This window comes from Sphingobacterium gobiense, assembly GCF_002980575.1.
GTDB lineage: Bacteria > Bacteroidota > Bacteroidia > Sphingobacteriales > Sphingobacteriaceae > Sphingobacterium > Sphingobacterium gobiense.
In genome coordinates this window covers 403700-461370 of sequence record NZ_PVBS01000002.1, presented here as the reverse complement: position 1 = coordinate 461370, position 57671 = coordinate 403700, and the positions used below count along the sequence as shown (strand labels likewise).

Below are 57671 nucleotides of genomic sequence, written 5' to 3'. Positions count from 1 at the left end.
TCGCACCTGAACCTATGACGATCGCATCAAATGTGCGTGTCTTCACACTATCTATATTTAAGTTTGCCATTCTTTTGGTGTTCTCTCTCTAAATTTGTTTTTAACCCCTGTGCCTATCGATCAGGTCATTTTAAAATAGCCGTTATATCTGCCTGGGACAAGCTCATATTTTTTCAAATCCGTCATTACATATTTGGAGTTTGTAAAACCTTGTATAGTTCGACGCCTAGTAATTCCGTAAAAGCGCTTTACTTCTTCGTTTTCTATTTCCTTGAGCGACTCTAAAAATGCGATACGTTTATCGACTTCCAATTTTATAAAATCTTGTCCCATTAGCTCACGCGAGTAGGTAGAAAACGTGCTCAATCCTGCAGTAAAAGCTTCTTGATCTTCCGGGCTATGGCAGTCATCCACCATCTTCAAAACAAAAAGGTGAAGCAATAATTCTTTCCCCCCAGGTGTATCAGACGAAGGGATAATGGTCTCAACCAATTCAGCTAGCAGATTTTCCTGTTCTTCGTCTATCACCAGATGTGTCATTTCAATCGTTGCTTTACCAGACTGGCGGTAACAAGCAGGGAGCAGTAGTGTTCCTCCTGCGATGTATAACAACCTACGAAGGGCAGTTCTTCTATTGATAACATCTACTTTCATATGGCCTTTTTTAATATGTTTTGAGTCTCATCAATTATGTAAATATAATCATTTTGGCGTTGACAAAACCTGCTTACTTTCTAATAATAGCTTTTCAAGCGCCTCGTAAGAAACATCCTGTACTCCGGTCCCGTTGTCAATAGCCAAAGACGCCGCCAAAGCCGCACTTTGTCCGAGTATCATAAATACGGGCTCCATACGGATGCTCCCAAAAGCTATATGGGAGCTGGAAACACATACTGGAACAAGAAGATTTCCACATTCTTCTTTTTTCGGCACAAGGGAGCCATAGGATATTTTATAGGGTCCTTTCTTCGGTTTTACACCGATATCCCCCTCATTCTGAACATGGCCATCCGCCTTTACATACCGTTGCACGTTATGCGAATCCAACGCATAAGATCCCATCCCCACAGGATCAGCAATCTCACTTTCGCTAAAGGTGTCATGCTCCGTCATGACATGCTGCCCTACCATCCGACGCGCCTCTCTAATGTAAAGCTGATGAGGCCAGTGGCCGTTGTCTGTAAATTCATCTTTTGCTAATCCCCATTGGGCCATCTCCTTCCGTACATCGGAAGGCACTTTTGAATCATTTGCCATGAAATACAGCAGCCCTTTTTGATATTCTTCGTGTTCTTTGATGATCTCTCTACGGCGTTCGTAACTCGCCTCAGGATAATCGTAATTCATACCAATAAAATCCGTGCTAAAGGGGCCATGGTTATTCGTATCCGTCTTCCGGTTAGGTACAGGGTCGAACTTCCGGAAAGTTTCCCGCCAGCCCGATGTGAAAACCCGTGCCAGCAGTTCGTAATTTTCCGGGTTATAATGATCTGGTTTCGGAAAAGGTACGCGATTATCCGGATGATTGCTTAAACACATCCGGAAGCAATACGCCTGCAAACGATGATCGCCCTCTCCATAAATACCCGGATCTTCCGCTGAAACGCCATATAACAATCCACTCGCACTGTCTCCTGGAATCACGTATGGACTTATATCGCTCTTAAACCAGTGGTCGTGGTGTAATACTCCAGTCTGTATGCCATTCCACTTCTCTCCGTATACACTATTTGCCTCACGTCCCACGTGGTAGCTCACATCTGCAGCGGCCATTAAATCCCCCTCGTAAGTGGCATCGATAAACATCTTTCCCTTAAACGTTTTTCCACTTAAGGTCGTAATGGAAACAATACGGTCGCCCTTTTTCATCACACCACTCTCCCGATCTAGCCATTCATCCCGCCAAACTTCCAGCTCGTACTCTTTTACATAATCCTCGAATATCTGTTCGGCTACATGGGGTTCGAATATCCACATCGTACGCTCGTTACCATCTATGGCCGGTGTGCCTTGACCTTTGTTGCCGTATTCCGATTGCGCTTGCCAACGCCATGCGCTGCTATCTTGGTAATGTTGATACACACGATGATAGAAATCACGTGCTAGCCCTCCGATGACAGATTTATCGCCTGTATCCGTAAATCCCAGTCCACCCGACGACAATCCGCCCAAGTGTTTGTCCGGCGATATGACGATGACCGATTTCCCCGATTTTTTCGCCTGTACCGCAGAAATAATACCCGCTGATGTGCCGCCATAGACAATCAGGTCTGCTTGATAGTCATTTGAATGCGATTGGTTGCAAGAAACAAGTAGCCCTATGATAACCACAGCCAATAGTGTTTTCCTCATGTTTTCTATTTATCTTTTACATTTAAGTTTAAAAATTCTAATATCTTCGGTGCGATGACCTCTTCTCCACCCTTCTTATTGGGATGTAAGCCATCCGGAACATATTGCCTGAAAGTCTCCTCTCCCTGATCTAGGATAATCTGCCAATTGGCATAATGGTCGATAAGCATAACGTCTTTATCCCGCGCTACTTCACGATACATCGCATAATAGTCTGGTAGATGGGGTCTAAACGTAGCAGACTTCCCGATAGGCATGTTCATGACCTGTATAAAGATGTCGCAGGAATCGTTATAAAGCCGAACACGATCAATCATATATTCCAGATTCAATTTAGCTAATGCAACGGATGTCCCGTATTCTTGAAACGCATCGTTCATTCCAAACTCTATAAACACGGCATCCGGCTTTTTGGCTATGACACTATCTTCAAAATTCTTTACGCCCCAAACAGACCACATCCCGCCCTTACCGGCGAGCGTATAATGGACAAGATTATCGCCATATTCCTCAGCAATACGTGCTTTGACGACATCCATCCATGCCCTTCCGTTTCCACCGCTGGACAAGCTGGTTCCATATACCACGATATGTTGTGGTTTACCCTTTTTCAATTGTTCTATCATGCGAGACTGACAAAAAGCAGAGAGAGATATCAGCATACTGCAGATTGTCACAATTAATTTCATCATTTTTTTATTAACAGCAATTTTTCGCCTATTAAAATCACCTCTATTTTAGTATAAATTTATGCGTAATAACTCCATTGTGAGTCTTCCATATTACATATTATCCCAACCATTAGGCTGTTGTGGGTAAGGATCGCCTGCAATAACAGACTCTATTTGCTTCTGCGGAATTGGTCGTAATACATGGAAATCCCGTATATTATCCTTAGGTAAGGTATGATTTGTCCACTGTGTAGTGAAGAACCCGTGCTTCCTTACGCGCTCAACCAATTTTTGTGTTCGAACAAGGTCGAGCCAGCGTAACTGTTCTCCACAAAGCTCGCGTGTTCTTTCATCAAGGATATAATCTATGGTTATATCGGCAGCAGTAATCATTAGGTCGTCTATATATTCTTCCTGTGAGACAGCTCTTTTACGAAGTTCGTTAATGTAATAAGCCGCACCATTGTTGGTCGAATTGTTGCCGAGTTTAAAAGCTGCCTCGGCAGCTATAAGGTATGTTTCGGCCAACCGAAATACGATAATTGAACGTTGGGAGTCGAACGACAGACTTGCACGGTTGGGATCTAAGAACTTCTTCATTGTTGGGAAGGATGGGTCGGTGTAGTTTTCGGGCGTAAGTACATAGTAATTCGTAGCCTCTATCTCCTCTTTGGTCATATTTTTGCCGGGAAGATAACCTGCAAGGTCTCCTTTTGTTCCACTTCTAACGGCAGCATACTTATTATTACCCACATAAAATTCCTGTGTTTTATTCTGAAAATCAACTGGGGCGGTCCACTCGCTTTGAAATGTGCTGTAATAGCGCGAGTCTTTGTCGATATCGCCGAAAACTTCATTATATAGCCAGCTCGTTCCATGATATCGCGCGTACACACGTCCATCTTCTATTTGTTGAACATTACCGCTACCATTAAAATTAAAATAACCACCGACAAAAACATGGCTCAGATGATTGATGTTCGCATCCGCTTGCGGCACACCATAAATCGGATCATCTGTCATCTGCACATTATAAAGTATCTCCTGGTTATTTTCATTGCCCGGTTTATGGATATCTGCATACCTTGGCATAAGTTTGACGCCTATCTGTTCTCCATCATTAATCAGTGCAGCAGCTGTATTGTACGCATTCTCAAAATCGGTGGACTGAGCAGCGCTGCTCCATCCACGCGTGAGATACACTTTTGCCAACAAATGGCGGGCTAAAGCTTGTGTAACACGACCCGGATTGGTATCTTTCGGTCCGGCAGGCAAATTACCAGGGGTTGTACAATATAACAGGTCTTCGATAACAAAGTCGTATACATCGGCTATTGGGTCACGCTTAGCCTCTTTTACAATTCCATCATTATAGGTACGATTCAATGTTACATCGCCAAAGAACTGCACCAAACGGAAATAAAGCAACGCCCGAAAGAACCGAGCTTCCGCCAACATGGTTGTTTTTTTAGTTTCGGTAATGCCCGTCATGTCTTCGCCAAAGTGTACAAGACCATTGCACGTATTAATCAACGTATAGGAAGATCTCCAATAGGAATAAATATAATCCGAACTAGGTTTGAAGTTTGCTGTATAATTGCCAAAATTATAAATGTCACCCGAAGCACGGCTATAGAATTCATCCGTTCCGGGTACAGTTAACATATGAATAGAGCTGATTGGTCCGTAAAAAGCTCTCATTCCGCCATATACACCGTTCAACCCAAGTTCAAACCCCTGTGGTGTATTAAACGACTCGGGTGTCATTTTCGAGTGGTTTTCCTCTTCCAGAAAATCAGCGCATCCCGTAACGAAAAGTAGCGGAAGGCAGGCTAATAAATATATTATATTTTTCATCTGTATATAATTTGTTTTTTAATGGTGATGAAGCTATCAAATTTATTCATTCCTCTGTGTGATTGAATAAATCATGATGGTTTCATTGTCATGTCTTAATTAGAAAGTTACATTGATACCGAATAACATTTGCCATGATGGAGGAATTACCGTATTCATCACCCGGTTGGTCTCGGGATCAAGTCCATTGTATTTGTTTACATATTCGGAGAAGAACGTAAACGGATTTGTCGCTGTTGCGTATATACGAGCCCTGCTTAACCCAATTGACGTAAGCAATTTATCGGGCAACGTATAACCCAATGTCAGTGTCCGTATCTTGAGGTAAGATGCATCGAACAACGTAAGCGTTCCTTTATAAGGTATGCTCTGTACCCTGTTATTTGGGGCCGGCCAGCGCGCATCTGTTTTTTCCGGTGTCCAATAGTCAACATCCAGGTTATTGTAATAACCTCCTATCAGCGAATTTTGTCCACCCCCATAGAGTTCAGACCGAAGCAAACCTCCTTGTCGGAAATTCATAACCACCGTTAAGTCGAAGTTCTTATAGGCTAGCGTATTGGTCCATCCACCTTCAAAGTTAGCCTGATGACTTCCCAGCACTTTCCGGTCATAGTCGTTGATTACGCCATCGGGTTCACCATCCGGTCCGCTGATGTCGGCCACTTTAATTGTTCCTATTACGGAGTCATCACCCGAGGTTTGAAGTCCTAAACTTTCGGCAAGCGTCTTATCTTCAGGCGTGTCTTGCCAGATACCCAGCCCTACATATTCGTAGAAAGATCCCAGCGGATGACCGACAAAGAGGTTGTCAGAAATCAGTTGATCTGCTCCTTCGGTAAGTTGAACGACTTTATTCCGGTTAAAGTAGATATTTAAATCGGTCGTCCACTGGAATTTATTCCTGCCGTCGCCATTGAAAACGTGCATACGGACATTCGTCTCAAATCCTACATTTTCTGTTTTACCTACATTGTAAGGAATTGCCGTACTAACACCACTCGTTGCAGGAGGAGTGAAACTCATCATCAAATTGTTGGAGTACTGTTTGTACACTTCCATCGAACCGGTAATCCGATTATCCAAAAAACCAAAATCCATACCCGCATTATAACTGGCTGTACGTTCCCACCTTAGTTCGCTGTTGGAGGCGGCAGTCGGATAATATCCAAGTACCCCCTGAGACCCAAAGATATACCTATTGCTGCTCATATTACCCTGCGTGTCATAGGGAGCCACGTTGGTGTTACCTACTTCCCCATAACTGAGACGCAGTTTCAACTGAGACAATATAGAAGAGGTTCTATTCATAAACTCTTCATTACCGATGTTCCAAGCTACAGCGGCAGAAGGGAAATAATGCCACTTATTCCCTTTCGCCAGACGAGAAGAGCCATCGGCACGAAGTGTCGTCGTCAGGTAATAACGTTGGTCATAATCATAATTAAGACGTCCCATGTAAGAAAGCATGCTCCATTTGCTGTAGTTTCCACCTCCTTTATGGTTTTCAGCCGTACCCGGATTGTAGTAACCTACTTGATTGGTCGGTACATTTTCATAGTTCAGGTCGAAATCCTGTGCTTCCCTTTCTCCGGCACTAAACAACGCCGTAACATTAAAATTATGCTTCTCTACTTTTTTATCATACGTCAAAAGGTTTTCAATCGTATAGTCTATAAGTGAAGCTGATTCATTATAGCCATAATTCGATGACTGACGACGCTTGCTTGTTCCCTGCTGATAATAGCGTTGCAATGTGGTCTGCGATAACTGCACACCCGCATTAAGCCTGTATTTAAAGCCATGCGTGAGGTCCACATCCAGATAGCCGGTTGTAAAGGTCGATAATCGTTTGCGATCGTCTTGGATAGCTCCCTCACGCAGATCCATTAGCGGGTTGCTCATCAAATCATTCGGATGTACTTTCTCCCGTATTGATCCATCGTCCATCAATGGCGTGAGCAATGGACTCAACCTTAAAGCGTCGCCCATTGGGTTGAGGCTTTCTCCTCTGCTTATATAGTAGGTGTTCAATGTGTTGATCCCTATTTTTAAGTATTTGTTTATGGTATGATCCACAGATAATTTCTGAGTTGTGCGTTCCATCGACTGTAAATCGTATATACCTGTCGCTTTATAATATCCCAATGATGCGGCATACTGGGTATTTTTAGATCCGCCCGCTATGCCTACCTGATGATTGGTGATTGTCGGATCCTTGTCATACAACTCTTTCTGCCAGTCGGTATACACGCCATTTTTATAGCCTTCCGTTTCTCCGTCAAGCCCTCCTTCGAATACCCGTTCTAATACTCTGGGGTCGTCGATGCCGGTGTAGCCGTCCGAATTTTTGTACCGATTGTACATGGCCCATTTCCGTAGTTCCATATACTCATCCGCATTCATAAGATCATAAAAGCCTAACGGCTTGTTGATTCCAAGATATCCGCTATAGGTAACTGTAGCCCTTGCCCCTTCTACTCCGCGCTTGGTCGTCATCAATATAACGCCATTGGCTCCCCGCGAACCATAGATCGCTGTTGACGAAGCATCCTTAAGCACAGTAACCGAAGTGATATCATCTGGTGAAATATTGTTCATCATACCTAAATCGTAAGGAATACCGTCCACAACCAAAAGAGGGTCATTGCCAGCAGCGATCGATCGCGTTCCACGGATACGGATCTCAGGCGTATGTGCCGGATGTGTTGATCCACCGCTACGCTGTATGTTCACACCAGATCCTGCCCCTTGCAGGGCCATTCCAATATTTGCGGCAGGTGTATTGCGGATGGTTTGTTCGTCGATTACGTTGACGGCGCCCGTTAAATCAGATTTCTTCACCGCGCCGTATCCCACCACGACCACTTCATCCAAATCACTGATTTCTTGCTCCAAGGTTATATCAATAACAGATCTACCACGAACACTTTCTTCCTTACGTGCAAAACCTACCGAATAAAACACAAGGGTTGCGTCCGGTTTCGCTAGGATATGATAAGAACCATTTTCGGAAGTAGCTACGGTAGAGGCCGTTCCTGTAACCGATACAGAAACCCCTGTCAACAGGGCTCCGTTTACATCGCGAACCACACCTGTTACGATATGCTGTTGAGATGGAGAAACAGAAGTTACCGGCCGGTTATTTAACTGCGTGTTATCACGTGTTGTTATTTTCGTTTCCTTCTCTTTCAAGACGATCGTTTTATCCATAATAACATACGTCAGGGGTAATCCCCGAAGACATTCGCGTAATACGGTTTCCAAGGAGGTATTCTTAAAATTTGTGTTGACTTTGCGGGAATCATTCAGTCGCTTCGCCGAATAAAAAACCGTGAGGTCGGTTTGCTTCTTAATTTCCTTAAAAACTTCCTTTAGGGAAATATCCTGCTGTTGGAGGGTGACATAGTGCTGTGCGACACTATTTGCCCCCACCTGCATGGCGAAGAAGATAATGATTGTTAGCGTAAGTTGCATGCGCATAAGCACCTGTCTTTTTAGCACCCAATTCAGGGTGAAAGTAATTTTTTCGTACATTTACAATAATGTTTGGTTCAATTGAATAACTATAGATTTACAAGTTGTCCTGAACATTTTCTGCCTAGCAGATATTGCCGAAAGTGTTGGTCGCACTTTCGGTTTTTTTTGTTCATCTCATCGCTAAATCATAACATAAGCTTTTTAGGGTTTATTGGATTGTATTTTTAACCTTGTTACGGACAGCAACCGTCCGATCTTTGACCTCAAATGTAACATCGCCTGCCTCTCGCAAAATGTTCAAGACTGTCTGTAGATTACTATTCCGTGAAATACTGCCCGAGAAAATCTCGTCAGAAGGCACATAGTCCTTATAGTCAATCGCAATATCATACCAGCGTGCTATGCGTTGCAATACTTCTGTTGCAGTCTCGTTGCGGAATACAAATTCGCCGTTCTTCCAGTCGATATAATCGTATACATCCACTTTATTTTTTTCTAGTCCATTCTTCCCATTCTTTCCCTGTTCACCTGGAAGAAGTGTCATCTCTTCACCAAATCGACGTGTTTCGACACGAACTTTACCATCCACCAAGGTGGTCTTCGTTTCCTCTTCATCGTGATAAGCCGAAATATTAAATTCCGTACCTAAAACGGTAATCGTTTGGTTGGCGCTAACGACTTTAAATGGTTTAAAGTGCGCAGCCGAGTTATCGGCTTGTACACGTTTTACATCGAAATAAGCCTCTCCCTCCAATTCGACAACACGCTCTCCTTTAGCGAAATGGGAAGGGTATTTTAGTGTTGACTCGGCATTCAACCAAACCATGGATCCGTCGGCCAGTGTAACGTTATAGGTTCCTCCGCGAGGTGTACTTAGGGTCAACATTTGAGGAGAAGATGATTCCAATGCTAAAACAGTAGAGGTACCATCATTATAGGTGACTTCCTGCCCCTCAATAATAATGCCTTCCCGACTTTCGTCCAGGGTTAGTACCCTACCGTCAGCAAGTGTTATTGTTGCTTTATTTCCTCCGGGCATAATATTGATTTCAGAGACCATCGTATCATCCGCTTTCGGCGAGAATACAAACCAGGAAACCCCTACTGTGCCGAATATTAATACGGCAGCAACATAAGGTAGCCAACGATACAAATCTGATTTCTTTTTCGATGCGACATGTTTCTTCAAATTTAATTTGACTTTATCGGTTAGGTGCTCTATTTGCTCGGTTGGGTTAGTGGATTCCACGGCTTTGGAAAATTCTACGCCTAAAAGATGGTCAAATTTATCTGGGATACCATGATCTTTAAAATAGTCGAGCATTTCTGCTACTTCCTCTTCAGAAATAGAGCGGTCTATATATTTTCTACATAGTATCTCGATGTCGTATCGGCTTTTTCCCATTATAACATTTCGGTTAACTTTATACATTACACCTGAAATGCAAAAAGCAAGCAAATGAAATAGTCTATTTTTTATAAAACGCTATAGATCAGCCCGAAAAAAATTAAAAAAGCAGAAGAATAAAGGCGATATATAAAAAGCTAGAAAGTTCAGATTGGTTCTTTAATTCACTTTTTAAGAATAGATTCGCATTTCGGATATGGCTATTCACCGTGGCGACAGAGATCTTCAGTTTATCGCTTACTTCCTTATAGCTTAAGCCGTCCAACTTGCAAAGCACGTAAACCTTTTTTTGCTGTGGAGGTAAGCGATCTAACAAAGAGTGCAGAGCTTGTTCAACTTCCTTGTTTTCTATCCATTCTTCTACGGCATTCTTGCCTGATGCCGTAAAATGGAGCAAGAATTCTTCCCGTAAACGGTTGTCGTTTGCGATTTTACGAAAAACGTTTTTGGCTTTATTCACGGCACTCCGATACAAATAAGCAGGAACCGATTTAGACGCATCCATGTCATGTCGCTTCTCCCATAGCATCATAAATACATCTTGCAAAACCTCTTCGGCCAGTTCGTAGGAACGAAGTAGTCGAACCAAATGCGTCGCCAGTTCATTTTTATACCTATCATAAATCTCCAAAAAAGCTTTTTGGTCATCCTTATTCAATAAGACAACCAAGGCTTCATCCGTATGATTTTTTAGGTGTTTCATAGCCCATCTTTTATTGTAACAAGATGTTTTTTTCGACTTTTGATTTATAATATAGCGATCTCTATTTATGCGCCATGAAGATACAAAAATTATGCTGTTTTTCTGGCAGCTTTTAATTTTTACCGAACGTCCTGTATGTGCCGCGGACCTTTTTCATTTATGTTTACAGCACCCTTAGCCACTCCTGCTCTTTCTCCCTTTTTCCATTCTCCCGGAAGTCGCTTTCCGTTCACATCATCTCGATCCGGTGTTGGATGTCGGGGAACCGAATCGCCAGTTTCTTCGATCCATTGATCTATTGCCTTACGTAAATAATGTAAGGTCTCCTCGTATTCTCTATCGGAAACTAGATTTCTAAATTGATGAGGGTCAGCACTTAGATCGTATAATTCTTCCCCCTCCCGAGGCACGAGAAAGACATCTTCCTGTTCAGGCGTTGTCAATCCCTTATCATGGGCTTCCCATAACTCCTCCCCCGCAGGAAACTGACGGGAAGACTCGCCTAACAAATTTCGCCTATTTGGAAAAGCGTTTCGGATATAGACCAAATCTTTAAACCGTACCATCCGTTCATGCGCCTGAAAAACATGCCAGTTATGTTCCGCAAACACAAAATCACGGTGGTTAGACCACTCCTTGTTCTGTAGAATGGGATAAAAACTTTCTCCTTGTATACGGTCGCTTATTTCGGTACCTGCCAAATCCAGTATTGTCGGTGCGATATCGACTGCGCTTATTAATGCATTCGAGATACCCTTGTCTACATTTGGACCATATACAATGAAAGGCGTCTTGATCCCGCTATCGTATAATCTTCCTTTATTTCTCGGAAAAGGCCGACCATTATCGCTCATAAAGATAATATACGTATTCCCCAGGACGCCCTGCTTATTCAGCTCTTTCACTAATTCTCCTAGATAATAGTCCGCTCGGGATACTTCATGATAATATCCTACCAAGTCTTCACGTGTCTTTGGACCATTATATAGCATCGGTGGTACAATGATATCATCGGGATTATATAACGTCCCTTTATCATTAATCTGCCAATCGCGATGTGCGTCATGTGAAGCAAACCAAAAGAAGAAAGGTTGGTCTTTGGGCCGGTTTCTTATAATCTCGTTCCAGTCTTCTTCTCCACCTGGGCCTCTCCCTGGCGAGATCGTATCAAAGGCATGTTTTGTTTGTGGTCCCATATGGTTCTTACCCGATAGCACGGTATAATAACCAGTCTCCTTTAGTAGTTGCGGAAACATGACTTGTCCCTTTGGCAGCGGATCATGTAGTTCCGGTGCTCCCGTATTGTGTGGGTAACGTCCCGTAATAATGCTGGAACGACTTGGACTACAGCTGCTGGTTGTCAGGTATGCGTTTTCGAATTTAAGTCCGTTTGCAGCCAGACTGTCGATATGTGGCGTTTTTACATTCGGATCCCCATAACAACCCAGATCGTTCCAGCCAATATCGTCGGTAATAAAAAAAATAAAATTCGGTTTAGCCGTTTGTGCATACGACCCCGTCCAGTAGACGAAAAAACCCATTGTGATAACATATCGTATTACACTTTTCATCTTTATATAATCATTGAAAACGTGAAATTTCATTTGTATATGGGAGTTCGGCACACCAGGTCTGCGCACGAACAGCAATGAGGTTAGTGAAGACACACAAGAAATTAGCGTACAAAGAAAACGGAATGTAAGTTTCTTTGTACGCTATATTTATTAGACTTTGTAGTATTGCTCCCAGCCCTTTGCTGGCGGAGGCCCGACTAACAAGGCATTTGCAAATTTATCGTTGGTAATTTCTTTTTTAACGGGGTCAAAGTCTATTTTGCCATTTAGTCGTTGGGTAATGACACCCAAACAAAACACTTGACTTAATGGTCCCGCTATTTCAAAAGGAGATCTGGTTTTCTCTTCACCTTTACAAGCCTTCAGGAAGTTCGCAAAATGATTTGAAGGAGATTCTGGAACTTCAGGAAGCTTATTCGCTAAATCGTTGGCTCTTGATTCCGGAATAATTTGCAGGGTACTTCCGTGAGAAGCCCCCTTAAACGTTAAGTCTTTTCCGTAGATAATCTTTCCGGGATTAAGTTTGGCCGGTTCAATTTCACCCGTACTCGGTGGTGGAATGTTAGGATCTAGTCCCGAAACACCATAACCTTCTGGAATTTCAGGCAGGTTATCCAATCCATCGTACCAAGTGATATCGACAGCAGGCATCCTTTTCCGTTTCGGAAAATGGAATTTAATCGTAGAAGACATCGGGAAAAAGAACGCATTATGTCCTTCCAAGTAGGTAGCCTCCACTTGTGTCGGCAGTCCTAGTTCTAGGAATTCGTGTGCTGTATCTAAGATATGCGCACCCCAGTCGCCCAATGCGCCCATACCGAAGTCATACCAGCAGCGCCATTGACCGTTGACGAAATCCTTGTTATAGTCATGCCCTAGCGTTTGCATTTGCCATAATTCCCAGTCTAGTGTAGATGGAATCTTTTCCGCCGGCGGAAAGTTTTTCATATTCGGATCCCAGGTATGCCAACGGCGTGCGTTATTCATATGTGCATCGATACGCGTTACATCCTTGATGATTCCTGCATCTTTCCATGCTTTAAATTGGAAATAATTCGCTTCGGAGTGTCCCTGGTTCCCCATCTGCGTGACGACGTTACTATGCTTTTTCGCTTTTTGCATCATCAGCTCCACTTCCCAAAAGGTCTGTGCCATCGGTTTCTCCACATATACATGCTTTCCTAATTCCAAGGCCGTCATTGTTATGGCAAAATGGGCAAAATCAGGTGTACCGATCGATACCGCGTCGATCTGGTTACCCATCTTGTCGAACATCTCCCTAAAATCTTGAAAGCGGGGAACATCCGGGAACATCTTAATTAATTGTTGTGTCTGTTTAGCTCCCATGTCTACATCACACAGCGCCACAATATTACAAAGCCCCGTTTTGTATAAATCCTTAATAATTTCCCCAGCTCGGTTTCCTACACCTACACAAGCCAAGTTCACACGTTCGTTGGCAGAGGCAAAAGGGATTTTTCCCAAGACGCTGTTCGCCAACAATACACCGCCGCCTGCCATGGCAGCACGACTGATAAAGCTACGGCGCGAAAGGTAATGGTTCATATTTTTCTGTTTAGTTCCAATTATTTAATTTTTTTAATCTTGATATTTCTAAAGGAAACATTATCTCCATGATCCTGTAAGAGGATATGTCCCTCTGCGGCTCCACCAAAATTATCCCAATCCTTATACTTACTTCTTGCCACCAAATCAAGATATTCTTTGGATCCGCGTTTATACTCTACCATTTTAACTCCGTTTAAATAGTGGGTTACTGTACTATCTTCAGATACTAATACACGTCCACGGTTCCATTCGCCAATCGGTCTACGGGCACGTTTTTCTTTGTTGGAAGTAATTAAATCATACAAAGAAGCTAATGTACGGTTTCCGTCGCGGCCCATCTTCGCATCAGGATGCTTTTCATCGTCTAAAACCTGATATTCCAATCCGATGGCAGAGCCTTTTGTTTTTTCTTTGAGGGTTACGAAATACTTTACACCGCTATTCGCTCCCGGAGTCATCTTGAATTCAAAAGAAAGATCAAAAACAGCAAATTGATCACGTGTGATGATGTCTCCTCCATTGGTGGATTCTCCTCCGTCCGACTTTAATACGGTGATCTCTCCATTCCCGACTTTCCATCCCTTTTCTGGAAAAGAATCGCCACGTACACTTCTCCATTGGTCAGCTGTATTGCCGTCGAAAAGCAACTCCACGCCAGATTTCTTCTCGGCATCGCTCAAATCATTGGGCTTAAGATTCACGACAAATACATCATCTGGAAAATCCGTAGGTTTTAGGTTTTCCGTTTGTATGCGAATATTTTTAAAATGTACTTTCTTGCCGTGTAAATCGTCCGAAATACTATGTACCTGTAAACCAATAAAACCTTTCCTGTCGATGGTGTCGATTACATACGAGACCGGAACACCATTTACCCATGTACGTAGTTCATCGCCGATAGCTTCAATACGATAATGATTGAATTCATCATGTTTATAGGCAGATCTAGCGGCTTCATTAAGGTCCAGCGGGTAAAGCCATCCGCGACGGGCTTCGTCATAGATCCCTCCAGACCAAGCTCTCGAGGTAGGATCGATTTCTACCTGCCGCCCATATACGCGACCCTTGCCCTTATTGGCATCTGGGTCATAATGACTGCGCGTTTGGATGCCAGAATTCGTCCGGTCTCCCTCCAGTTTCACATCAACTTCTAAAATAAAGTCGCCGTATTCTTCTTCTGTCACCAAGAACGAATTTGGTGTTCCTTTCGTCATGGTTCCGACGATCGCGCCATCTTCTACTGTATAAGGCGCTTCCCCCCCGAGGGGTTTCCAGCCTTTCAGGGTCTTACCGTCAAAGAGATCTGTCCATTTACCTCCGCTTTGCGCTTCGGTCGGAGACTGACATGCAATAAACCCGATAGCCGCAGCGACTAAAAACTTAGATATTGTATTCATTTTTTAATATTTATTTAAATATGGAAATTCATAACCTATCATTCAATATGCATTACTTTATACCCGCGGGATTTTATAACCGTTATGGTATTTTGCCAATAGATAATTGTTGGCTTTTCTATCCGTAAATTTACGTTTCGCACGATCCCAATATAGTTTTTCACCTGCCCGATACGCTATATTTCCCATCTGACAAAACACCGCTATATGTGCGCCTACCTGAATAGGTGCATTGACCATGCCGCGGTCTTTCTTAGTTATCGCCCGAACAAAATTTTGCATGTGTACATCCAGACCATTGTCTTTTGGCTTCTGCAGCGCAACGGCTTCCATCTTTCCCTTCTCAGGGATGACTTCCCACCCATTTCTATTCAGTATCAGGGTACCATTATCCCCAATGAATGCGACGCCATGGTTTCTATTGTATGGGCCTAGGCCGATACCTATGGCATGTTCCCACTGTATACTGAAGTCTTCAAACTCATAAACGACACTCATCGTGTCGGGTGTTTCAGAAGCTCCGTTGGGATCGGCATATTTACCGCCCGACGCCATCACCGAAACGGGATCGGACACCTTCATTCCCAGTAAAGCGTAATCCAACATATGCACGCCCCAATCAGTCATAAGTCCGCCTGCATAATCCCAAAACCAGCGAAATTCAAAGTGAAATCTATTGGGATTAAATGGGCGCTTTGTTGCCGGGCCCAACCACAAGTCATAATGTACACCTTCTGGAACAGCCGTATCTGGTTTCTTTTCGATGGTCTTCTTCCAGTCTACATAAGACCAAGCCTTCACCGTTCTGATCTTCCCTAATTTCCCTGAATGCACAAAATCGATGGCATCGCGAAAATGTTGTTGACTACGCTGCCACTGGCCTACCTGTACAATACTAGCGCTATCGTCAACGGCTTTTACCATCACGTCACATTCCTGTACGGAATTACCGATCGGCTTTTCAAGATATACGTGCTTTCCTGCTTTCACGGCATCTACAAGCTGCAGACAGTGCCAATGGTCGGGTGTAGCGATGATGACAACATCCACTACATCTTCCGCTAGCATATCTTTATGGGAAACAAATTTCTTGACCTTTATCCCACGTTCAGATAACTCTGCTGCACGTCTCTCTAAAACATTTTCATCTACATCACATAGCGCGGTACATCGTACGTTCGTATTCTTTAATATAGCGTTCAAATTTGCCCATCCCATTCCGTGCGCGCCAATCAACCCAACCCTAAGGGACACTTGGCTGGCGAAAGCTGAAGCAAAGGGCACCAAGGCAGATGCTGCGAAAACGGATGAAATCTTTATGAAGTCTTTTCTATTCATGTAGTGGTTTATTTTTTCGGATCTAACAAACTCAATATGTTTGTTTCAAGCTTACAACTAACCCAAATGTAAAGAATATCAAACGTACTTCCATTACCCGTAATAATTAATTTACGAAAACGTTGTAAAACGGGAACGATATCATTTATTCTTTAATCGTTGGTCCGTTTACCTTGAGTTCTCCGTTTTCCGCTAACTCCAACTCATCTAAAAACACGAGGCGTTCATCTCCTGTTTTACTCGTTCTGCCGTGATACACACACCACATCTTTCCTTCTCTATCTTGCAACAAACTGTTGTGTCCGGTACCCGACACAATGCCTCCACTTTCTGTATTTTTTTGTAAGATAGGATTAGCAGCGGACTTCTCAAATGGGCCTAACGGGCTAGATGCCGTAGCATAACCAACAGCATAATGTTGCCCACCGAAAAAATTAGCGGAGTACATCATATAATACGTATCGTTATGTTTGAACAGGTAAGAACCTTCGGTCCATCTGCGGTTTACTTCACCAGAAGTTACAGAACGGCTTTCCCATTCTGCTTGTTGGTCGTCCATAGAAACGGGGGGTCTGAGCAACAGTACCGGTTCGCCTATAACCGAAGCAAAGTCTGCTGATAACTCTACACCGTATATCCAGCTTTCTTCGATTTCGTTAAACATTTTCTTCTCGCGGGCCCAGTCGGCGATTTCAGACTCTACGGCGTGTTTATAGCAACATCTGGAGTAATATAGATACAATTTGCCATCCTCGGCAAAGTAAACATTGGCATCAATAATCGGATATCCCGGGTCGAATAAAGGTTCTCCGGTCATATCTTCAAATGGTCCTAATGGATTATCGGCTACTGCGACACCTATTTTATAGTTTTCCAATTCATTGTTCGGGTTGTTTTTCCAATGTGCACTATAAAACATATAGTATTTTCCATTTCGCTTGTATACTTCTGGTGCCCAGAAATCTTTTGTTCCCCAGGACTTCTCTTGATCCGCAGAATAAACCTGCTCCCGCTTCTCCCAAGTTTTTAAATCTTTGGACGAATAGGCCATAAAACCATTTTTCACACCTCCTGTTCCATACATATAGTACGTATCCGATTCATCATCATAAACAATAAACGGATCGCCAAATGCTACATCCAATGGATTATTCGACTCGTATACCGCTGCTTTATTATCTTGGCTTTCGGGATTTTCTTGATTTTCCTGACTTTGCGTACGATTGCTATTACATGACAGCATGGTGAACAGCAATCCAATGAGGATAAAAAATAGTTTATTCATGATTTTCTATTGTTTAAAATAAGGTTTATGTTGAGCAACAACACTGGGTGTATCTCCTTTTATAACAGGCCAATCGTCTGCCCAATCTATTTTATCGAGGAACAGCATCCGTCTGCTCGCACCGCCAGCCACCTTCCCTTTTTCGACATCAATGCCATGGTATAAAATCCAATCTTCATCGGCATCATCCGTCATGATCCGAGAACCATGTCCGACACCGACAAATCGTTCGTTTGCTTGAAGTAAGAGCGTTCCATTTCCTCGCTCCTTTAAATTACGTCCCTCCTTATCCAAATAAGGCCCCTTTAGATTATTCGATCGACCGACGACCATGTGATAAGTGCTGTTAACACCTTCGCAACATGATCCACGAGAACCTATAAAATAGTAGTAATTGTTACGTTTGTGGATAATAACGGCTTCTAGATCGCCGGCAGCAATTTTAAATTTATCGTCTTCATCGGTAATTTGAATACCATCTTCACGCAACGGGACACCGTATGTACCTTGTTTGGGCCCGTCGTTGAAACTCCCCCAAAACAAATACTTTTGTCCATTCTCTGCCCACATGAACGGGTCGATTGAATTGGGCACATCGATTGATTTACTGTCGAATAGCTTGCCATGATCCTGAAACGGCCCTTCTGGTTTATCCGAAGTTGCCACACCTATTCCCGGATTCGGGTCATCCCAGATCGAAAAAGCGTAATACAAAAAATATTTACCATTATCATATACGGCTTCTGGAGCCCAAATGCCGCCTCTCTTTTTCCAGCTAGGCTTCGATTCAAAAGCAGACCCGACCAACTTCCATTCAGTCAAATCGCTAGATTTCAGAACGGGCACCAATCTGCTCCCTGCTCCATCCCCCCAGTCGTCTTGTGTACCATAGGCGTAGAACGCTCCTGAAACGGGATCCCGCAGCACGGTGGGATCAGCTAAAATTGGTTCAAATACCGGATTAACAAAACGGGTTTCAGAGCGACTTGCTTTCGGAAGCTGCCCCTGTCCGCTGGTACTGCTTGCGCAAGCGATACACAGGCAAGACGAGATTAACTGAAAAACAGGAAAAACAAACGCTCTACTTTTTCTTTTCATCTTTTATCAATACGACTATTTAAAATAAACAACTTGTTTATAACGGTCCCTTAAAGGAACACTGCTTAAAAAGCAATAGAAACAAAATTGGTAATTGCCGCTTATAAAAAATATTCATTTTAACTCAAAAAAGCGTCGTTTCGTATCATGACAATACGTGGGAACGTATATGCTTCAGCAGACTTTATCCTAAAACAACCGCGACCGGCCATGCTCCGTTAAAAACGATAATAGCGTCAATTTAAAATCTCTCCCAGTAATCGCGTCAGCTCTTCCCCCCTAATGTCCTTTGCAATAATTTTTCCAGCCGGGTCAAGCAAAAAATTACTGGGTATCGACCGAATATACAATGATTTCGCTACGGCATTATTGAAGCCTTTCAGATCGGACACATGATGCCAGACTTGTTTATCATCATGGATCGCTTGTATCCATTTATCTCTGTCCTCATCCAACGATACACCAATTATATCAAACCCCTTTGCACGATATCGACTATACGCTTTTACCAAATGTGGATTCTCTGCGCGACAAGGGCCACACCAACTCGCCCAAAAATCAACCAAGATGAATTTATCTTTCCTAATATCCGATAGCCGCTGCATATTGGAAGAAGTATCAGCTTGTTCAAAGTCTGGAAATACCGAACCGATCGATATATTATCTTTTACAGTAAGCATATCTAGGCATTTTTTGTACTTAAATGTATTTTGTAAATGAGCAGGCATACGCGACAGCAAATCACGGACAAGCGGTAAATCTTCGTCATTTCTAAGCTTGCCGTAAAGAACCTGCAAAACATAATAGGAATCTAAGTGCTCTTCTATAAAACGGGATTGCGCGCGGGTACTTTCTTCTTTGTTATCTAATTTGAATAATTTTGACCACTCTCTGGATAGCGAGTCGGTTTTTGAATCGCTGATCTCAAAATTTCCCCAACCTTTCTGCCAACCCTTAAACCCCGTAAAAAAATGCTCTTTCCCCGGCTCTATCCAACCTTGATATACGATAAAATCACCTACTACGCGTGGATTGTATTTATCCTCAATCGATACGAAAAGCCGAGAAGGTTCTTCGATATGTCCTAATATTTCGAACGCTCCCCCTTTTTTAAGTCGTACCGTGTCTGTTATCCCCGAATCGCCGACTTCATAGTAAAAATAGTAAATAGCGTTTTCAGCTGTATCAATTGTGCCTTTTAATATAAAAGGCTCTTGTGCTTTTGTTAAGGCATGTGTTAACAAAGAAATTAAAATAATTAAAGAAAAACGTGTCATATATATAGAATTTTAAAAGTCAGTTTAATTGGTCAGGTCTTCTAACGTTTCAGAAAATTTAGTATTTCCTACATAACCATCGAGATGACTGTACTTTAACATCCCTTCCTTGGTAAAAAACAAGTAACTGGGTAAAAATTGAATATCCAACGGCTCCATAATCTTTTCACTTTGCTCAGAATATAAAAAATAATGTTCTCCGCCTATCGTTTTTATGAGGTCATTCCATTTTGCTTTCTCAGATGATTCATTGGTAATATAAATAAAAACAAAATCATTTCTGTTTGCATACTGCTCTTTGATAGGCTTCATGCGCGCCAATGCATCCAAACAAGGACCGCACCATGTTGCCCAAAAGTCTACTACAATATACTTGCCATGATAACGGGTGAGAATTTTTTTCAAAATTTCTTCTTCATTCTCTTCAAAAGGCAGAAAATACTTTCTATTATTGAAACTGGAATCAAGTTTACTATTCAGCTCATTTACATGGAACAAGTAATTGACAATAGCTTTGTTTTGATAATACCTAGTTATTTCCATACGCTCATGCTCGGTTAACGGGCTTCCATTTGATATCTTTTCCAGATAAGCTATGGCTAAAGCCATATCATAAAAGATACTGTTTTCATTTTCAATAATGGTGTTAAACCGCTTGACCAAGTTCTGTTTGTACTTTGATAGTCCGACTTCTTCAATTGGTCGAGCTTTTGCATGAGGATCAGCAAGAATGGTCTCCACCAGTTCTCGATAACCTAGAGGCCAAACAATGTCTACATTGGTGTTTAGTGTATTTACGATACCTTGATAAAAAGAATCTTCTTTATGCGAAATCGAGTTAAGTGCTTGCAATGAGTCGAATCCTAGGTTTTTGTTATGCGCAAGTACCCTTTGGTCGTATCTCTTCAATAACTCAATAGTCTTCACTAAAAATGGCATTTTCTTCACATACGTCATAACGGAGCGGGTGGCAGACGATCCATCCATGCCTCTTTGAATCTCTTGGATTTGCCGGAGATAGCTGTCTTTTACTACTTCCGCGGATTCTATACGCTTGTCTTCTGGGAATCGAGGTTGTTCGTAAGAAAACAGCATGTCTCCAATCTTTTCAGCAATCAATTTAGATTGATCAAAAATTTCCTTGTACTGCCCTGTATAGCGAAGTTCAAAGTTGACCGTATCCTGGTGATATATTTCTAGTATGTCTGTTTCGTCTGGCAACAGTACTGTGGTAAAATACGTATTGCGGTAAGTAAAATAAACAGGCGAAGGCCCGAACGTGTAAAAGGATATATGATACGTTGAGTCGTTTATCCGCGCTACGTTGAGAGGCCTATCATAAGACAGCATATTGCCGCCCTGTATATTCGACATGTCCTTACTCACCGGCACCTCTCCTTTGAACTTTATTTCAAGAGAAGTATATCCATCTGTGTATAAAGCCGAATCTTGTGCATAGCACGTCAGATATGGGTAAAAAAGTATTATTGTAAAAATTAAGATTATTTTCATAGCAGCGAAGACAAAATGAAACTAGAACGTTGTTATGTAATAAAAACTTCGAATAGACAGTTGTATTCTTCGTTTATTAAGTTTATAAATGTAAAGTGCACAAAAGACATACTTTTGGCGACCTGTCAAACAAATAAACGTATTATTTTATAAAAAAAGTATCCAGTTTGACTCAAAAAAACGTCGTTTTGTATCACAGCACGAACGATAAAGCACCGATGCTATTCTAAACAGATTGAGACAAAACAGCAATTTATTGATACGATTACGCAATTTCTACAAACGGATATTCACAAACTTTGTGTGTTAAGTTTCCATTAAGGAACCATTATAAACAGTTTGAATACGTAACTAAATTAAGTTTTTATGCTAATTCTTTATAAAACCAATCGTCATTTAATCTTCATGAAACCGAAGTGGATATCGGCTAGTTGCCTATTTTGTTTGATAGCTCTAGGCAATCCGAATCCTGTCATGGCAGCTAATCCAAACATAGAAACGGAAGCGCTGCACGTGCAAACTAAGGAAGTGCGAGGAAAAATAACCGATGCAGATGGTACTCCTTTAGTTGGTGCCACCATCATGGTTAAGGGAACATCTCTCAGTACAGCTTCTGATGAAGAAGGAGAGTACATCTTATCTGTTCCTAACACAGCACAAACATTGGTCATATCGCTAATTGGCTATGAAACAAAGGAGTTACAAATTGGTACCCGAAATGTTATCAATGTTTCATTGTCCAGTGGTACTGATGCGTTAGAAGAGGTTGTCGTTGTCGGCTATGGTACCATGCAGAAAAAGGATTTGACGGGTTCCGTTTCCCAGATCCGTCCTGATCGAATTGCGAACGAAAATCCGAGAACCGTACAGGATATCTTACGAGGCACCCCAGGTTTAAACGTGGGATTTAGCCCTTCTGCAAAAGGAGGTGGTTCCTTGCAAATACGCGGTCAGCGTTCCGTGTATACGGATGGCAACCACAACAGCCCCCTGATTGTCCTTGACGGTATGTTCTTTTATGGAGAACTATCCGAAATCAATCCCGACGACATTGAGCAAATCGATGTCTTAAAAGATGCATCCGCTGCTGCTGTATATGGATCGAAGGCGGCCAATGGTGTGATTATTATTTCGACAAAAACTGGTAAAGTCGGAAAGCCCGTTGTCAATTTTACCGCTAATTTCGGTGCTACAGGGCCTGCCAAATATCGTAAAAGATGGGATACTGACGCTTACCTCCAGCATCGGCAAGATTGGCTCACAAAGAATACCTATGGCGTCAATCCCGAAACAGGAGAATACGAAGCCTACCAAACGGGGGGATTTGCCGATCAACCAGGCTTCTTTATGCGCCCCGACCAATTGCCATCCGCTATATCGTTGGATAGCTGGCGGACATACAGCACCAATGATGAGGGGGAATCCGATTTAAGCATCTGGGCCCGTAGATTGGGCTTAACAGGCAATGCGCTACAAAATTTCATCAACGGCAAAGTGGTCGATTGGACCGACAAGACATTCCGCACAGGATTTGATCAGGATTACAATGCCAGTGTCAGTGGAGCCAGCGACCGGGCCAACTATTATTTCTCCATGGGCTATCTAAAAAATCAAGGGGCTGTGGTCAGTGACAACTACCGGGCAATACGCTCCAATATGAAGGTCAACTTTAAAGTGACTGATTGGTTTGAACTTGGTGCCAATGTAAACTTCCAAGATCGATCTGATGGGAATGTCGAAATTGACATGGACCAAATGATGCGTAACAGTCCATTTGCCGACTACGCCGACGAATTGGGCAATCCGGTGCAATTTCCTTTAAGTCCTGAATTCAGTCAACGCGGTTATAATTACGATTTTCAACGGCAGTTTTTGGAATTAGACAAAGGATTTACGGTCTTCAATACCATATTGCAGGCAAGAATCAAATTACCGTTTAATATTACTTATGCTTTCAATGCCGCTCCGCGCTATCAGTTTTTTTATGATCGCTACTTTATGTCGGCGGACCTACCTGGGTCGGACCCTAAAACACGTGGCGCCAACCGCGAACAAGCTAAACGCTTTGACTGGTCGTTGAATAACACAATAACTTGGGAGCAGACCTTTGCAGAGAAGCACCGTTTTAATGTAACGCTTGTTCAAGAAGCTGAACAGCTTCGTTATTGGTCAGAACGTATTGAAGCAAGAAATATCCTGCCTTCCGACGCTTTGGGTTTTCATGGCGTGGGTTTTGGGAACAAAGAAGACAGTAACTACTTCAGCAACGATACCCACGAAACTGCCGATGCGCTTATGGCTCGTTTATTCTATAATTATGACGAGCGTTATATGCTGACAGCGACAATCCGACGAGATGGCTATTCCGCATTCGGCTCTACCGAACCTTACGGTATATTTCCTTCCTTAGCTGGTGCTTGGACTTTTTCTAACGAAACTTTTTTTCAAAAATGGAAACACATCATGAACTCAGGTAAACTGCGTGTTTCGTACGGTAAGAACGGTAACCGATCGTTGGGTTCACCGTATCTTGCCTTAGCAAATCTTTCCCGAGGGGGAGGCAAAATGCAAGGCTATCTCAACGCATCAGGACAACTGGAATTATACCGCTATTTAATGATGGACAGACTGGCTAACCCAAACCTAGAATGGGAGAAAACGTCCGCATGGAATATCGGCCTAGATTTTGGTTTTCTTAACGACCGGATATCGGGTACGCTCGAATATTATACTATGCAGACACATGATATGATCATGGGACAACGTCTTCCAGGCTTCTCGGGTTTTGGTTCGATCACCACGAATCTCGGACAGGTGAACAACAGTGGGTTAGAACTAGCCCTAAATACAGTTAATATCGATCGGGAAAATTTCAGATGGGCTACTACCGTTGGGTTTTCTTACAATAAGAACAGAATCAAACACCTATATTACGACTATGTGGATGTACTCGACCCAGGTGGCAATGTAATAGGTCGTAAAGAACAGGACGATATTACAAATGGGTGGTTTATTGGACAACCAATCAGCACGATTTGGAATTATCGCGTAACTGGCATCTGGCAAGCACATGAAATCGACGAAGCGGCGCGTTATGGACAAAAACCTGGTGATCCAAAGGTATCTAATAGCTATACAGACGACGATGTAATTAGTGAAGACGGTTCTGTAACCCACGTTTATAACGACAGAGATAAAGAATTCCTTGGAGAAGCCACTCCACCATATCATTGGTCTTTGCGAAACGAGTTCACACTATGGAAAGATCTCTCCTTTTCGTTTCAATTATATTCGTACATGGGGCATAAAAGTCTCTCAGGAAATTACTTAAACAATGACGATGACGGAGGTCATATGCAGTACGCTCTAGCCAATCGGCCCGCCAAAGAGTATTGGACGCCCGATAACCCCACGAACGAGTTCGGAAGAATAGAAGCCTCGGGACCAGTTGGCGCAGCGGGAGCACAAAAACTGTACAATCGCTCATTTATTCGTCTAGACAATATTTCTATAGGTTACACACTGCCTCAACGCTGGACATCCATGTATAATCTAAACCGTGTTAAGGCATTTGGAGCCATACGGAACACAGCTACTTGGGCACAGCAATGGATCTACGGTGATCCCGAAACCGGAGGGTGGGCATCCCGCACATTTACTCTAGGATTGAACTTAACTTTTTAGATGATTTAGAAACTAAAAGATATGAAGAAGATAATACCATATTTAAATCGTGGAAAATTGGTACTGATGATCGTCGGCGTACTATTGAGTAGTGGCTGTTCGCGGGATTTTTTGAATCCAGACCCACTATCTTTTTACGAACCCAATACCACCTTTAGTACAAGATCGGGAATAGAGGCAACACTGGCTATTTGCGACCGTCACCTCAAACTGTACTGGACAACCGATCACAACGAAATGCTCTCACTTGGCACAGAATATATCTTTTCTGAGCTGATGGTCGCCGGAGCTACCGACAAGCGCAATATGTTCGCTGATATTGCGAATATGCTTACACCGACCAGCGACGATGGAACACATCAAGATCTTAACAGGACCAATAGCCTTTGGTACTTTTGGGACGAAACCTACAAAGGAATTAGAAATGCAAACACTATACTTCATTATGTGGACGACGTAGAGGAATTAGATGAAGCTACCAAAAATAGATTTAAAGGACAGGCTTACTTCCATCGTGCTTTTCGCTACATGGCTTTGGTGTTCCAATATGGCGATGTACCACTTGTGACCAAATTACTGGAAGTGCCCAAACAAAATTACCGGAGTACCAAACGCGAGGCTATATTGGAAATGATTACCCGCGAAATGGAATTTGCCGTAGAATGGGTTCCTGAACAAAGCGAGATCGGACTCATCGGCATGGTCAATAAAGGGGCCTGCCGGATGCTTTTAGCAAAGTGCTACCTAGCAATCGGCGAATATGAAAAAGCAAAAGAACAAACGGACATCCTGATTGACCAGTCAGGATACAGCCTCATGACCAACACCTTCGGCACTTTTAACGAAGGCGGAGAGCCGGAAACATGGCAGATCACCCGAAACGTCATCTGGGATTTACATCGATCCGAGAACAAGTTGATCTCATCTAACCAGGAGCTTATTATGGGTATGCCCAATCGCGGAGCAGAGGCAGAATCTTTTGTCAAATTACTGACCATGCGCATCCTATACCCGTTCGTTTTCGACAACAGAGTGCAGGCCAAAGACGGTCGACAGGCGCTGATGAATATCCGTCGTAACACGGCCGACTATAACCCCCAATACGATTATATGCGCGCTTTTGGACGTGGTATCGCAACTTTTCGTCCGACACGCTTTCATATGACCAACTTATGGCAGGTAAATGGTACGATGGATGAGACAGATTTACGGCACAGCTCCGAAGCAGGCAACTGGATTCGGATGGAAGATTACCGAGTGAACAACAAAGAATCGTCAGAATTTGGTAATCCACTCACTCTCTTTGATAACAATGGGAGACTTTTATGTAGCGACACAATCCGTCGCTGGTTCGATGTACCACATTATAAGCTATATTTGGATGACCCTGTTGCTGAAGCGAATATCGTGGGGTCAGATGGACATCGTGGTGCTACCAACGGCGGTCATGCGGACTGGTATCTTTATCGTTTGGCAGAAGCCTATCTCCTACGCGCAGAAGCTAAATTCTACATCAACCCGAGTGATCCAACCATTAAGGATGATTTGAATGTGATAAGAGAACGAGCACAGTGTAGCGAACTATACACGGGCACTGTCACGATAGGTGACATCTTGGATGAACGCGCGCGCGAGTTGTATTGGGAAGAATGGCGTAATGTAGAATTAAAGCGGGTATCCATGTGTTTAGCACATAGTGGCAGACCCGACGAGTGGGGAAATACATACAGCCTAGAAAACTATGACAAACAGCAAGGAACCGATGCTAGCGGGGGCAGCTATTGGTACCAGCGCATCGTGCATTATAGCATGTACAACAAAGGTCCCATACAAATCAATGCTCCAGGAAATAGCAACCCGCACTATCGGATGGACAAGAAAAATATGCACTGGCCAATACCTAATTCGGCTATTACCGCCAATAGCAGGGGACGTTTAGCACAAAACTATGGTTACGATGGCTATGATCCGGCAACACCTAAATGGGAAACGTGGCAAGAAGCTGTTGCCGATGAAGATAGCGCAGGAGAATAATGATTATGATATGAATATTTCTAACAGAACGAATAATGGGCTTCAAAGCCTATTGTTCGTCATTATGTATTTATTGCATCTACAAGCAACATTCGCACAAAATTACTATAACGCATCCCAGCAAAACCACAAGCCCAACTTCCTCATCATCATGGCAGATGATCTTGATGTTCAGCAACTCAGTTGTTATGGTGGAAAAAATTTGGAGACTACACACATCGACCGGTTAGCATCAGAAGGGTTAAAGTTTAATTCCATGATCGCATCGGAAGCTATGTGCATTCCTACGCGAGCTTCCTTATTAACAGGTTTATACCCTGCTCGGCACGGCGCATACCAGAATCATAAGCCGGTAAACAAAGGGCTAAAAAGCATCGTACATTATCTTGGAGACTTGGGTTATCGCGTAGGGCTTACCGGAAAAGACCACATGACGAAACCAAAAGCCATCTTTCCTTTTGACCTCATCGATGGTTTTGAACCAAATTGTGTATCCCCAACGGATGTTTATTTTTTAGACAGTGTCCAACACTATATCACGCAAGGTTCGCCCTATTGTCTGTTCATCATGAGCAACAATCCGCATGCCCCTTGGACAGTCGGTGACCCGAATGAATTTAATCCTGCGGAATTGGCGCTACCAGCGCATTGGGTCGACACCGAGCAGAGTCGTACGGAATTCTGTAAATACTTAGCAGAAGTCCGACGTCTAGATAATCAGGTGGGCGATGTTTTAGCAATGTTAGAAAAGACAGGTCAGGACAAAAACACCATCGTTATTTTCCTGGGAGAGCAGGGTCCACAATTCCCCGGTGGAAAATGGAGTCTATATGATTATGGACAGAAAAGCGCTATGATTGTTCGGTGGCCAGAAAAAGTGAAGGCTAAAATAGAAACGGATGCGATCGTACAGTACGAAGATATTACGCCTAGCCTTGTCGATATGGCAGGGGGTGAACCCATTGACGGTTTGGATGGAAAAAGCTTTAAGCAGGTACTAACACATCCCGAAAAACCACATCGCGATGTTGCTTTCGGCATTCACAATAATATCCCGGAAGGTCCAGCATACCCTATACGCAGTATACGGGACAACAAATACAAATTAATTCTCAACCTCCTACCAGATGCCACTTATACGATAAAGTGGATGATGAATGATAAAAACCCGACACTGGTATGGCCAACTTGGATAGCCCAAGCAAAGCATGATGAAGACGCAGCTAGGTTAGCAAACCGCATCTCGCACAAACCAGCTGTAGAATTCTACGATTTACAAAACGATCCTAGCGAATTACATAACCTGGCAGAAAATCTGGCCTATAAGAAATTAGTTAGAAAATACACAAATCGCCTGCAGAACTGGATGAAAGAACAAGGCGACTCCGGTATAGCTATGGATACAAAGTTTTAAATCTATTAACTAACAATACATCTTATGTTTAGAAAATCATTTTTACTGTTTTTGACAGTTTGTTCCTTTCAACTATTAGCAGCTCAAGATAATCCATTAAAGAGTTTTCCAAAAGGATCAACACCGAAGGAAGTCGGAAAACGGTTAGCCGATCATTTTGTTGGTAGTCGACATGACCTTTATGCAGGGAAATGGATGCACTACGCTAGCGTCTGTGCCTGGAATGGGGCGTTAGACTACGCTCTGAAAACAAATGACAAAAAACTCATTAAACAGCTAGAGAACAAGTTCGAGCCATTTTTTACGTATGAAAAATCATTATTACCACCAATGAACCACGTAGATTACAATATGTTCGGAAGTCTTGCGCTGAAACTCTATCAAATCAATAAGGATGAGCGTTACAAAGAATTAGGTTTAAAGTATGCAGATACCCAATGGGAAGTCCCGGCAAATGCCAAAGCAGAGGAGAAGGCTTGGGCAAATAAAGGTTATTCTTGGCAGACGCGTCTTTGGATCGATGATATGTACATGATTACTGTGGTCCAGGGTGAAGCCTATAAAGTGACCGGCGACAAGAAATACCTAGACCGCGCAGCCAAAGAAATGGTGATGTATCTGGATGAGTTGCAACGTCCAAACGGACTGTTCTACCATGCACCGGACGTACCCTATTATTGGGCGCGTGGCGACGGCTGGATGGCAGTCGGAATGCCCGATCTCATGCGTATGATGCCCGAAGATCATCCGGATCGTCCACGTATCATGGAAGGCTATTTAAAGATGATGAAAAGCTTGAAAGAACACCAGCAACCCAGCGGCATGTGGAACCAACTGATCGATGAACCTACATTTTGGGCTGAAACTTCTGGAACGGCTATGTTCGCCTACGCTTTTATTGTTGGTGTGCAGGAAGGTTGGTTGGATGCGGCCGAATATGCTCCAGCAGCGCGGAAGGCATGGCTGGCGATGATTCCCTTTATCGACGAACGTAATAACGTGACGGAAATCTGTATCGGTACAGGCAAGAAGAATGATAAACAGTACTATTATGATCGTCCGCGCAACCCGGGGGACCTTCATGGGCAAGCACCTTATCTATGGTGCGCGGCTGCTTTATTGGGGAAATAATTTCAAATATTACTAACACATATTTTATCATTCCTTTATAAATGAACAGTATGAATTTCGGTATTTTTAGACTACTGGCTATTTCTTACTTACTTTTAATTACAACAGTTGCAGAAGCACAACAAGGTTTACCGGATTGGGCATTGGGTCCTTTTATCAGACCAGAAGGTGCTAACCCCGCCATCTCTCCCGATCCGACAAGTACTTTCTTTGATCCAATGAGCAAACAAGAAGTAGCTTGGGAAGCAAGCGATGTTTTCAATCCGGGAGCCGTCGTAAAGAAAAATCGAATCTATGTGCTGTACCGTGGCGAAGACAAATCCGGCACGGGGATCGGCAAGCGCACTTCGCGCTTAGGCATTGCCGAAAGTAAAGACGGTATACGCATGAAACGGGAAAAGAAACCTGTCTTTTATCCAGATGAAGACGATCAGAAAGAAAATGAATGGCCGGGCGGTTGTGAAGATCCACGTATCGCTGTTACAGCGGACGGTCTTTATGTGATGCTCTACACGCAATGGAACCGAAAGGTTGCCCGCTTGGCCGTAGCGACCTCTCGCGACTTAAAAAACTGGACCAAGCACGGACCTGCTTTCCAGACTGCCCATAACGGTAGATTTAAGGATCTCTTCTGCAAATCGGGCTCTGTCGTAACGACATTAGAACATGGTAAGCAGGTCATTACCAAGGTCAATGGAAAATACATGATGTATTGGGGCGAGCGTTATATGAATATTGCTACATCGGACGATCTTATCAATTGGGTACCCACCTTAGATGAAAAAGGCGACCTAGATTTAGTTGTCACACCGCGAAAAGGATACTTCGACAGCGATATGACGGAATGCGGCCCTCCTGCTCTCCTGACCGAACAAGGCATTTTGGTGCTGTACAATGGTAAAAATAAAGGGACCGATGGCAGAGATACAAACTATACGGCCAATACATATGCCGCAGGCCAGGTATTATTTGATCTCGACAATCCTTCGAAGGTTATAGCACGCCTGGACAAACCTTTTTTTGTACCCACCGAACCTTTCGAAAAAAGTGGCCAATATCCAGACGGTACAGTTTTCATTCAAGGACTTGCTTACTTCAAGGACAAATGGTTTTTGTACTACGGCTGTGCTGATAGTCAAGTAGGTGTCGCTATTTATGACCCCAAAAACTAAAATTATAAAGAATCCATTTATTAAAAATCAATATTATGCTTAAAAAATTATTCCTTTTGTTGTTAATCGCCTGCTCGTTGCAGGTCACTATTGCCCAACATAAAGAACTGACGGATTTTCCGAAGGGCTATTCGCCGGAGGAAGTTGGCAAGCTCATCGCCTATCGTTTTGTGTATATGGGCAATGCGTTGCATGCCGGCAAATGGATTGGTTATCCGCAGACATTTTACTGGAAAAGCGGGCTTAATTTTGCAGAACTAACGAAGGATGAGCTCCTGACGACATACTTAAAAAACCGATTTGAACTCTTGTTTGGCAAAGACAAGGAGTTGCTCCCCATTAAGAACCACGTGGATCTGAATATGTTCGGCAGCCTACCTTTAACCCTATACCGCATCACAGAAGACAAACGCTACTTCGATCTTGGACTTCCCTATGCAGACACCCAATGGGAAGTGCCTGCTGATGCGAAACCGGAAGAAAAAGCTTGGGCAGACAAGGGCTATTCCTGGCAGACACGTCTTTGGATAGACGACATGTACATGATCACGATTGTGCAGAGCGAAGCCTACAAAGTAACCGGCGACCGCAAGTATATTGATCGAGCAGCTAAAGAAATGGTTCTTTATCTAGATGAACTGCAACGCCCGAATGGATTATTTTACCACGCGCCGGATGTTCCATTCTACTGGGGACGTGGCAACGGTTGGATGGCCGCAGGTGTAACCGAGCTGCTACGCTACTTGCCGGAGGACAGCGAGTATCGTCCACGTATTTTGGAAGGATACCGTAAGATGATGGCCAGCTTGAAACAATATCAGCAACCGAACGGTATGTGGAATCAATTGATCGATGAAGCAGACTGTTGGGCGGAGACATCGGGGTCAGCGATGTTCGCTTATGCATTTATCACAGGTGTAAAACAAGGTTGGTTGGATTCAAAAGAATATGCACCAGCAGCACGCAAAGCTTGGTTAGCACTGGTAGATTATGTGGATGAAAAAGGGAGCGTATCGGAGGTCTGTGTAGGCACGAACAAAAAGAACGACAAACAGTATTATTACGATCGTCCGCGCAGGACAGGTGATTTTCACGGACAGTTCCCCTATTTGTGGTGTGTGAACGCATTGCTGGAGAAGTAATAAAGATTCTTATCCATTATGTAATTGTACATGTTGATGCGCGCACGGAACATATTGCCATTGTTCCCGGACATAGTTAATATGTCAGGTGAGCTATTGACGATGTCCCGTGACATTGCCGTCAGCTACAAGGACAACGTCGTCGACGCACGGAACATCTCCGAACAGTCCCGTGCGGTCATTGATCATTCAAAGGACATTGTCGCCATGTCAGGCAACAAGTGTATTTTGACACTGCTCAAAACCAACAACTACATTGCTTTGTTGATTATGTCACTGTACATAGTCGTTAAGTACATGGTGGGCGGGGCTATGTACATGTACAAAATAGCATCTTTGAAATTATCACAAAAAGAAACAGCGTACGGACGTTATGTCATACGCTGTTTCTTATTAAAGGTAAGCTCTATCGTGAAAACACTTAGAATCAAACTATTTCACCACCACCGGATGGATAGCTTCACCGAAAATACGAATCACACCATCTGCTGAGAATTCCATATCGTTGATATAAGACGTACGTGGCCCAACACTGTTCTCATTGGCGTGCGCATGATAGATATATTTAAATCCACCATCAGGTGTAACGAAAGGAGCACCATGCCCTGTACCCACCAATCCGGTAGCTGCAGGCATATCCCTGCGTAAAATAGGATTGCCTTCATACTTCTTCCAAGGTCCCTTAGGCGATGTAGCTGTGGCATACCCGACAGCGTAATCTTTACTCTCGAAATGGTTAGCCGAGTACATCAAGTAGTATGTATCACCGCGTTTCAACACAGATGGTCCCTCCGCAATCGTTCCTTGCTTTCTTTCCCAAGGTTCTTGCGCACGAATACATTCCGTCAACGTCTCTGGTTTTATACTTGTTAAATCCTCGTTCATTTCCGCCACCCAAATCACGTTACCTCCCGTAAAGCGTACATAGTAAAGGTATGGTGTACCATCCTCATCCATATAAAAATGCGTATCAATTGCTTTTTCGGTCACAATTGGCTTTTTTTCTTGTTGTATAAATGGCCCCTCAGGCCTACTAGACGTAGCCACGCAGATATGCTCATCGACCGAATAGAACATGTAAAACCTATTTTTTGATTCAACGTAATAAACTTCAGGTGCCCAAAACCATCGGTCGCCCCAGGAATTCGCTGGAGATAATGCTAAATGCGCGCTACGTCTCCAATGCTTCAGATCTTCGGAGATATAAACTTCAAAACCATTCACGCGTGTACCGTAGGCATAGTATTTACCTCCGTGATATAAAACATAAGGGTCTGCAATCGGCAATTTATTTTCGATGATTTCGACATCGGTTAAGGTATCCTCTTTTTGTTCAAGGGGTGCTTTCGAATGACTATTACTTTCACAGGAATAGAATAACGCTATAGCTAAGGCAACATATTTACTGATCATGATAATTACATTTTTACATTCTTCCTCTTACTAAAAAACTGGTATTTCCGTTAATATGGGAGAAGGCGTCCCATTGTCGACTATAGGCCAACCGTCATTATCCCAATTCACTTTACCTAGCATTAAATTCCTAGAACCAACCGTATTGTTTTCTTTAATATAGCTATGATACAACATCCAATCTACCCCATTTTTATCGGTAATAATACGCGCATTATGACCGGGTCCTATATACGTATCATTACCTTGTAAGACAATCGGGTCAAAGCCAGTGGCTCCCCAAGCATCAATGGTGTTCATATCCACTCCTCCACGGCTCACGTAAGGCCCCGCTAGATTTTGAGACCGACCGACGACAACTTTGTAGGAACTATTTACCCCATCACAGCAACCACCGACGGACGCAAATAGATAGTAATAGTTTTCTCTCTTATGGATGTACGTCGCCTCGAAGGCCTTGCCGGCAACTTTCGTTTTCTGCCCCATATCCTTGACCGCCATCCCGTCGGCCGTTAGTTCGGTCATATAGAGCCCGTGGAAACTTCCCCAAAAAAGATACCGTTTGCCGTTTTCTTCGTAAAAGCAAGGGTCGATGGAATTATGTACACCAATTTCCGTACTGATAAATAGTTTTCCATTGGGGTTACCAGCAGGTGGGACAAAAGGTCCCTGTGGAAGGTTCGAAACGCCTACACCGATACCACATTTTGCTCCTTCGCCCCATTGGGAGATGGAATAATACATGACGTACTTACCGTCAAAATAATTGATATCAGGCGCCCACATACCGGGGGCATCCTTACCACTCACCACTTCGACGAAGTCAGGCCTTGTCGTAAAGACCTCACTTGGTGGCCCGATACTTCTCCAGTTAAAGAGGTCGGATGATCGATAACCTCTGACACGGCCAGAAGTCACGTAAGTATAGAACTCATTACCGACGTGGATAACCGTAGGGTCTGCATAGCTTCCTGACATAACAGGATTCTTAATGGCTACAAAATCTCCTTGTTTTAGATCCACGGTATAACTGCGTGACGATCCATCCTCGCCCTCAATTGTATATACGATAGGCTTGCTAAAATCGTGCCGCTGCACACCACTCACTTGTTTGACGCCGTTTACCTTGACGGTTGCACCTCTCTCCATTAAAGTGAATACAGGTGCCAAATCGCTGATATTTATGTTTTTAGGAATTTCATTTTCATTGGAAATCTCACCAGTTTCTTCGTTTATAATAGGCTGATAATTTTCCATTTCTTTTTCGTTAAAGCTGAAGCTTTGAAACGAATTAGCTAATACCCCTTTGGTAATAAGAACCGTATACGAACGTTGCTTCGCATCGCCAACATACAGATCATACACAACTTCTTTCGTAAAATCATTTCGTGTCTTGCCACTTTGCTGCAGCGCATCGTCAACCTTCAGTATTACACTTTCATAGTTGGTCTTGAATTCTGCTACCAGACGTGAAAGGTTTACATTGACAGGGAAGGTTTCTTTATTGCTGATAATGTTCTTAACATTATTTACATGAAGTTCGTGCTTTGTGGAGTTTTGATCCCAGACCACGAATTGCGTGATTTCACCATCTTTAATCTTATTTTCTGATTCCTTACAGGCGATGTTCATGAGCGAAAAAGCCATTACAATAAGGTATCCGGCTAATAGTCGTTTTGATTTTTTCATATAGGTTCTTGAAAATTAATTTAGAAATAGTGATATAGGACTATACTATTTCAATGTATAGTCCTATAGATCAACAGCATGATTCTTTACCACTGAATCTGTTGATCCTCATCGGGAATAAGTGTGTTCAAATCACGCTGCATAGACAGCGTACCCTCTGTAGAATACTTTACACGTAAACCAGGTATTGCCGTGTAATCTTCAAATGAATAGGCAAATGAAAGCGTAATATAAACATGCTTTAAATACGGCTTGACGGCATCCCATTCTTCTTCCATGGTATAGTAAGTAGGTTGTGCATCGTCGATCTTAAACGCATTGTTTTCCGCATTATCGCTCCATACTTCCAGCTGCCCGTCATCTAAAAATTTAACGAATACTTTATAGTACTTACGATCTAGGAAATCGACATCTCGTGTACCGGCATAAAAGAAAATTGTTTCTTCGTCAACGACGTAGGCCCGGTGCTCATTTATGGTTAAAGCTTCGTTCTTATCGTCTTCCAGAAATATTTTATAAAAACTCCCGCTATAAGCTCCCGAATACGTGTTGAAGGGCGTAATCCGCAGCATAGCGCGTTTATAATGTTTATGCGGATTCACTTGATAATTTCCTGATGGATCCTCGAGGATCTGAAGTGGTAGTACCCATTTTTCCACTTCATCGATGTCTGCCAAGGAAAACTCGATAGGTATTGTAACTAGACTTTCCCCTGCCGGTATGGTAACCGTTTCGGGCATACTATAGAAACTACTCGGTAATTCACGGAAAAACAACTCTTCCCGATGTCCGAACTGCTCGCGGTTGAGCGTCGCTAAGGTATCTCGATCTAAACCGATACGGACAACACGATCCTGTGTATTCGGTGTAGAACCGCTAATCATGATCGGTAGGTCGAACTTCACTATTCCGTCTGGCTTATAACGGACGTATGTCCAAGCCACCCCTTGCGTATTCGGTTCCGCTTTAAAGGAAACCAGCTGTTCATACTGTTCGTCTTCCCATTCATTGTTGCAAGACACGAAACTGATTAAGCCCGTGATAGCTAAAAACAGCATATATATATTCTTCATCATATCTCCAAGATTATAAGTTTATTATTCCGGCATTGTCCAGCCTGGATTTTGCGTCAGTTCTTTATTTCTTCTCAACTCATCCCAATGGATCGGCCAAAACCACATTTTCAATGTAAAGATGGAAGGTAACGACGGAATAGCTACCGGCGTATGGAAAAGTTCCTTCCTATCATCTGTTACCAATGCGTTACAACCGTATATGGGTGCCGATTCCTCATCCGGTGCATCGGCCCATCGACGTAAATCAAAGTAACGATGCCCTTCAGCAAACATCTCGATCTGTCGCTCTCGTTTTAATTTTATACGGAACTTATCTGCGTCATTGTAAACTTCTTCCGAATAATCTGGTACACCCGCACGAATCCGAACAGGCTGAATCCCTTGTTTCATTTCTGCAACACTTCGCGAGATGGTATGCGTTTTACTTCCATCCCACGCTTCAACTGTATGGCTTCCATTCAATTCATTTAACGCCTCTGCATAGATCAACAACACCTCTGTATACCGAATGGCTGGGTCAGGTTTATCTTCGATACGCGAGTCGTCATACGAAGTAACGGTCGTGTTACTAATATCATTTGGGTGCACATATTTCTTAATGCCAACACCACTTCTCGGCCAATAGGTCGTATTTTTATAACCATTGGCATATCCACGATAGTAAAATACCTGCACATTGTTGACCTCTTCTCTACTCGCTTCTCCGTTCAATAGGTGCCATGTAGCGCCATTATAACCAACAGAGGCATAGAAACGGGGTTCCCGTTGAACATATTGTTTGTGTACATCTACTCCCAAAGGACCCAATTCGGGATAGTTAGAAAGTTCCTCTTGTTTAACTAGACCGGACGGCCGAGCTTCGGTATTGTATCGCCCTTCATAATTCGCCCTGCCTGCATACATATTATTCATTCCGGGTATATCTTTTCCATCGTTCATGTAGTAAGCATCCACTTGTTTTTGTGTCATACCATGGGAATTGTATCCCTTGCCCTCTAATCTTGGCAATTGGTGCATCACCATTACTTTGATGTTTTCGCCACCTTGGTTCTGCCCACGTGTAAAAATCAATTCCGGATTTTGAAAAGCAGGAACAGTTCCGTTGAACAACGACCTATACGATTCGAAAGGGTCGATATCACGCCAGCCCATGGGCCAATTATTGTCGGAGAACTGTGCGTCATGTGGTGGTGTAACGGTTGCAGGATAAGCGATATCACCTGTAGTCCTTCTGTAAGAAACATATAGCTGATAACGACCAAGATCCATCACATCTTTTGCCGCGGCGGCCGCACGGGCCCATTTGGACTCATCATAAGTCGTCGACAATAGTGGTTTTCCTTGCTTGTCTACCAATGCCGCCGCGACATCGGCCGGTGCCTTTCCATTGTAAAGAGGGCTTGCACCAAACAGCAACACTCTTGCTCGGAGCGCTAAGGCTGCTCCACGCGTAGGTTTGGCAATCTGTTGTATACCACGGCTCATCGGAAGTGCTTTAGCTGCCTCAACCAATTCACCTGCGAGGTAATTAATACATTCTTCGTATGTATTTCGCGGTAAGGCGATATCATCGTAGCTTTTGGTATAATCAATTCCTTCATCAGGAAGTATCGGGACAGGACCAAAAGTACGAAGCAGTACCCAGTAAAAATAGGCTCTCAGAAAACGTGCTTGTGCCTTCAAGTCTTCGCGTTCAAAATCTGAAAATTCTTGATTTAAATAGATATTATTTATAAAAACCGTTGCCTGTCGGATGCCTTGGTAACCGGTGCTCCAAATCCCTTTATTCTCTCCACTAAGCCCGTTTTCGTCATATTGTCCTTTCCGCCACCGCGCGTATTCATCATTCTCATCGCCGTAATACATATCGTCGGCGAAATTGAACATCACCGACTTTTTACTGCTGACATCCTGCATGGCATTGGTTCCCAGAAAATAATAAGCACGCGCGAGCCATCTTTCGGTATAATCCCGGTTGCTAAATACATCCTCTGTCGTCATGCGCTCATCAAAGAGGTAATCTGAATCTAAATATTTTTTACATCCGCCGGCAATAAGGATTAGCCCAACAACGGATAATAGTATAGTTATTCTTTTCATTTTTTTATTTCGTTATAGATTAACGGTTACACCAAAAGCCAAGGTTTTACTTAACGGATACACTTTTCCAGTCGGGTTCCCCAATTCAGGATCCCACAGACTAAAAGGTGAAAATGTTAATAAATTTGTACCTGCAAAGAAAAGCCGTGCATTATTCACACGTATTCTGCTCACCAGCGCTTTTGGCAAAGAATACCCGATGTCTAACCGCTTTAAACGTATGTACGAACCATCTCTGATCCAAAACGTGGACCTGCGATAATTATTGGAATTGCCACCTTGACTTAACCGCGGATATTCTGCATTTGGATCTTCATTTTCGCCTAATATCCAACGGTTGCTTTGCGCGAGATCATTGAGTATATTCCCCCAGCCGCTAGCTAGCTGAAACATGTACACCGAAGTGCCTTCAATAAAATAGCTGGATTTTCCCGCTCCCTGAAAGTGTACGTTGATGTCAATGCCTTTCCAATTGGCTGAAACCCCGAAACCATAGATTAAATTTGGTCGTGTAGTTGCCCCGATGGACGCGATATCTGCATTGTCTACAACTCCATCACCATTGATATCTTTGTATTTGATATCACCCGGCATAACTTCGCCAAAGGTTTGTCTTGGACTATTACGGATGTCATCGTAATCCCTAAAAAGACCTAGTGCTATCAATCCCCGCGCCTGATCGACACGATGCCCTTTATCCAGTAAATAATCATAAATGGTGTTCTGCTCGTCTCTTTCTAAGATTTCGTTTTTACTGTAGGTGATGTTACCCCGCAGTGTAAAATCCACAGCATTCACCTTTTGTTTGAAAGCAATATGACCATCGAAGCCGCGAGCTTCGACCGCCCCAACATTAGCGGAAGGATTTGTCCCATTTTCCAGCCCCACATAGCCCGGCAGAAAATTACGTTGCATATAAATTCCCTCCCGTTTTTCATAAAAGAAATCCACGACACCATTAATGCGATCATTCAGAAACGAATAATCAATACCTAGATCTTTCTTTGTTGCTATTTCCCAAGAGACGTCAGGAGAAGATATCGATGTGTAGCGCATACCTGACCAGATATTGTCTGCGGTATAATCGCCAAAATTATAGCCGCCTGCTGGCCTTGGGATACCGTTGTCATAAATAATCTGGCCTGCATCATTTCTGGCGTATATCGTTTCAATGTTATATAAATAAGGAAAACGCACTCCATTACCGAACCCTAACCGATCGTTTCCTGTTTTACCGTGCGAATACCTAATCTTAAACATATCCACCCAATCCGCATCCTTAAGAAATGGTTCTTCCGCCACATTCCATGCGCCGGAAAAAGCGGGAAAGAAGCCAAAGCGATAGTCCCGATGGAAATTTTCAGATCCCGTGTATCCAAAGTTAAAGTCTACGAAATAGCGTTGATCAAAATTGTAGTTTACTCTTCCCGACAACCCCTGTATCCGCCGTGCAATACCATTTTTCAAGTCAGATCCGATTCCCTGGGTAAATACCAGTGAGGATTGCATATATTTAGCTATCGCGCCAAAATTATGTTTACCAATCCCCTTGTTATAGATTAAATCCCATTCGAAAAAATCCCGTCTTTCACCATCTGAACCCGATGTTTGGGTCATCAGTTGCTCCTCTTTTATGCGCTCAAATAATAAATCGCCATTTACATCCCGGTAACGATTTGCCTTCCATAGTTCTGGAAATTTGTAGCGTCTGATATTATTCCAATTCTTGGTATCGTAACCATAACGTCCTATAAAGCGAAGACCCGGTGTGATAAAATTCAAGTTTTGCTCTAAATTTAGCGTCGTCTGGATATTGTTTTGCCAATTCTCATTGTACCCGGTCATGGTAGCCTGCACCCACGGATTAAAACGATCACCGTTATCGTCACCAAATGCCGGTATCTTACCATTAGAATACATCAAAGGTTCCATAATCGGGTTGTATCCCATTAAAGCTGTCCAGATTGCATTGCTTCCTACTCCGGGGTCGTTTTGCGTACGTAGGGAGCCTGAAACCCCTGCCCGTAACAAAGTAGTTTTGGTAATATCCATATCAACTGTTAGTCGATAGGTATATCGTTTAAAGCCCGCATTGGTATTATAATCTTTTAACGCTTCATCAATTTTGTACATCCCTTGCTGATCCTGATAACTGCCGGAAACATAATACCTTGCTGTCTTACCACCGCCACTAAAACTCAGTACGCTACGCTTGCTCCAAGCTGCATCCCGCATTAAAACATCCATCCAATCGACATCGGCAAAACGATCCGTATCTAACCCATGCCGTAGAAGCTCCAATTCTGTTGGAGAATAAAATGGCTCTTGGTTTCTTGTCGTTCTCGCCTCGTTGGCCATGGATGCGTACGTATAACCATCAACAAAATCGGGCAGTTTGGTAAATTGACTGTAAAAACCTTCCGCGCGTGCATTGATGTTTACCTTGCCATCCTTCCCTTTCTTCGTATTGATCAGCACAACTCCGTTCGCACCGCGACTTCCATAAATGGCGGTGGCAGAAGCATCCTTGAGTACGGTGAAAGACTCGACATCTTCCACATTGATTTCGTTCATATCCCGCTCAAAACCATCTACTAAAACCAACGCGGCACTACTAGCCCCAAACGTGGAAATACTACGAATCCAGAAGTCGGAAACTTCGCCCGGCCTACCCGAGGATTGCATCGCCATGATTCCAGGCACCTCGCCAGCCAAAGCATCTGCCATCGATGTTGATGGATTATTCTTCAGCCGCTCCACGTCTACCGTTGTGATCGCACCTGTCACCGCTATTCGACGTTCATTTCCTGTAGCGGTTACGACGACCTCGTTGATTACACTGGCATCGGATTCTTTCATCACGACATTAACTTGTGACTGCTCTTTCAACAGTACTTCGACCTTATCGTATCCGATGTAGGTAAAAACTAACGTTTGATAACGTTTTAATTTTAGGCTATAACGTCCATCGACATCGGTAATCGCACCCATTCCTGGGGCATTACTAACAGACACATTTACACCAATCAGCGGATTCTTTCCTTCATCTGTGACGACCCCTGTTATCGTTACCTCCTCTTGAACTGCTTGCTCCTGTGCGGAGGAGATAAGGAAGGTACACAAAAAGATGAGATATAATAATATTAAGTTCTTCTTCATAATTTATCGTTAATCGTTGTCTGTCGACTCTTCTTCATTGTCAGAAATTGCATCGTCTTCGGTTTCTCGCGCGATTTTCCGGATGACTTTATTTTTACCACGCTCTCCTATGTAAAAACACTCGCGTGCTTCGTCATACGCAATAGCTCTAGGCTGATCGAAACGTGTTTCCGCACGTAAATCGCCATTGGCATAGCCAGCAGTACCGTTATTACCTCGTCCGGCAAAAGTAGTCACCCGACCTTCTGGCGTCACCTTCCGGATAGCATGATTACCCATATCACAGAAATAATAATCGTACTGTTCCCCCCCTTGTCCTTCGTAATCCGGATTCTTCACGAAAACCCCCTGTACAGGATTATCTATGCGTGCAAAAGTACCCACGCCATCTGCATATCCTCTTTGGCCTGGCATTCCCGCGACAGGATAAGGGTTTTTGAACGTTTTACGTTCGTAATCGTATTCAGACTTCATAATATAATGCCGTTCAAAATTAGTTAGATACGCATAGTCTCCCGAAGGGTGCACAACCATATAGATCGCATTGGCAGAATACGCACTTGGGAAGGCCGCTACTACTTTCTGTTCCTCAAAGTCGTACCGGAATACGCTGTTCGCACGGAAACCACCATAATACAATTCCCCATTTGTGGGATGAACCATCACGCCATTCACGCCGCGTGCATTTACAAGGATGGGATTTCCCGGTGCTGCAAAGCCATTGGCTCTGGAGAAAATATGATGGGCCACCCTGGTATCACTCGCATGATTATCAGGTAAAATCATATCTTGATTGCCGTCAATTCGCCATGCCATAGAGCTTACTCTTGACAGTCCGGTGCGGAAATAACTGACGTACTCGTTCTCCAAATCGACCAGCCTCGCATTCGAACCCTCCGCCATAACATACATGTGGTTTGGGTTTTGTGGGTCAAATGAAAACCAGTTTATATTATTAAATCCGCCACAATCGTCAAATGGCCCTTCCTTTTCTTCAAATTGGTTGGTCACCTCATAAAATTGTCCTGCAAGGGTAGAAGACAACAATTTCTTTATATAGACAAACACGTCCTTGGCCTCAGTACGCGCCACCTCCTCTCCCTCTCTATCCAATACGGAAATCTTTATATCTCCGTCAAAGGCTCCCTGTGGGACCGTACAATACATCGTGCCATTTTTCACATTAATAACTGGCGCTTGCTTGCCACCGATAACTACTTTGACGCGGGAACGATCGCTACCGAAATTATCACCATAAAGGATCAAATTGCTCCCTGCGCCCCCCTCTTTCGGAAGAAAATCCGTCACGGTGATCGGTTTCGAAGGATCAAAATCTACGACAGAATCTTCATCACTACTCTCTTTACACTGCACGAAGCAAAGCATAATCAAGGCAAGCCATATCCCATGGAAGGGCTTCCATCTCTTACTCATTTTCTCTACTTTCATATACGTTTTTATATTGGTTAAAATTTTTCTTTTAATTGTTAGCGTTACAATCAACGGTTGGCACGGAGTAAAAAAACCATTTTTAATCGTGCTGATGCAATGTTTATGTTTATTTAAAAAAGTGAGATTCTTAGATTTACCTAGTTAGTCGGCTTTACTTCATCTTCACCAATTTCGATTTCTAATTGCTGATACAATGTTAGAGAAAGACGATAGAAATAATCTGTTAAATTGTCTCATTTTTTTGCATTATTGTATCATTTAATATCAGTGATTTTAAAACACCGGGCAGTTGTTTTTCAATATGTTACAAACAAAAAAATGGGCGATGTAGATTAACCACATGGCCCATTTTATACTTAGATAAAAGACTTTATTCTTTTATACCAAATTGATAAATCGTAGTGCTCGTATATTGTTCTCCGGGTTCCAACACCGTCGAAGGCCAAGCTGGCTTATTAGGTGAATCCGGATAATGTTGAGGCTCCAGACAAAGGCCGGTTTGTTTATGGTAATCTATTCCTTTCTTACCTTTTCGCGAGCCGTCCAACATATTGCCCGTGTATACCTGCAGGCCCGGCTCTGTCGTATACACATCAAGCGAGATACCTGTAGTGGGGGCGTATACCTGGGCTGCGGGGGTTTCCAATTTACTTTTCGTCTGCAGAACGTAATTATGGTCAAAACCTTGTGCGCGTTGCAACTGTTCATGCGAACTATCACGCGCCAAGGCAGTCCCGACCGAAACAGCGTTTGTAAAATCGAACGGGGTATTGGCCACTTTTTCTAATGCCCCAATTGTGATGAGTTGGCTATCCAGTGGTGTATAAGCGTCTGCATTAACCAAAAGAACGTGGTCTAATACGGTATTCTCTGGATTACCTGCCAAATTAAAGAAACTGTGGTTCGTCATATTGATAACCGTTTTCTTATCGGTCTCTGCAAAATAGTCGATCCTCAACGCATTGTCGTCGCTCAAACTAAAGCTTACTTTAACCTGCACCTCGCCCGGAAAGCCTGCTTCCCCATCTCCCGACACATAACGCAGTACAAGTAAACTATCCGATGGCTGTTCGGCATCAAACATCTGATTTTGCCAGCCCGCTGCTCCGCCGTGAATCGTATGTGCACCATTATTTAAATCTAGCGAAATAGTGTCTCCGTCCAGTATAAATTTCCCATAGGCAATCCTGTTGGCAAACCGACCCACGGTAGCACCAAATGAAGACGGTTTATCGACGTATTCTTGTATATTATCAAAGCCTAAAACGACGTCGTGTAACACTCCATCGCGATCTGGGACCATCAGCGAGACGATACGGCCACCGTAATTTGTGATACAAATCTCTGCGCCCAATTTATTTTTCAAGGTAAATAAATCGGTCTCTTTACCGTTTACATGACTTTGAAAGTTCTTTCGTTCAAGATTAGAAGCGGTTTTCTCCTGGTACGTATCTTTGCAAGAGCCTAATAAAGCTGATAAGAGGACGATAAGTAACGGCGTATTTTTCATGGCTGTGCTGTAACAAGGTTTATTTGAACTTCAAATATATCGAAAATGCCTAGCATAACGATCGAAATCGTATCAATAAAACACGAATTTGTCTCAATAGAAAATTTATTTTACATCCAACTTGTCCTTTATATAAATTCTCCTACTTTTATAAGATAAACCTGTTTACATGTCAGCAAAATGTTGGTTGTTTCTATCGCTGTGTTTTTTCTATACGTTCCTTAACGGAGCAACCCCTCATTATTTCAATCATTTTCAGGTCAATAGGGGATTATCAAATAACGCCGTGTTATGCAGTGTACAAGATAAAGACGGATTTATTTGGTTTGGTACTCGGGATGGATTGAACAGATTTGACGGGTATCGATTCAAAAACTTTTTCCATGAATCAGAAAACGAAAAAAGTTTAGGGAGCAACCTGATCCACAGCCTTATGGTCCGTGAAACAAACGAGATTTGGGTGGGTACCGACCAAGGGATCTATATCTATGACCCACAGCAGGAGGAATTTTCCCTTTTTGATAAGGTCTATAAAAGTGAAAGCTTACAGATCTCGGAAGACCGTCAGGGAAATATCTGGTTTATTTCCAATAGCAGCCTGCATAAATACAATCCAAAGACACAACAAGTAGATAAAACCTACGCCGAACGGTGGAAGGAAAAAACGCACGCCTTCTGTATTGATCAAAATAACGACGTCTGGATTGGATTAAAGGAAAGCATTTGCCATGTAAGCAGCGGGAAGGAGTATACTTTTTCTAATGGTAGGCAATTCACGGGTGGAGTGGAAGAACTGTTTGTAGACGACAATAACAACATTTGGATCGGAACATCTCATCATGGGGTTTACAAGTGGAGCAGAGACAGCAAAGAAACCCAACACATGGTCAAAAACATCGGCAATAAGCCCCTGTATGTACGAGAAATAGCTCAAATAAATAAAAACCAGCTATGGATTGGGACAGAGAGTGGACTATTCGTGCATGAAATCAATACCCATAAAACAACCCATATACAGCACGAAAAAGATAATCCGTGGAGCCTATCGGACAATGCCATTTATTCGGTTATGAAAGACAACCAAGACGGGATATGGATTGGTACTTTTTTTGGTGGGATAAACTATTACCATCCACAACATAATCTATTCGAAAAGATATTTCCCCGGAACTCACCGAATTCTATTGGAGGACACGCTGTTAGAGAAATTGTGGAGGATAAACAACAAAATCTTTGGATTGGGACGGAGGACCAAGGATTGACCTACTGGAATCAAAAAGCAAATAGTTTTATCAATTTCGGATCAGAAGATGGCTTGGCGCATACCAATATACACGGTTTGCTCATTACAGGAGACAGCTTACTGATCGGCACGTTTTTTCAAGGACTTGATGTTATCGATATACGAGAAAAGAAAGTAATAAAGCATTTTGATTCCAACAATACCAATCAAGCCCTCAAAAGCAACTTCATCTATCATATTTACAAGACATCGAAAGGGGAAATTTTATTAGCAACTGCGCCAGGGATTTTTCAATTTATTCCCGGAGAGAATCAGTTCATTCCCTTTAAAGGCGTTCCTGGTCATGTTTTTTTTACGTCTATCTTTGAGGACAAAGAGCATACACTGTGGTTCACCACGTGGCGCGACGGGCTGTATATGCTTCGTTCTGGGGAAGGTAAACCCACACGATTTATACATGACCCCAAAAATCCGTTCTCGATTAGCAGCAACCGCGTGAATCGCGTGTTTCAAGACTCAAAGGGCCAAATTTGGGTAGCAACAGAGAGTGGCTTATGCATTTACGACAAAAGAAAGCAGTCTTTTAAACGTTTCACTTCAAAAGACGGCTTGCCGAGCAACCTTATTTTAGCTATGCAAGAAGATGGTGCTGGAAACCTTTGGATATCGACAACAAAAGGGTTGGTCAAGATGGATATCCTTTCACACAGAATCGACACGTATAATTTAGAACATGGGTTATTGGATCTTCAATTCAATTATAACTCTGCCTTCAAGGACTCTAAGGGTTTACTTTATTTTGGAGCATCCAAAGGGCTGATCAGGTTCAACCCGTCATCCGCCACCGATCTTTACAAAACAGATTTCGATACCCCCATCTACATTACAGGTATCCAAACAAACCAGCAAGAGTTGGCGATAGTAGACAAAACCAGTGCACTCTCCAAATCTATCCTTTATACGGAAAAAATAAAACTGAAATACGATGAGTCCACCGTTAGCCTTGATTTTGTTGCGTTAAATTTTGCATCGGCAAATTCGACATCCTATCTATATAGATTAGTTGGACTAGATACTACCTGGACCTTTTTGCGGAACAACACCAAAGCAAATTTCACCAAAATTCCGCCCGGGAAATATACGTTCGAGGTTATGGCTGCCGACGCCAACAAGACGCCTATTTCAAAAATAAAGTCGTTAGAAATCGTCATACTTCCGCCCTTTTGGGCTAGTGTTCCAGCTTACATTATTTATACCTTGTTCTCCCTGGGGTTAATAGGTATGGTGCTCTATTGGTATGATCAAAAAATGAAAGAAAAGAACAGGCAACGACTAGAGAAAATTAAAGCACATAAGGAAAAAGAACTTTACAAGGCTAAGATGGACTTTTTCATGCAGATAACCCACGATATTAAAACACCCTTGACGTTGATCAAAGCACCACTTGAAAAAATAATGTTGGGCACGGAACCTAAAAAGTCAGAAAAGTGGTTAAAAACGATTCATCAAAATACAGAAAAACTGCTCTCCATGACAGATAACCTACTGGATTTTAGAAAAGTAGAGAGTAACGAATTTTCACTAAAGCTAAGAAAACAATCGGTAAGCTCCCTCATTCTGATATGTTTACAAGATTTCGCCCCCTTCATAGAGAGTAAAAAAATTAAGGTGTCCAAATCACTGGATCGAAAGCTGGAAGCGAATATAGATATTGAAGCGATGTATAAGATTATTTCTAATCTCTTATCGAATGCATTCAAATATGCCGAAAAAGAAGTTCACATCAACCTCTACAAGAAAACAGACGACACCCATTTCTGTCTGGAAATCAAAAACGACGGCATGGTATTGTCCGACGAGGAGAAAACACAGATTTTCGAACCATTTCAGCGCGCCAGTACGCACTATCGCGTTAAAGGATCGGGACTCGGGCTGGCACTGGCTTATTCATTTACTTCTTTGCATGGTGGCACATTAGTTTATAAAAAGAATTCAGAAAATTTGAATATATTTGTTTTAGAGATACCATTATAAATGCTATGCATATCGATTTGGCAATAGAAAAGTCCGTTATTTTGTTAGCAGATGACCATGTGGACATCTTGGATTTTATAGCGGATGACTTAGAGGAGAAGTATGAGGTGGTCAAAGCGCTTAATGGACAAGAGGCTTTGGAATACGTGTATGCACATGACGTGGACTTGATCGTCAGCGACATTATGATGCCGCAATTAAACGGCTATGAGTTCTGCACTAAACTGAAAGAACATGAAAAGTATAGCCATATACCTTTTATTATGTTGACGGCGAAGAATAGCCTGCAATCAAAAATAGAAGGACTGGAGTATGGCGCGGATGCCTATATTGAGAAGCCCTTTTCGCCCAATTTCCTAGAGGCGCAAATAGCGAGCCTACTACGTAATAGAAAGCATGTAAAAGATCATTTTCAACGAACGCCTAACAGCCCCTTGGATATCAGCGGACACAACAAATCCGATCAAGTCTTCTTAAAAAAGCTCAATAAGCTCATTTTAGAAAATATGGCTGATCCTGCGCTCTGTGTAGATATGCTAGCGGAACGATTGTATATGAGTAGACCGACACTCTATCGAAAAATAAAGGTATTATCCGATTTATCTCCGAATGAACTTATCAACCTAACGCGATTAAATAAGGCCACTCAATTACTGCTGGACGGCGAATATAAGGTTTATGAGATTGCTAACCTACTTGGTTTCAGTACCGCCTCGCATTTTTCCCGCAATTTCCAAAAACAATTCGGGATAAGCCCAAAAGACTACGCGGCAAAGCACAAATAACGGTAATGGCAAAAGGGCTATGGGGCACCACGCTCCCGCATAGGTGCCGGGTGCCGCGCCAGAATGGCCTGAAGTGCCTGAAGCACATCCTGATGTTCTTTAGCGATATTCTTGACTTCGCGCGGCCCATGCTGATAATCGTATAGCTCATATTCCGCGGTTCCAGTGGTCTCGCCGATTTTCTTCCATTCCACCATCCGGTAACGGTCGGTGCGGATAGCCCGCCCCAACCGCCCCCCTCTGGGGAAACTGTGGTAGGCATGATCCCGGATGCGGACTTCGGGATTCTTGAGTACAGGTACCATACTCAAACCATCCAATGGCTGTGACACTTTCGGAACCGGCAACCCAGCAAGCTCCACCAACGTGGGGTAGATATCGACCGTCTCGGTCAGCTGCGCGGTATGCGTGCCGGACTGTACCATGCCTGGTGCGGAGATAATTAACGGTATATGATTCGCCAATTCATAATTGACGTGTTTCGTCCACATGCCCATATCACCGAGCATATAGCCATGATCGCCCCAGAGCACGACGATGGTATTTTGATCGAGGCCAAGCGCACTAAGCTCATCCAGCACCTTGCCGATTTGAGTGTCCACATAACTCACACCGGCGTAATAGCCGTGTATCAATTTAAGGGTAAGGCTATCCGGAAAGGCAGCTTCCGTAACATTTTCCGGAATGGGAGTATACTGATCGATTTCCACACCGTATTTCACTGCATATGGAGGCGCTCCTTCCGGTCGCACACGATGTGTAGGTAATCGTAAATTCGATTCATCATACAGCGCCCAGTATTTTTCAGGCACAGAAAACGGTAGATGCGGCCGGGCAAAACCTACAGCCAAGAAAAACGGCTGGTTTGGTTGAGCTTTCAATTCTCGGAGGCGATCAACCGCCCGCTGTGCGACACGACCATCTGCATAGGCGTCGTCGGCAACATCAGGTGACTCCCAAGCGAATCCACGGGGCAATCCCCGAGCTTCCTGATTCGAAAAGAGCGCTTCTTCGCGTGTGAACCCCATTGCTTTACTGGCCGGATCAACGTACTCGATGACCAGCTCCTTATGGTGTGGTACACTCCACGACTGCTCATCTACGTAAGTACCATGACCAATATGAAAGACCTTACCCATGGATTCGCTGTGGTAGCCGTGCTGCTTAAAATGTTGTGGTAAGGTCACAGCATCTGGATAATAGTCGCGGAAATTTTGCCCGAAACCGTAAATCCCGGACGAGGTAGACCTGCTACCCAATAGCAGGTTAAACCGTGATGGCGCACAAACGGCTTGGTTGGAATATGCTTGCTCAAACCGGAATCCCTGTGCTGCCAGCTTGTCGATGTTCGGGGTAATTGCGACAGAATCTCCATACGCTCCTATTGCTGGACGCAGGTCATCGACAAGAATGAACAGGATATTGGGCTTCTTCTCCTGTGCACTCAGAAGCAGTGACAATACCGTCGATGCTGCTATTAAAAGATAAGTTTGCCTATTCATTAGATACTCTCAATCAACCGGTGGATTTGCGCGACCGGTCGTCAATTCCGGTAAATAGCTACGCCAAGTAATCAGTTTCGTCCGCAGCTCTTTGACGATATCCGGATGAGCTTCGGCTTTATTCTTCGTTTCATAGCGGTCCACTTCCATATCATACAATTCGGGATTATTTTTAAGGTGATCAATTAGTAGCTTCCATTTTCCCGACCGGATGGCCAGATTGGGGCTCCGATCTCTACCTCGTGGGTAGTTAAACGCATAATCATTCCTACCGTATTCCCAGTACATATCTTTAGTGCGCGGCGCTGGTGTTCCTAACCAAACGGACTTCCGATCTTCGCCATCACCTTTGTAATTGGCCGGTAGCTTGGCGGTTGCGATGTTGGCCAGTGTCGGTACCAAATCGGTCGAATTCAATACAGAAACGCTATCCGTTGCGCCTGCGGGCACTTGGCCTGGCCAACGTACGATGAATGGCATTCGTATACCGCCTTCGTACAGCGAAAGCTTCGTGCCACGAAGTCCTCCGTTTCGACTGCCTTTGAAACTCGGTAAAGCGCCGTTGTCACTGGTGAAGATCACCAAGGTGTTTTCTGCAATACCCAATTCGCGCAAGCCGTCGAAGAGCCTGCCCATCTGTTTATCAAACTCGGCCAACACCAGCTTGAACGCCGCCTCTTCCTTGGGGTTCATCGGAAACTGCCCCAACTGCCGCTGGTTCTCCTCAGGCACCCAAGGATCATGCATATCGTCGGGCCACAAGTTTACAAAACAGGGCGAATCCTGATGCCGTCGCAAAAAGTCAAGCGTCCTATCTACAAAGTAAGCAGTCCTGTCCCAACGCTTTACGCTATCCACATCAGACCATATCCAGTCGGTAGCCGTCAATACCGGATCCGGCTCTGGACTTTCATAGGTACTGGCATGCTCATCAAAGCCATACTTCTTAAATTTTGGCGCATTTTTGATATCCCTTCCGCCTCCCATATGCCATTTCCCAAAATGTCCCGTTTTATACCCCACACTTTTCAGAATTTTGGCGATAGAGGGAGCTTGCACATGGAGGTAGTTAGCCTGCTCAGCCAGTTCGTTGCTCCGTCTATTGTTTAGAAAGGTGGTAAAATTCCATTCTGCCGGAAACATACCGGTGAGCATACTCGCGCGGGAAGGGCTGCAAATAGGCGATGCGCTGTAGTATTGGGTGAACCGCGTACCTTCTAATGCAAACTCGTCAAGCCGGGGAGTCGGAACAAATTTTCCGCCAAATGCACCGATATCACCAAATCCCATATCGTCGGTCAAAATAACAATAATATGCGGGCGTTCCTGACTCCAGGAAGCAAGGGTTTGCGCTAATAACCCCATTAAACATATACTTTTGATAACGACATTCATCATAGGGTTACTTTGACACCTTACTACTGGACAACATGTTGATATAACTTGTTGTGCATTTCCTTTAACTCTTGTTCAGGAATCTTGATCACTTTCCGATCATACGTCATTAAACCATTGGTTTCTACCTCTACGTCTGTTGTTTGCGTGTAAACACCTGCGGATAAACCTCGCTTGATCAGCTCATTTAAATCGTTTACCAGTTCTTGATAACGATCCTTAAGTTCTTCTTTATTCTTGAAAGATTGGTAACCCCAATTATCTTTCTCTTGCCATGTATGACCTTCCACCGGTAATCCTAAGCCTCCAAATTCGCCCAAAGCCAATACAAATTTGTCGCCAAAAAGATTCGGATCAGGCATAGCCGCGCCGGGGTAGTTATGGATATCCAATATATGTCCGATATAAGCGAAATTACCTCCACTGGCACTATTCACTAAGCGTGATGGATCATAGTCCATTGTCCATTCCGTAATTTCTTTGGTTTTAAACTGACCCCATGCTTCATTGAAGGGAACCCACACAACGATACTCGGAAAATTGTGCAGTTCGTCCATAATCTCCTTCCACTCCTTTCTATAGATTGCTTCGGATTCAGGAGCACGATCCTTATCATGAACGCCGTTAGAAATTTTGCCCGGTTGCATGTCCCAGTTATTTCCGCCAAGATCACCACTCGGCATATCTTGCCACACCAAAATGCCAACGCTGTCACAGTGACGATACCAGCGCGCTGGCTCCACTTTGATGTGTTTACGGATCATGTTAAAGCCCATTTCCTTCGTTTTGATTACATCAAATTTCAATGCGTCATCACTAGGCGCTGTGTGTAGACCGTCTGGCCACCAGCCCTGGTCCAATGGACCATAATGGAATACAAATTCGTCATTCAAATACATGCGCTGAATACCATCGCTACCTTTTTCCATGCTTATTTTACGCATCGCAAAATAACTCCTGGCTTCATCGACCACTTTTCCTTTGCGCACAACTTTGACAACTAGGTCGTATAATTTTGGATTATCCGGACTCCACAGTGTCGGATTCGATACCTTCAGTTTAGCTTCCGAACCTACAGCAACAGAAGCATCTGCAATCTTTTGTGTGCCATCGTAAGCTTCTAAAACTAATTGGTCGCCTGCTTGTGCACCGTCAACATTTGCAGATACCGTCAACGTAGATGTCTCTACGTTAGGGGTTTGCTTTGTGTTGACAATATAGCTGTCTGGCACACTTTCTAACCAAACCGTCTGCCATATCCCCGTTACTGGCGTATACCAGATTCCATGTGGGTTGTTAATTTGCTTGCCACGTGGCTGAGGTCCATCACTTGTAGGATCCCAAACACGTACGACAATTTCTTGATCTGCCCCTTTTTTCAACACCGTTGTAATATCAAAAGAGAATGAATCGAAACCACCCTCGTGCTGACCGATATGTTGCCCGTTCACATAGACGTCGCATTGCCAGTCTACTGCGCCAAAATGCAATAGGGTGCGTCCTTTGCGAAGTGTTTTGGGTACCGATATCGTTCTGCTATACCACAAAGCTTTGTCTTTCCCAACTTCTTTTCCCACACCGGATAAGGCGGATTCGATTGCAAAAGGAACCAATATCTCGCCCTCCCAGGATGTAGGTTTTTCCGAAACGGATTTTTCCGCCACGGTATACTTCCATAACCCGTTTAAACTTTTCCAATTGTTCTGACGCTCCAACTGCGGTCTGGGATATTCGGGGTGTGGATTCTTTGGATCCAGTTGTTCTCCCCAAGTAGTTAAAATTTTGTCTCCTGCTGGTTTCCAATCCTGCGCCTGTACAGCGAACCAACTGGTTGTAACTAGGCATGCAAATGCAAAAAGTCTCTTCATTATTGTTTTTATTTTGATTTCCCGGTCTATGTCCCAAAAATGCAATATAAAGCAAACAAAACCTTGACCTTTTTATTCAAAAGAGCGTCAAATCGTCTCAATGTCCATTACCTTCCCCATTTTTCCGCCAGTAATTTCATATAGAAACCTCCGACGACACTACGCGCCTTAAAATTCTCCCGAATACCATCCGTCGTGTCATAGAAATCGTTCAACGGTACACGTGACGGCGTTTCTATAGCATGCCGAAACACGGGTTCTATGAATTTCTCAAAGGTCGGCTGGTCGTCTGCCAGGGTCGCCGTCCACAATATCCAATCATTTTTGGTGTAGTTTTTCCGGCTATCTAATGGCAAGCCATAACGATTCACGCGCGGAATATAATAAGTCAGCTCTTTTTCTATCACCTCTTTCGGGAATAAACCGAAATCCAAAACCTTGTCCCAAATTAGGTTGTATTTTTGGCTCCAAGTGTTCGGATCATCAAACGTTAACGCATAGTGGTCTCCGGCATCCGCCAACTTCATCCATTGGGGCACCATCTCTTCTGCAATTGTTTGATATTTTAAGGCGACATCCTTCAAACCTAGCATATCAGCTAGCCTAGCATAGCTTGCTATACCCATTATGGCTTTCACAGAAAGGTTAGCGTTGCGTGCAAGATGACCTGCAAAATCGTCCGTACAAAGCTGTGTCTTCGGATCCAATCCTTCTTTTATCAGATAATCTGCCCATTTCGTCAAAACCGTCCAATGTTTTTCTGCATACGCTGCATTTCCCTGTGCGTGGGCTATTGCAGCCGTCATAATAAGCATATTTCCAGACTCCTCCACGGGCATTGGCTCTCCGTACTGCTGTCCATTTGCTAACGGATAGGTCCCCAAATCATGCGCGGCCCAAGGGTGTGGATATTTGCCACTTTCACTGAAATAAAAAATACCATTCAGCATCCCCTCTAACAAAACGGGATTATATATTAAATATAATGGCGACGACGGATAGGTAACATCCACTGTATTAATAAATCCTCCACTGTTATTCTCCTTGGAAAGCCATAAAACCTCTTTTTTCGGACTCTCAACCAAGGTATGCGCGGCAATACTCTGCCGATAGGCTAACACAGAAAGATGCGCATATTTTTCACCTCCTGCCTGTTCTGCCTGACGTCGCAATGTACTATCAAAATCAGTACATCGTTGCATTAGTTTTTTATATTCCTTCACCGCAGCGTGTAACTGCGATTCAAACGAACGATCGCCATTTCTGTTCCACCAAGGGCGTAAATCCGTATGGAAATACTGAATGGCATATATTTCATCATACCCAATAGTTAGGAAACGCTGCACTGGAGCGGAACCGACAGCGTCTAAAGAAATTTCGGTATGCAGCACAAGCGATTTGCCCTGATATGAATTTTCATTTTTCGGATCATTGCTTCCGGATAAAAATTGTCTAACATCGTTACCCCGTGGAACAGCGACATATAAATACCCCCAATCTATACGCATATCGTCGGCTCCCTTTTGTAATACAGGTTGCTCAACGGTACCAACTTTCAATATGGAGAGCTTTCCGTCTTGATAAGCTTGCCCTTCCACCTCTTGCTGGTCGGGCATATAAACCGCTATATCGGAAGATACCTCCTGATGTATCTTAACATCATGTTCCTTTCCATCCTTTGCCGTCACCTCATAAGAAATATACGAAACAGGCCGCGCAAGGAGGTCAAGATCATCCATCAATAAGGGCGAAGTAAAGGTAACCTTCAGCGCTACCGCACCGGCGTCAAACGTATACGCCGTTTGTGTGGCTTCTATCGCTACTGATGTTTGTTTCGCAATGGCTACCTTCGCCTTATCAGATGGCATACTGTTTACTAAATCAAAATCTAGAAAACGACCTCCTGCCGTATTTTTCAGGTGAATCGCAAGCACATTTTGTCCTTTGCGTAGAAGCCCTTTCGCTTTAGACGAAATATCGAAATAATCGAAACGATGGTTCCAACCGTCTCTTTTAAACACAAGCGTTCCGTTTAGATACACTTCGATGTTATCATCATGATGTAATTTAAGGAATAGCGGCTCGTTGTCATTTATGTTATCCAGTGAGAACTCCCGCCGTACCCAGATATTATCGGAAGACCAAAATGTACCCGCTACTGATTTATCATCGGATATAGGCAATACCCCGTCTTTCCAATCTGAATCTTCAAAGTCCAGCAATTGCCAAGCTTCGTTTTGCGGCTGCTCTACATATCGAATAGTGGCCTTATCGTCCGCTGCTATTATCGATGTGTAACGGTGCTTCTCCTTGCCCATGAAACGGTACAGCGTACCGTCGACTTCAAGATAGCCAGTCAAACCATGTGCTGCACCGGTCCAGTGCTCCGTGACTTTATCTGTCAGGAGGTCACTAGTCGACCAGATACTGAAATTCGGATTATGTGTAATCAACGGATAAGCAGGAGCCTTCCGAGCATGGTTAACCTGTCCGTAGGTTGTTAATATACATAAGACGAAAACAAATAGCCCTATGCCAAAGTGTTTTCCATTTTTTATAAAGTTTCGAACTCCTATCATACTATTCTATTTGGTTTACAATTTTACTCTTTATCCGCTAATTCGTCAGAAAACGAATACGGCTTATCTTCATTTGCTATACCTCGGGATAGATTGGGTTGTCCCGACATGCTGAATTTTAGCTGAGCACCTTTATATAAATCGGCGATACGCAAGAAATTGTGTGTATAGTTCTTGCCGTTTACACGCAGCTGATCAACGTATACATTTTCTTTTGATTGGTTGCTCGCCGAAATAACGACCTTTTTTCCATTCTCCAGCTGTAGTGTTACTTCGTCAAATTGTGGTGATCCCAACACATATTCACCCGATCCCGGCGCGACGGGATAAAATCCCATTGATGAAAAAACATACCAGGCTGACGTCTGCCCGTTGTCCTCGTCTCCGCAGTAGCCGTCAGGAGCCGCGGAGTAGAGTTTATCCATAATCTCCCGCACCCAATACTGTGCTTTCCACGGAGAAGCAGCATAACTGTAAAGATAGGGCATATGTTGTATAGGTTGGTTACCATGTGCATATTGGCCCATATTCATGATCTGCATTTCCCGCATTTCATGAATCATGCCTCGGCTTGTCATCCCCTCCAGACTAGGAACCAGAAAGACAGTATCTAACATGCCGGTAAAGGCTTCATTGCCTCCCATTAAGTCGATCAACCCTTGTGGATCATGAAATACACAGAAGCTCCAGTGCCATGAATTACCTTCAGTAAATTCCTCAGACCAGGCGCTTGGATCGAATTTCGCAATAAACGATCCATTTTTATTCTTTCCGCGCATAAGCTTTGTTGAAGGATCATAGAGGTTCTTGTAGTTCAGGGCTCTTTTGGCGTATATATCTATTTCCTCAGCTGGTCGCCCCAAAGCCTTGCCGAACTGATATATGCACCAATCGTTGTATGCATATTCTAATGTTCGGGCCGCATTCTGTGAAATACCCGCATCTGCCGGTATGTATCCCAATGTGTTATAGAGTTCATGTCCATACCGGCCGGTAGAGGTATTCTTTGGGTGCACGTTGTTCGCTCCCCATTGCACCGCTTCCCATAAGATCAAAGGATCGTAACCTTTTCGTCCGGTGAGATACGCATCTGCGACTATAGAAGCTGAATTATTTCCGATCATGGATGCTCGATGTCCGGGAGACGCCCACTCCGGCAAAAAACCACTTTCTTTGTAGGCATTGACAAGACCTTCCTGCATGCGGTCGTTCATCGAAGGGTACAACAGGTTCAATAACGGAAACAGGCTGCGGAATGTGTCCCAAAAACCCGTATCTGTAAACATCTCGCCAGGTAACACTTGTCCGTTATAGGGGCTATAATGCATCCGGTTTCCTGCTGCATCTATTTCCGATAGATCCCGAGGAAAGAGTGTAGAACGGTATAAACAGGAATAAAAGGTACGCAAGCGGTCAATATTATTATCTTTAATGTGAACACGCCCAAGCACCTTGTTCCATTCATTACGTCCTTCATCGGCGACCTCTTCCAACGACTTGCCACGCACTTCGTTCAAATTCAGTGACGCTTGCTCAAAACTGATAAACGAAGAAGCCACGCGGGCTGTTATCTGCTGTCCTCTTTTTAATCCTTTGAAGCCGACAATTGCTCCTGCATGATCCGTCGTGACTTCCAAGCCTTCGGCTTTCATTTTTCCGTTGTTCACCATAAAATGGCTGTTCATCGGCTGATCAAATTCAATAATAAAATAGTTCTTAAAATTTTCTGGTGTTCCCCCACTATTTCGGGTATTATACCCGATAATCT

General features: G+C 43.4%; 37 protein-coding genes (2 of these 37 running past the window's edge). 9 read left to right on the top strand and 28 right to left on the bottom strand.

What is annotated here, in order from left to right:
• The 16 genes from C5749_RS11055 to C5749_RS10980 all read right to left on the bottom strand — a co-directional run.
• On the bottom strand, positions 1–70 hold the beginning of the coding sequence (locus tag C5749_RS11055) for a GMC oxidoreductase (RefSeq protein ID WP_105726017.1). 1649 nt of this gene lie to the left of the window's left edge; the window shows 70 of its 1719 coding nt (coding positions 1–70); the start codon lies at positions 68–70; its stop codon lies off the left edge, out of view.
• A 50-nt stretch (positions 71–120) separates the two neighbouring features.
• Positions 121–654 carry a gluconate 2-dehydrogenase subunit 3 family protein gene (locus C5749_RS11050; protein ID WP_245893726.1) on the bottom strand — a complete coding sequence of 178 codons (534 nt, stop codon included), beginning with the start codon at positions 652–654 and terminating at the stop codon, positions 121–123.
• Between the two features lie 48 nt (positions 655–702).
• Positions 703–2352, bottom strand: a complete 1650-nt coding sequence (locus C5749_RS11045) for an FAD-dependent oxidoreductase (protein WP_105726015.1) — start codon at positions 2350–2352, stop codon at positions 703–705.
• Positions 2353–2357: 5 nt separating this feature from the next.
• The gene (locus tag C5749_RS11040; RefSeq protein WP_105726013.1) at positions 2358–3044 is read right to left on the bottom strand and encodes an SGNH/GDSL hydrolase family protein; all 687 of its coding nucleotides are present in this window, start codon (positions 3042–3044) and stop codon (positions 2358–2360) included.
• A gap of 90 nt (positions 3045–3134) precedes the next feature.
• The gene (locus tag C5749_RS11035; protein ID WP_105726010.1) at positions 3135–4880 is read right to left on the bottom strand and encodes a RagB/SusD family nutrient uptake outer membrane protein; all 1746 of its coding nucleotides are present in this window, start codon (positions 4878–4880) and stop codon (positions 3135–3137) included.
• Positions 4881–4979: 99 nt separating this feature from the next.
• Entirely contained in the window at positions 4980–8417 is a 3438-nt protein-coding gene (locus tag C5749_RS11030; RefSeq protein WP_105726008.1) for a TonB-dependent receptor, read from the bottom strand.
• Between the two features lie 151 nt (positions 8418–8568).
• On the bottom strand, positions 8569–9765 hold the full coding sequence (locus C5749_RS11025) for a FecR family protein (RefSeq protein WP_181151361.1): 1197 nt from the start codon (positions 9763–9765) through the stop codon (positions 8569–8571).
• Between the two features lie 103 nt (positions 9766–9868).
• Positions 9869–10471, bottom strand: a complete 603-nt coding sequence (locus C5749_RS11020) for an RNA polymerase sigma factor (protein ID WP_105726004.1) — start codon at positions 10469–10471, stop codon at positions 9869–9871.
• Positions 10472–10590: 119 nt separating this feature from the next.
• Complete coding sequence (locus C5749_RS11015; protein WP_105726999.1) at positions 10591–12042, bottom strand: sulfatase family protein; 1452 nt, start codon at positions 12040–12042, stop codon at positions 10591–10593.
• 153 nt (positions 12043–12195) lie between these two features.
• Complete coding sequence (locus tag C5749_RS11010; protein ID WP_105726002.1) at positions 12196–13611, bottom strand: Gfo/Idh/MocA family oxidoreductase; 1416 nt, start codon at positions 13609–13611, stop codon at positions 12196–12198.
• Between the two features lie 20 nt (positions 13612–13631).
• Positions 13632–15011 carry a 3-keto-disaccharide hydrolase gene (locus C5749_RS11005; protein WP_105726000.1) on the bottom strand — a complete coding sequence of 460 codons (1380 nt, stop codon included), beginning with the start codon at positions 15009–15011 and terminating at the stop codon, positions 13632–13634.
• Positions 15012–15068: 57 nt separating this feature from the next.
• The gene (locus C5749_RS11000) at positions 15069–16349 is read right to left on the bottom strand and encodes a Gfo/Idh/MocA family protein (RefSeq protein ID WP_105725998.1); all 1281 of its coding nucleotides are present in this window, start codon (positions 16347–16349) and stop codon (positions 15069–15071) included.
• 145 nt (positions 16350–16494) lie between these two features.
• Positions 16495–17634 (bottom strand): glycoside hydrolase family 43 protein, encoded by a 1140-nt coding sequence (locus tag C5749_RS10995; protein WP_105725996.1) that lies wholly within the window; start codon positions 17632–17634, stop codon positions 16495–16497.
• A 6-nt stretch (positions 17635–17640) separates the two neighbouring features.
• On the bottom strand, positions 17641–18732 hold the full coding sequence (locus C5749_RS10990; protein WP_105725994.1) for a family 43 glycosylhydrolase: 1092 nt from the start codon (positions 18730–18732) through the stop codon (positions 17641–17643).
• A 236-nt stretch (positions 18733–18968) separates the two neighbouring features.
• Positions 18969–20009: a TlpA disulfide reductase family protein gene (locus tag C5749_RS10985; RefSeq protein ID WP_105725992.1), complete on the bottom strand. Its 1041-nt coding sequence runs from the start codon at positions 20007–20009 to the stop codon at positions 18969–18971.
• A gap of 24 nt (positions 20010–20033) precedes the next feature.
• A complete protein-coding gene (locus C5749_RS10980; protein ID WP_219847968.1) occupies positions 20034–21383 on the bottom strand; it encodes a TlpA family protein disulfide reductase in 1350 nt (449 codons plus the stop codon).
• Positions 21384–21887: 504 nt separating this feature from the next.
• On the opposite strand from C5749_RS10980, the gene C5749_RS10975 reads away from it, so the two are divergent.
• The 7 genes from C5749_RS10975 (at position 21888) to C5749_RS19535 (ending at position 32590) form a co-directional block, all read left to right on the top strand.
• On the top strand, positions 21888–25205 hold the full coding sequence (locus C5749_RS10975; RefSeq protein WP_219847967.1) for a SusC/RagA family TonB-linked outer membrane protein: 3318 nt from the start codon (positions 21888–21890) through the stop codon (positions 25203–25205).
• A gap of 21 nt (positions 25206–25226) precedes the next feature.
• Entirely contained in the window at positions 25227–27239 is a 2013-nt protein-coding gene (locus C5749_RS10970; RefSeq protein ID WP_105725985.1) for a RagB/SusD family nutrient uptake outer membrane protein, read from the top strand.
• On the top strand, positions 27163–28653 hold the full coding sequence (locus C5749_RS10965) for a sulfatase family protein (RefSeq protein ID WP_245893725.1): 1491 nt from the start codon (positions 27163–27165) through the stop codon (positions 28651–28653). The genes C5749_RS10970 and C5749_RS10965 overlap by 77 nt, the downstream gene beginning before the upstream one ends.
• 24 nt (positions 28654–28677) lie before the next feature.
• Positions 28678–29784: a glycoside hydrolase family 88/105 protein gene (locus C5749_RS10960; protein WP_105725983.1), complete on the top strand. Its 1107-nt coding sequence runs from the start codon at positions 28678–28680 to the stop codon at positions 29782–29784.
• A 50-nt stretch (positions 29785–29834) separates the two neighbouring features.
• The gene (locus C5749_RS10955; RefSeq protein ID WP_105725981.1) at positions 29835–30956 is read left to right on the top strand and encodes a glycoside hydrolase family 130 protein; all 1122 of its coding nucleotides are present in this window, start codon (positions 29835–29837) and stop codon (positions 30954–30956) included.
• Between the two features lie 35 nt (positions 30957–30991).
• Positions 30992–32098 (top strand): glycoside hydrolase family 88/105 protein, encoded by a 1107-nt coding sequence (locus tag C5749_RS10950; RefSeq protein WP_105725978.1) that lies wholly within the window; start codon positions 30992–30994, stop codon positions 32096–32098.
• 81 nt (positions 32099–32179) lie between these two features.
• Positions 32180–32590, top strand: coding sequence for a hypothetical protein (locus tag C5749_RS19535; RefSeq protein ID WP_146113737.1), 411 nt, complete (start codon positions 32180–32182; stop codon positions 32588–32590).
• On the opposite strand, the gene C5749_RS10945 is transcribed toward C5749_RS19535, so the two are convergent.
• From C5749_RS10945 to C5749_RS10915, 7 genes are all read right to left on the bottom strand, one after another.
• Positions 32531–33511 carry a glycoside hydrolase family 43 protein gene (locus tag C5749_RS10945; RefSeq protein WP_105725976.1) on the bottom strand — a complete coding sequence of 327 codons (981 nt, stop codon included), beginning with the start codon at positions 33509–33511 and terminating at the stop codon, positions 32531–32533. The two genes, C5749_RS19535 and C5749_RS10945, sit on opposite strands and share 60 nt — an antisense overlap.
• A gap of 30 nt (positions 33512–33541) precedes the next feature.
• The gene (locus C5749_RS10940) at positions 33542–35200 is read right to left on the bottom strand and encodes a family 43 glycosylhydrolase (RefSeq protein ID WP_105725974.1); all 1659 of its coding nucleotides are present in this window, start codon (positions 35198–35200) and stop codon (positions 33542–33544) included.
• 86 nt (positions 35201–35286) lie between these two features.
• On the bottom strand, positions 35287–36276 hold the full coding sequence (locus C5749_RS10935; protein ID WP_219847966.1) for a DUF4973 domain-containing protein: 990 nt from the start codon (positions 36274–36276) through the stop codon (positions 35287–35289).
• A 21-nt stretch (positions 36277–36297) separates the two neighbouring features.
• Positions 36298–38376, bottom strand: a complete 2079-nt coding sequence (locus C5749_RS10930) for a RagB/SusD family nutrient uptake outer membrane protein (protein ID WP_105725970.1) — start codon at positions 38374–38376, stop codon at positions 36298–36300.
• 12 nt (positions 38377–38388) lie between these two features.
• Entirely contained in the window at positions 38389–41535 is a 3147-nt protein-coding gene (locus tag C5749_RS10925) for a SusC/RagA family TonB-linked outer membrane protein (RefSeq protein WP_105725968.1), read from the bottom strand.
• A gap of 9 nt (positions 41536–41544) precedes the next feature.
• Positions 41545–42984, bottom strand: coding sequence for an IPT/TIG domain-containing protein (locus tag C5749_RS10920; RefSeq protein WP_146113736.1), 1440 nt, complete (start codon positions 42982–42984; stop codon positions 41545–41547).
• Between the two features lie 373 nt (positions 42985–43357).
• Positions 43358–44497 (bottom strand): aldose epimerase family protein, encoded by a 1140-nt coding sequence (locus C5749_RS10915; RefSeq protein WP_105725964.1) that lies wholly within the window; start codon positions 44495–44497, stop codon positions 43358–43360.
• A gap of 169 nt (positions 44498–44666) precedes the next feature.
• On the opposite strand from C5749_RS10915, the gene C5749_RS10910 reads away from it, so the two are divergent.
• A complete protein-coding gene (locus C5749_RS10910; RefSeq protein ID WP_105725962.1) occupies positions 44667–47774 on the top strand; it encodes a ligand-binding sensor domain-containing protein in 3108 nt (1035 codons plus the stop codon).
• Between the two features lie 5 nt (positions 47775–47779).
• On the top strand, positions 47780–48559 hold the full coding sequence (locus tag C5749_RS10905) for a response regulator transcription factor (protein ID WP_105725960.1): 780 nt from the start codon (positions 47780–47782) through the stop codon (positions 48557–48559).
• Between the two features lie 17 nt (positions 48560–48576).
• Here C5749_RS10905 and C5749_RS10900 read toward each other — a convergent pair whose 3' ends face one another.
• The 5 genes from C5749_RS10900 to C5749_RS10880 all read right to left on the bottom strand — a co-directional run.
• Entirely contained in the window at positions 48577–50061 is a 1485-nt protein-coding gene (locus C5749_RS10900; protein WP_105725958.1) for a sulfatase, read from the bottom strand.
• A gap of 9 nt (positions 50062–50070) precedes the next feature.
• A complete protein-coding gene (locus C5749_RS10895; protein WP_245893723.1) occupies positions 50071–51426 on the bottom strand; it encodes a sulfatase family protein in 1356 nt (451 codons plus the stop codon).
• 53 nt (positions 51427–51479) lie between these two features.
• Positions 51480–53324: a glycoside hydrolase family 2 protein gene (locus tag C5749_RS10890; protein WP_105725954.1), complete on the bottom strand. Its 1845-nt coding sequence runs from the start codon at positions 53322–53324 to the stop codon at positions 51480–51482.
• A 107-nt stretch (positions 53325–53431) separates the two neighbouring features.
• Positions 53432–55903 (bottom strand): glutaminase family protein, encoded by a 2472-nt coding sequence (locus C5749_RS10885; protein WP_105725952.1) that lies wholly within the window; start codon positions 55901–55903, stop codon positions 53432–53434.
• 23 nt (positions 55904–55926) lie between these two features.
• A protein-coding gene (locus C5749_RS10880; RefSeq protein ID WP_105725950.1) for a GH92 family glycosyl hydrolase crosses the window boundary here: on the bottom strand, positions 55927–57671 show its 3' portion. Its footprint extends 553 nt past the window's final position; the window shows 1745 of its 2298 coding nt (coding positions 554–2298); its start codon lies off the right edge, out of view — the gene reads right to left on this strand; its stop codon occupies positions 55927–55929.

Coding starts and splice junctions, on each gene's coding strand:
- C5749_RS11050 (WP_245893726.1), bottom strand. CDS start 654: ATGAAAGTAGATGTTATCAATAGAAGAACTGCCCTTCGTAGGTTGTTA.
- C5749_RS11045 (WP_105726015.1), bottom strand. CDS start 2,352: ATGAGGAAAACACTATTGGCTGTGGTTATCATAGGGCTACTTGTTTCT.
- C5749_RS11040 (WP_105726013.1), bottom strand. CDS start 3,044: ATGATGAAATTAATTGTGACAATCTGCAGTATGCTGATATCTCTCTCT.
- C5749_RS11035 (WP_105726010.1), bottom strand. CDS start 4,880: ATGAAAAATATAATATATTTATTAGCCTGCCTTCCGCTACTTTTCGTT.
- C5749_RS11030 (WP_105726008.1), bottom strand. CDS start 8,417: ATGTACGAAAAAATTACTTTCACCCTGAATTGGGTGCTAAAAAGACAG.
- C5749_RS11025 (WP_181151361.1), bottom strand. CDS start 9,765: ATGGGAAAAAGCCGATACGACATCGAGATACTATGTAGAAAATATATA.
- C5749_RS11020 (WP_105726004.1), bottom strand. CDS start 10,471: ATGAAACACCTAAAAAATCATACGGATGAAGCCTTGGTTGTCTTATTG.
- C5749_RS11015 (WP_105726999.1), bottom strand. CDS start 12,042: ATGAAAAGTGTAATACGATATGTTATCACAATGGGTTTTTTCGTCTAC.
- C5749_RS11010 (WP_105726002.1), bottom strand. CDS start 13,611: ATGAACCATTACCTTTCGCGCCGTAGCTTTATCAGTCGTGCTGCCATG.
- C5749_RS11005 (WP_105726000.1), bottom strand. CDS start 15,011: ATGAATACAATATCTAAGTTTTTAGTCGCTGCGGCTATCGGGTTTATT.
- C5749_RS11000 (WP_105725998.1), bottom strand. CDS start 16,349: ATGAATAGAAAAGACTTCATAAAGATTTCATCCGTTTTCGCAGCATCT.
- C5749_RS10995 (WP_105725996.1), bottom strand. CDS start 17,634: ATGAATAAACTATTTTTTATCCTCATTGGATTGCTGTTCACCATGCTG.
- C5749_RS10990 (WP_105725994.1), bottom strand. CDS start 18,732: ATGAAAAGAAAAAGTAGAGCGTTTGTTTTTCCTGTTTTTCAGTTAATC.
- C5749_RS10985 (WP_105725992.1), bottom strand. CDS start 20,009: ATGACACGTTTTTCTTTAATTATTTTAATTTCTTTGTTAACACATGCC.
- C5749_RS10980 (WP_219847968.1), bottom strand. CDS start 21,383: ATGTCGAATATACAGGGCGGCAATATGCTGTCTTATGATAGGCCTCTC.
- C5749_RS10975 (WP_219847967.1), top strand. CDS start 21,888: ATGCTAATTCTTTATAAAACCAATCGTCATTTAATCTTCATGAAACCG.
- C5749_RS10970 (WP_105725985.1), top strand. CDS start 25,227: ATGAAGAAGATAATACCATATTTAAATCGTGGAAAATTGGTACTGATG.
- C5749_RS10965 (WP_245893725.1), top strand. CDS start 27,163: ATGGCTATGATCCGGCAACACCTAAATGGGAAACGTGGCAAGAAGCTG.
- C5749_RS10960 (WP_105725983.1), top strand. CDS start 28,678: ATGTTTAGAAAATCATTTTTACTGTTTTTGACAGTTTGTTCCTTTCAA.
- C5749_RS10955 (WP_105725981.1), top strand. CDS start 29,835: ATGAATTTCGGTATTTTTAGACTACTGGCTATTTCTTACTTACTTTTA.
- C5749_RS10950 (WP_105725978.1), top strand. CDS start 30,992: ATGCTTAAAAAATTATTCCTTTTGTTGTTAATCGCCTGCTCGTTGCAG.
- C5749_RS19535 (WP_146113737.1), top strand. CDS start 32,180: ATGTCAGGTGAGCTATTGACGATGTCCCGTGACATTGCCGTCAGCTAC.
- C5749_RS10945 (WP_105725976.1), bottom strand. CDS start 33,511: ATGATCAGTAAATATGTTGCCTTAGCTATAGCGTTATTCTATTCCTGT.
- C5749_RS10940 (WP_105725974.1), bottom strand. CDS start 35,200: ATGAAAAAATCAAAACGACTATTAGCCGGATACCTTATTGTAATGGCT.
- C5749_RS10935 (WP_219847966.1), bottom strand. CDS start 36,276: ATGATGAAGAATATATATATGCTGTTTTTAGCTATCACGGGCTTAATC.
- C5749_RS10930 (WP_105725970.1), bottom strand. CDS start 38,376: ATGAAAAGAATAACTATACTATTATCCGTTGTTGGGCTAATCCTTATT.
- C5749_RS10925 (WP_105725968.1), bottom strand. CDS start 41,535: ATGAAGAAGAACTTAATATTATTATATCTCATCTTTTTGTGTACCTTC.
- C5749_RS10920 (WP_146113736.1), bottom strand. CDS start 42,984: ATGAAAGTAGAGAAAATGAGTAAGAGATGGAAGCCCTTCCATGGGATA.
- C5749_RS10915 (WP_105725964.1), bottom strand. CDS start 44,497: ATGAAAAATACGCCGTTACTTATCGTCCTCTTATCAGCTTTATTAGGC.
- C5749_RS10910 (WP_105725962.1), top strand. CDS start 44,667: ATGTCAGCAAAATGTTGGTTGTTTCTATCGCTGTGTTTTTTCTATACG.
- C5749_RS10905 (WP_105725960.1), top strand. CDS start 47,780: ATGCATATCGATTTGGCAATAGAAAAGTCCGTTATTTTGTTAGCAGAT.
- C5749_RS10900 (WP_105725958.1), bottom strand. CDS start 50,061: ATGAATAGGCAAACTTATCTTTTAATAGCAGCATCGACGGTATTGTCA.
- C5749_RS10895 (WP_245893723.1), bottom strand. CDS start 51,426: ATGGGGTTATTAGCGCAAACCCTTGCTTCCTGGAGTCAGGAACGCCCG.
- C5749_RS10890 (WP_105725954.1), bottom strand. CDS start 53,324: ATGAAGAGACTTTTTGCATTTGCATGCCTAGTTACAACCAGTTGGTTC.
- C5749_RS10885 (WP_105725952.1), bottom strand. CDS start 55,903: ATGATAGGAGTTCGAAACTTTATAAAAAATGGAAAACACTTTGGCATA.